Origin of the sequence: Aeromicrobium sp. (assembly GCF_036676885.1) — a bacterium.
GTDB lineage: Bacteria > Actinomycetota > Actinomycetes > Propionibacteriales > Nocardioidaceae > Aeromicrobium.
The window spans coordinates 1-47,392 of the sequence record NZ_JAKFCB010000189.1; the positions used below are offsets into that span (position 1 = coordinate 1).

General features: G+C 68.8%; 45 protein-coding genes and 2 tRNA genes. 31 read left to right on the plus strand and 16 right to left on the minus strand.

All coding sequences use genetic code 11. The features are described 5' to 3' along the window. Positions 1-102: 102 nt before the first annotated feature. Positions 103-711 (minus strand): hypothetical protein, encoded by a 609-nt coding sequence (locus V6M46_RS08930; RefSeq protein WP_332663911.1) that lies wholly within the window; start codon positions 709-711, stop codon positions 103-105. A gap of 138 nt (positions 712-849) precedes the next feature. Between V6M46_RS08930 and V6M46_RS08935 the strand changes: the two genes are divergently transcribed. The 5 genes from V6M46_RS08935 (at position 850) to V6M46_RS08955 (ending at position 7,736) form a co-directional block, all read left to right on the plus strand. Further along, positions 850-1,926 carry a sensor histidine kinase gene (locus V6M46_RS08935; RefSeq protein WP_332663913.1) on the plus strand — a complete coding sequence of 359 codons (1,077 nt, stop codon included), beginning with the start codon at positions 850-852 and terminating at the stop codon, positions 1,924-1,926. Next, a complete protein-coding gene (locus tag V6M46_RS08940) occupies positions 1,923-2,594 on the plus strand; it encodes a response regulator transcription factor (RefSeq protein WP_332663916.1) in 672 nt (223 codons plus the stop codon). The genes V6M46_RS08935 and V6M46_RS08940 overlap by 4 nt, the downstream gene beginning before the upstream one ends. A 132-nt stretch (positions 2,595-2,726) precedes the next feature. Next, positions 2,727-4,517: a hypothetical protein gene (locus V6M46_RS08945; RefSeq protein ID WP_332663918.1), complete on the plus strand. Its 1,791-nt coding sequence runs from the start codon at positions 2,727-2,729 to the stop codon at positions 4,515-4,517. 22 nt (positions 4,518-4,539) lie between these two features. Next, a complete protein-coding gene (locus V6M46_RS08950) occupies positions 4,540-6,066 on the plus strand; it encodes an amidohydrolase family protein (protein WP_332663920.1) in 1,527 nt (508 codons plus the stop codon). Positions 6,067-6,068: 2 nt separating this feature from the next. Further along, a complete protein-coding gene (locus tag V6M46_RS08955) occupies positions 6,069-7,736 on the plus strand; it encodes a S41 family peptidase (RefSeq protein ID WP_332663921.1) in 1,668 nt (555 codons plus the stop codon). Between the two features lie 20 nt (positions 7,737-7,756). Here the strand turns inward: V6M46_RS08955 and lhgO are convergent, their stop codons facing one another. The 3 genes from lhgO to V6M46_RS08970 are packed head-to-tail and all read right to left on the minus strand — an operon-like array spanning position 7,757 to position 10,329. Then, entirely contained in the window at positions 7,757-8,950 is a 1,194-nt protein-coding gene (gene lhgO, locus V6M46_RS08960) for an L-2-hydroxyglutarate oxidase (RefSeq protein ID WP_332663922.1), read from the minus strand. Positions 8,951-8,986: 36 nt separating this feature from the next. Then, positions 8,987-9,622, minus strand: a complete 636-nt coding sequence (locus V6M46_RS08965) for a 3-oxoacid CoA-transferase subunit B (RefSeq protein ID WP_332663923.1) — start codon at positions 9,620-9,622, stop codon at positions 8,987-8,989. Continuing rightward, complete coding sequence (locus V6M46_RS08970; RefSeq protein WP_332663925.1) at positions 9,619-10,329, minus strand: CoA transferase subunit A; 711 nt, start codon at positions 10,327-10,329, stop codon at positions 9,619-9,621. Before V6M46_RS08970 ends, V6M46_RS08965 begins: the two co-directional genes overlap by 4 nt. Before the next feature lie 164 nt (positions 10,330-10,493). Between V6M46_RS08970 and V6M46_RS08975 the strand changes: the two genes are divergently transcribed. Further along, positions 10,494-11,252, plus strand: a complete 759-nt coding sequence (locus tag V6M46_RS08975) for an IclR family transcriptional regulator (protein ID WP_332663927.1) — start codon at positions 10,494-10,496, stop codon at positions 11,250-11,252. An 87-nt stretch (positions 11,253-11,339) separates the two neighbouring features. Here the strand turns inward: V6M46_RS08975 and pcaDC are convergent, their stop codons facing one another. From pcaDC to pcaH, 4 genes are read right to left on the minus strand one after another with little or no spacing between them, the layout of a single operon-like run. Then, positions 11,340-12,536 carry a bifunctional 3-oxoadipate enol-lactonase/4-carboxymuconolactone decarboxylase PcaDC gene (gene pcaDC, locus V6M46_RS08980; RefSeq protein WP_332663931.1) on the minus strand — a complete coding sequence of 399 codons (1,197 nt, stop codon included), beginning with the start codon at positions 12,534-12,536 and terminating at the stop codon, positions 11,340-11,342. After that, a complete protein-coding gene (locus V6M46_RS08985) occupies positions 12,533-13,777 on the minus strand; it encodes a lyase family protein (protein ID WP_332663933.1) in 1,245 nt (414 codons plus the stop codon). The genes pcaDC and V6M46_RS08985 overlap by 4 nt, the downstream gene beginning before the upstream one ends. A gap of 16 nt (positions 13,778-13,793) precedes the next feature. After that, positions 13,794-14,357, minus strand: a complete 564-nt coding sequence (pcaG, locus tag V6M46_RS08990; RefSeq protein WP_332663936.1) for a protocatechuate 3,4-dioxygenase subunit alpha — start codon at positions 14,355-14,357, stop codon at positions 13,794-13,796. Beyond that, positions 14,354-15,124, minus strand: coding sequence for a protocatechuate 3,4-dioxygenase subunit beta (gene pcaH, locus V6M46_RS08995; protein ID WP_332663938.1), 771 nt, complete (start codon positions 15,122-15,124; stop codon positions 14,354-14,356). The genes pcaG and pcaH overlap by 4 nt, the downstream gene beginning before the upstream one ends. A 68-nt stretch (positions 15,125-15,192) precedes the next feature. Here pcaH and V6M46_RS09000 point away from each other — a divergent pair, with 68 nt between their 5' ends. Beyond that, on the plus strand, positions 15,193-15,945 hold the full coding sequence (locus tag V6M46_RS09000) for an IclR family transcriptional regulator (protein WP_332663940.1): 753 nt from the start codon (positions 15,193-15,195) through the stop codon (positions 15,943-15,945). Positions 15,946-16,004: 59 nt separating this feature from the next. Then, on the plus strand, positions 16,005-17,180 hold the full coding sequence (locus V6M46_RS09005) for a 4-hydroxybenzoate 3-monooxygenase (protein WP_332663942.1): 1,176 nt from the start codon (positions 16,005-16,007) through the stop codon (positions 17,178-17,180). A 53-nt stretch (positions 17,181-17,233) separates the two neighbouring features. Here V6M46_RS09005 and V6M46_RS09010 read toward each other — a convergent pair whose 3' ends face one another. After that, complete coding sequence (locus V6M46_RS09010) at positions 17,234-18,250, minus strand: agmatine deiminase family protein (protein WP_332663944.1); 1,017 nt, start codon at positions 18,248-18,250, stop codon at positions 17,234-17,236. Beyond that, on the minus strand, positions 18,250-19,173 hold the full coding sequence (locus V6M46_RS09015; protein WP_332663946.1) for a nitrilase-related carbon-nitrogen hydrolase: 924 nt from the start codon (positions 19,171-19,173) through the stop codon (positions 18,250-18,252). Before V6M46_RS09015 ends, V6M46_RS09010 begins: the two co-directional genes overlap by 1 nt. A 119-nt stretch (positions 19,174-19,292) precedes the next feature. Between V6M46_RS09015 and V6M46_RS09020 the strand changes: the two genes are divergently transcribed. Next, positions 19,293-19,910 carry a TetR/AcrR family transcriptional regulator C-terminal domain-containing protein gene (locus V6M46_RS09020; protein WP_332663948.1) on the plus strand — a complete coding sequence of 206 codons (618 nt, stop codon included), beginning with the start codon at positions 19,293-19,295 and terminating at the stop codon, positions 19,908-19,910. A 20-nt stretch (positions 19,911-19,930) separates the two neighbouring features. Next, positions 19,931-21,280 carry a flavin monoamine oxidase family protein gene (locus V6M46_RS09025; RefSeq protein ID WP_332663951.1) on the plus strand — a complete coding sequence of 450 codons (1,350 nt, stop codon included), beginning with the start codon at positions 19,931-19,933 and terminating at the stop codon, positions 21,278-21,280. A gap of 241 nt (positions 21,281-21,521) precedes the next feature. Here V6M46_RS09025 and V6M46_RS09030 read toward each other — a convergent pair whose 3' ends face one another. Then, on the minus strand, positions 21,522-22,841 hold the full coding sequence (locus V6M46_RS09030; RefSeq protein ID WP_332663953.1) for a DUF6716 putative glycosyltransferase: 1,320 nt from the start codon (positions 22,839-22,841) through the stop codon (positions 21,522-21,524). Between the two features lie 208 nt (positions 22,842-23,049). On the opposite strand from V6M46_RS09030, the gene V6M46_RS09035 reads away from it, so the two are divergent. From V6M46_RS09035 to V6M46_RS09055, 5 genes are all read left to right on the plus strand, one after another. Then, a complete protein-coding gene (locus V6M46_RS09035) occupies positions 23,050-24,300 on the plus strand; it encodes an acylneuraminate cytidylyltransferase (RefSeq protein WP_332663955.1) in 1,251 nt (416 codons plus the stop codon). Beyond that, a complete protein-coding gene (locus V6M46_RS09040; protein WP_332663956.1) occupies positions 24,293-25,186 on the plus strand; it encodes an N-acetylneuraminate synthase family protein in 894 nt (297 codons plus the stop codon). The genes V6M46_RS09035 and V6M46_RS09040 overlap by 8 nt, the downstream gene beginning before the upstream one ends. Positions 25,187-25,217: 31 nt before the next feature. Next, on the plus strand, positions 25,218-26,510 hold the full coding sequence (locus V6M46_RS09045) for a DUF6716 putative glycosyltransferase (RefSeq protein ID WP_332663958.1): 1,293 nt from the start codon (positions 25,218-25,220) through the stop codon (positions 26,508-26,510). 138 nt (positions 26,511-26,648) lie between these two features. Then, complete coding sequence (locus V6M46_RS09050; RefSeq protein WP_332663961.1) at positions 26,649-30,476, plus strand: Pls/PosA family non-ribosomal peptide synthetase; 3,828 nt, start codon at positions 26,649-26,651, stop codon at positions 30,474-30,476. Further along, positions 30,473-31,792 carry a M1 family metallopeptidase gene (locus V6M46_RS09055; RefSeq protein ID WP_332663964.1) on the plus strand — a complete coding sequence of 440 codons (1,320 nt, stop codon included), beginning with the start codon at positions 30,473-30,475 and terminating at the stop codon, positions 31,790-31,792. Before V6M46_RS09050 ends, V6M46_RS09055 begins: the two co-directional genes overlap by 4 nt. On the opposite strand, the gene V6M46_RS09060 is transcribed toward V6M46_RS09055, so the two are convergent. Next, positions 31,764-32,333, minus strand: a complete 570-nt coding sequence (locus tag V6M46_RS09060) for a 4'-phosphopantetheinyl transferase superfamily protein (protein WP_332663966.1) — start codon at positions 32,331-32,333, stop codon at positions 31,764-31,766. The two genes, V6M46_RS09055 and V6M46_RS09060, sit on opposite strands and share 29 nt — an antisense overlap. Positions 32,334-32,425: 92 nt before the next feature. Here V6M46_RS09060 and ppk2 point away from each other — a divergent pair, with 92 nt between their 5' ends. From ppk2 to V6M46_RS09100, 8 genes are all read left to right on the plus strand, one after another. Beyond that, positions 32,426-33,331 (plus strand): polyphosphate kinase 2, encoded by a 906-nt coding sequence (gene ppk2, locus V6M46_RS09065; RefSeq protein ID WP_332663967.1) that lies wholly within the window; start codon positions 32,426-32,428, stop codon positions 33,329-33,331. A gap of 177 nt (positions 33,332-33,508) precedes the next feature. Then, positions 33,509-34,105 (plus strand): ECF RNA polymerase sigma factor SigK, encoded by a 597-nt coding sequence (gene sigK, locus V6M46_RS09070; RefSeq protein WP_332663970.1) that lies wholly within the window; start codon positions 33,509-33,511, stop codon positions 34,103-34,105. Beyond that, positions 34,102-34,803 (plus strand): anti-sigma factor, encoded by a 702-nt coding sequence (locus tag V6M46_RS09075; protein ID WP_332663972.1) that lies wholly within the window; start codon positions 34,102-34,104, stop codon positions 34,801-34,803. Before sigK ends, V6M46_RS09075 begins: the two co-directional genes overlap by 4 nt. Before the next feature lie 68 nt (positions 34,804-34,871). Next, entirely contained in the window at positions 34,872-36,134 is a 1,263-nt protein-coding gene (locus tag V6M46_RS09080) for an NAD(P)/FAD-dependent oxidoreductase (protein ID WP_332663974.1), read from the plus strand. Continuing rightward, a complete protein-coding gene (locus V6M46_RS09085; RefSeq protein WP_332663976.1) occupies positions 36,131-36,865 on the plus strand; it encodes a DUF1365 domain-containing protein in 735 nt (244 codons plus the stop codon). The genes V6M46_RS09080 and V6M46_RS09085 overlap by 4 nt, the downstream gene beginning before the upstream one ends. Continuing rightward, positions 36,862-38,124, plus strand: a complete 1,263-nt coding sequence (locus V6M46_RS09090) for a class I SAM-dependent methyltransferase (protein WP_332663978.1) — start codon at positions 36,862-36,864, stop codon at positions 38,122-38,124. The genes V6M46_RS09085 and V6M46_RS09090 overlap by 4 nt, the downstream gene beginning before the upstream one ends. Beyond that, the gene (locus tag V6M46_RS09095; RefSeq protein ID WP_332663981.1) at positions 38,121-38,906 is read left to right on the plus strand and encodes a DUF1295 domain-containing protein; all 786 of its coding nucleotides are present in this window, start codon (positions 38,121-38,123) and stop codon (positions 38,904-38,906) included. Before V6M46_RS09090 ends, V6M46_RS09095 begins: the two co-directional genes overlap by 4 nt. Before the next feature lie 140 nt (positions 38,907-39,046). Next, on the plus strand, positions 39,047-39,751 hold the full coding sequence (locus V6M46_RS09100; protein ID WP_332663983.1) for a GAF and ANTAR domain-containing protein: 705 nt from the start codon (positions 39,047-39,049) through the stop codon (positions 39,749-39,751). Positions 39,752-39,801: 50 nt separating this feature from the next. Here the strand turns inward: V6M46_RS09100 and V6M46_RS09105 are convergent, their stop codons facing one another. Both V6M46_RS09105 and V6M46_RS09110 read right to left on the minus strand, forming a co-directional pair. Continuing rightward, complete coding sequence (locus V6M46_RS09105) at positions 39,802-40,092, minus strand: hypothetical protein (protein WP_332663985.1); 291 nt, start codon at positions 40,090-40,092, stop codon at positions 39,802-39,804. Between the two features lie 9 nt (positions 40,093-40,101). Continuing rightward, positions 40,102-40,473 (minus strand): hypothetical protein, encoded by a 372-nt coding sequence (locus V6M46_RS09110; protein ID WP_332663987.1) that lies wholly within the window; start codon positions 40,471-40,473, stop codon positions 40,102-40,104. 152 nt (positions 40,474-40,625) lie between these two features. On the opposite strand from V6M46_RS09110, the gene V6M46_RS09115 reads away from it, so the two are divergent. Together V6M46_RS09115 and V6M46_RS09120 are read left to right on the plus strand one after the other, a co-directional pair. Beyond that, a complete protein-coding gene (locus V6M46_RS09115) occupies positions 40,626-41,276 on the plus strand; it encodes a response regulator transcription factor (RefSeq protein ID WP_332663989.1) in 651 nt (216 codons plus the stop codon). Further along, positions 41,273-43,030, plus strand: coding sequence for a sensor histidine kinase (locus tag V6M46_RS09120; protein ID WP_332663992.1), 1,758 nt, complete (start codon positions 41,273-41,275; stop codon positions 43,028-43,030). The genes V6M46_RS09115 and V6M46_RS09120 overlap by 4 nt, the downstream gene beginning before the upstream one ends. Here the strand turns inward: V6M46_RS09120 and V6M46_RS09125 are convergent. After that, entirely contained in the window at positions 43,017-43,139 is a 123-nt protein-coding gene (locus tag V6M46_RS09125) for a hypothetical protein (protein WP_332663994.1), read from the minus strand. The genes V6M46_RS09120 and V6M46_RS09125 overlap by 14 nt on opposite strands. A 43-nt stretch (positions 43,140-43,182) precedes the next feature. Next, a complete protein-coding gene (locus V6M46_RS09130; RefSeq protein ID WP_332663997.1) occupies positions 43,183-43,728 on the minus strand; it encodes a hypothetical protein in 546 nt (181 codons plus the stop codon). A gap of 152 nt (positions 43,729-43,880) precedes the next feature. On the opposite strand from V6M46_RS09130, the gene V6M46_RS09135 reads away from it, so the two are divergent. The 6 genes from V6M46_RS09135 to rpmG form a co-directional block, all read left to right on the plus strand. Then, positions 43,881-44,564, plus strand: a complete 684-nt coding sequence (locus V6M46_RS09135; protein WP_332663999.1) for a response regulator transcription factor — start codon at positions 43,881-43,883, stop codon at positions 44,562-44,564. After that, the gene (locus V6M46_RS09140) at positions 44,561-45,898 is read left to right on the plus strand and encodes a sensor histidine kinase (RefSeq protein WP_332664002.1); all 1,338 of its coding nucleotides are present in this window, start codon (positions 44,561-44,563) and stop codon (positions 45,896-45,898) included. The genes V6M46_RS09135 and V6M46_RS09140 overlap by 4 nt, the downstream gene beginning before the upstream one ends. A gap of 4 nt (positions 45,899-45,902) precedes the next feature. Continuing rightward, positions 45,903-46,928 (plus strand): quinone-dependent dihydroorotate dehydrogenase, encoded by a 1,026-nt coding sequence (locus V6M46_RS09145; RefSeq protein WP_332664004.1) that lies wholly within the window; start codon positions 45,903-45,905, stop codon positions 46,926-46,928. A 61-nt stretch (positions 46,929-46,989) separates the two neighbouring features. Then, positions 46,990-47,062, plus strand: a tRNA-Thr gene (locus tag V6M46_RS09150). Between the two features lie 57 nt (positions 47,063-47,119). Further along, positions 47,120-47,196: transfer RNA gene (locus V6M46_RS09155), tRNA-Met, on the plus strand. Between the two features lie 55 nt (positions 47,197-47,251). Next, positions 47,252-47,392 (plus strand): 50S ribosomal protein L33 (gene rpmG / locus V6M46_RS09160; RefSeq protein ID WP_332664006.1); only part of this gene is annotated, 141 nt, incomplete at its 3' end.

Genomic DNA, 47,392 nt, shown 5'->3' on the forward strand with positions numbered 1-47,392 from the left:
CGGCTCAGCCTACGCAGGTTCGAACCCTGCACCTGCCACGGGAATCTTGAAGGGCCTCTGACCAGCGGAACGCTGGTCAGAGGCCCTTCTCATACCGCCGGGTCAGACCTGCACCGCCGCCGCGACACGAGACGGGGGCGTGCTGTGCCGGATGACCTTCAACTCGATTGCCGTGACGACCATCGCGATCACGAAGAACCGCGACGGCAGCGGAGCAATGCAGAACAGCGCGCCGACGATGAGGGCGACTCCTGCCCAGCGTGGGACATCTCCGCTGCGCGTGAGGCCGATTCCGGTCAGCAGCCAGCCGATCGCCATGATGATGAACGACGCGATGTACCCGGCCTGTACGAGGGGGACTCCGGAACTGGCGATCTCGGCGCCCGCGCCGTCCATGTGTGCAAGACCGGGCAGCACGAAGACCATGCTCCAAGCGCCCCCGACGCCAAGGAGAGTGCCGATCATGGCAAGCCAGACGCCGATCTGACCGACGCCCTCGCGGAGCCCAGCGAATTCCTGGGAGAAGCGGAACAGGGCCAGGACCAGCAGCATGAGGCCGATCATGGCGCAGACGGACGCCGCGATGGCATAGGGAGACTTCGCGATGGCGAGGTCAGAGTCGAAGCCCTCGACGACGAATGTGACCACGAGCAGAAGAAGGCTCAGCAGCGTGAGCGGGCCGGTGGCGAGGGCGGCGGGACGGAGGTTCATGGTGGGTTCCTTTGCGCTGGAGCGGTTGGACACCCCACGCTAGGAAGCAGGTGCCTCGTCCATCGACCTCCTGCAAGACCATCCTTCTCCTCCGCGAGGAGGACGTGAGACCGAGCCGATCGCCGATAGCCTCGGGCTATGCCGATCAAGCAGGTGGATGTCCTCGTCGCGGGGTCACTCGTCGCGCTCGGCTTCGTCCAGCTCGTTTCGGCTCCGCCAGATCATCCCCAGATTGCGGCGTTGCTCACGCTGGGCATGACGATGCCTTTGCTCGTTCGCCGGACACTGCCGCTGCCGGTTGTCGTGGTCAGCGCTGGCGCTGCGACGGGGTACGCGTTCGCCATTGAGCCGACACCACCGTTCGCGGGGTTCTTGGCCTTGATCGTGATGGCTTACACCGTTGGCCGGTTTTCCGGCTCACTTGCGACAGTGGCGGGACTGGCGTGCATCGCGGCGGCAGTGATCGGGACAGGCGTCACCCAGCCGACGGCTCCGTTCGAGTGGATCTACCCGATCGTGTACTTCGCGGGCGGGTTCGCGGTGGGTCGATTCGTGCGTGCCCGGTCCGCTCGTTCTGCCGTGGAGACCGACACCAGGGTGTGGGACGCGGTGGTTGAGGAGCGAGGGCGCATCGCGCGGGAGCTCCACGACGTCGTGGCACACGGGCTCGGGGTCATGGTTCTGCATGCCGAGGCCGCGGACGAGCTGCTCAGCTCCGATCCCGAAGCCGCCCGCAGGTCACTGTGGCAGGTTCAGCGGTCGGGCCGTGAAGCCATCGGCGAGCTCACCCTTCTCTTGGGACTCTTGCGTGACGTCGACCCCCGAGAGATACGCGGGCCGCAGCCCATGCTGGCGCAGCTGCCCGACCTCGTGCGCGAATTTGAGAACAGCGGTCGCGAGGTCGCACTGACAGTCGACGGTGACCTGAATGCGGTCCCCACCGGGATCCAGTTGACGGTCTACCGCGTCATCCAGGAGGCGCTGACGAACGCCACGAAACACTCCCATGCTCGGTGCGTCGAGGTCTCCGTGGCCGCGGGCGACCGGCAGGTGGTGGCCACGATCGCTGACAACGGTCCTGTCCGAAGTGGCGCCGAGGGTGCGCGACATGGGCTGGTCGGCATGCGGGAAAGGGCGGCGCTGTACGGCGGCAACGTCGACGCCGCCCGGGCAGGATCAGGCTTCAGGGTTCGACTGATGGTGCCGTTGCCGTGATCACTGTCCTCGTCGTTGACGATCAGGCCCTGATCCGTGACGGCCTCCGCCTTATCCTCGACTCCCAAGCCGACATCGAGGTCGTTGAGGAGGCCGCCGACGGTGAGGAGGCCGTGCGCGCCGCCACCCGGCTCACCCCGGACGTTGTGCTCATGGACATCCGGATGCCCGGAGTCGACGGGCTCGAAGCCACCCGCCGGATCACCTCCAGCACCAGCTGTCGGGTACTCGTGCTCACCACCTTCGACCTCGACGAGTACGTCATCGAGGCGCTCCGGGCCGGCGCCAGCGGATTCCTGCTGAAGTCCTCGCCGCGCCAGCACCTGCTTCACGCGGTTCGCACGGTAAGCGGAGGGGGTGCACTGCTCGACCCCCGGCTGACCGTGCGACTCGTCGAGGAGCACGTGCTCGGCCGATCTGTGGAGGACCCGGCCGCGCGGCAGCAGCTTGGCAGGCTGACCGCACGAGAGCGTGAAGTGCTGGAACTGCTGGCGCGCGGTCTCTCCAACTCCGAGATAGCAGCGAAGCTCTATCTCGGAGAGACGACGGTCAAAAGCCATGTGGCGCACACGCTGGCCAAGATTGGGGCCCGCGATCGGGTCCAGGCCGTCGTATTCGCGTACGAGGTTGGATTCGTCCGGCCCGGAGATCTGCCTGACGTCAGCTGAGCGCAACTCCCACAGACTCCATGACGCGCGGACTCGCACTCCTGGGCTATGTCACGCGTATTGCGGAACGCCTGCGCACAGGCCCTCGAGACTGTATGACTGGAATCACAGGTCACGATTGAGGGGTCAGCCATGGCTGATGAATTCACGGATGGGCGTGGCAACCCGTGGGAGTTCGATCCGGGGCCGCCGAAGAACCGCCGGTGGGCGCGGCTGTTCGCCACGACGCCGAACTATCGGGCGTTGGGTGTCGCGATGAGCGGCGAAGAGGAGTTCCGCTGGCACTTCGGGCCGATGTTCTATCGGGGGCGGCTGCAGGACAACGCGGTACGGGTGCTGGTCATCGGGCAGGAGGGTGCTCAGGACGAGTCGTTGTCGCATCGCTCGTTCACCGGGGGGACTGGCGGTCGCATGCAGTTCGTCCTGAACCACCTCGGGGTCACGCACTCGTACCTGTTCCTGAACACGTTCGTCTACCCGATCTTCAGCCAGTACAACGGGCTGCTTCCCAAGCTCGCCCAGGATCCCCGGTCGCCGATCGCCCGTCATCGCGGCGAGCTGCTCGACTACGTCCTCGACCGCAACGACATTCGGCTGGTGATCGCGGTTGGCGACGCGGCAAAGGAGTCCGTCGCCACCTGGATCCAGAAGCACGGCGGTAGCGCGGATCCCGACAAGCTGCATGAGTCCGATTCGCACCGACTGGGGGCACAGGTCAAGGCCCTCGGTGTGCTGCATCCGGGCGGCGCTTCCAAGGGTGGGGCGGTGGCGGGGATCATCGCCGACTTCAAGCGAGCGATTCGCCAGGTCGAGCAGTGGGAGACCGATGCTCCGGGCTGGCTTCCCGTCGATTCGGGCGCGACGCGCAAACCTGCGAGTTCGTACACGTATTCGTCAGCGCCCATCCCGTTCCGGGACTTCGCCTACGGGACCAACTGGCGGCTGGGGCGCGGCAGCACCTCGAGCAACCGCAAGGACAACCAGGTCTCCATCCAGCTGTTCGCGAAAGGCGGCAAGTACGGCGACACGAGCGCCACGTACGTGACCCCTCCGGCTTCGACAAGTCCCGACAGCACGTATGTGCCGGCGCCGGGTGACCTGCCCTACGAGCCGGCCCGAACCACGTACCTCGACTTCGATCCCGGCCCGTCGAAGACGATGGCTCGTCTGCTCCAGGGCGGGAGTGCGGGACGACCGTGGCCCGACTTCGCGAGCCTTGGGCTCAGAGCGAATCCGTCGCTCGGGCGTGGGCCGGGCTATCGGGGCCGGCTCGCGCACCCATCGATCCTGGTGCTGGCCGATCAGGAGTCGCAGGACGATCTGTTCACCGGTCGAGCGCTCACCGGGAACGTCGGCCAGCACCTGCAAGCCTTCCTTCGGTCCGCGGGCGTCACGAAACGGTACGCGATGGTGCGGACGCTGCCGGTCGACTCGATGGGGGATCCCATCGCTGCGGTGACCCAGGCGGTGGACCACCCGGCCACCCGGTCGATCCTGCGCGAGGTCATGCGTCAAGCCCAACCCGAGGTGGTCGTCACCCTCGGCCAGCACGCCGAACGGGTCGCCGCCGACGAAGCGCCGCCAGGAACGCCGGTCGTGAACCTCGCAGCATTCGACCCGACACTCCCCGCGAACGGGTGGCAAGCCGGACTGGACGCGCTGGAGGCGCTCACCTTCCCGCGCGATGCGCCCACGACTCCGTACCAGGGTGGTCGGGAACCGATCCCGCGAGGCGACCTTCCGTTCGGGACGCTTCGCTGGCAGGCGACGACCGGGGACCGGGCGCAGCGGGGCAAGATCGGCAGCGCGTCGACACCGAACTACTTCAAGCTGCGCATGCCCGCCTGGGCGGCGAACAGCTCGCCGACGCCGCTGACCTCAGCAGAGGCCGCCGCGATCGCAGCGCTCAAGGCCAACCCGTGACCCGGTGCGGGCAGGCAGTGCCATGAGCGAGCTGGTGATCCGCGGAGTCGTCGCGGCGATGGTCGACGGCGACACGAGTGAGCCCGCCCCGGGCCGGGTCTGGATACGTGACGACGTCATCGTGGCGGTGACCGGCCCCAACAAGACGGTGCCCGGATTCGCTCAGGCGACGGTGGTGGACGTCGGGAAGCGGTATGTGCTGCCCGGCTTCATCGACATGCACAACCATCTGGCCTACAACGCGCTGCCGTTGTGGTCAGAGCCCGGACGGACCGAGCCGTGGTTGCACAACAAGCACTGGCCGGATGCCACCACCTACACCGAGTCGATCACCGAGCCGGCGTGGGTGTACGCGAAGGCGTGTCCCGAAGCGCTCCTGGCGTACGTGCAGCTGCGGGCCATGGCCGGTGGTGCGACGGCCGTCCAGGGCTGGCCGACCGCGAATCGCGGCTACCAGACCGTGATGCGCAACGTCGACGCCGAGCAGGTCGACACCGGCCGGGACGACCTCATCTACACGTCGGTGGTCACCAAGACCGGGGACGCACTCGCGACGGCGGTGCGCCGCATGGGAGACGGCGCCGGGTTCATCTACCACTGCGCCGAAGGTCGACAGACCTCACGAGTGCTGCGCGACTACACCGACCTCGAGAACGCTGAAGGGCTCCTCCCGACACTCATCGCGATTCACTGCTGCGCCGTTGACGCCCAGAACTGGGCGAAGTGGGCCGCGCAGGACGCCGGCGGCGTCGTCTGGTCACCGCTGTCCAACCTCGTGCTGTACGCCCAGACAACCCTGATCGATCACGCTCGCGCCCAAGGCGTACGGATCTGCCTCGGGTCGGACTGGGGGCCGTCAGGCACCAAGAACCTGCTCGGGGAGATGAAGGTCGCCAAGCTCGTCGCCAAGCAGCTCGGCTACAACATCACCGATCGCGACATCGTCGAGATGGTGACCACCAACGCCGGTGTCCTGCTGGAACGCTGCTGGCATCGCCCCATCGGCCAGCTCGTCGAAGGAGCATTCGCCGACATCACGGTCCTGCGCGGACGCGGCACCGGCTCGGCCTGGAAGCGGATCGTCGCGGCCACCGAACGCGACGTCTCCCTGGTCGTGATCGACGGCGTTCCCCGGTACGGCGATGCCGCGCTCATGCACGATGCAACCGCGCAACCGACCTTCGCGATGACGCTTGCCGGACGCAAACGTGCCGTTGCCCTGCCCGATCCCGCCAACCCTGCGGCCGCGTGGTCATGGTCGGCGATCAAGAACACGCTCGACACGGTTCAACAGGATCCGCAGACCGCGATCAACACCGCGCAGGCGCGGGCCGCCGCCGGGCCACGATTCGCGGACGATGCCGCCCTCGAGCTGTTCCTGGACATGCCGGACACACGTCGCGCAGGCCGGGCCGGCCCACCCAAGAACCCGGCCACCGTGACGATCCCACCGGTGCCGAGCCTGATCCACGACACCGCGTTCTTCAACCAGCTCGACCGCTGCCCGATCCACGGCGGCGTCCTGTCCCCCATCCGGAACCAGTTCTGATCATGGCCGACCTGTCGCCCCATGCGATCAACGCCCGCCAAGGGGTCCCGCTCGACGAGATCTTGACGCCCACCGTCAACGCCACCTGGGAGCCGGTCACCTTGAGCGTCACGCAGCGCCACGACCTGATCGACGTATGGGTCACGATGTTCAGCGACGTGTACGTCCACTACACACAGAAGCGTGCGCTCTACGGGTTCGACCCGATCCGAGCCCTCCTGGCACTACGCCGCCAGATCCCCTACCTGAACTCAGCGGAGTTCCTGCGTGAGCTCACGTTGCTCATCAACCGACTCCGCGACCAGCACACACAGCTCTACATCGACGCCGCCGACGCCAACCTCACGCCGTACGTCGCAGCACTGCCGTTCCTCGTCGAAGCGTTCGGACCACATCGCACACCGACGTACATCGTCACCAAGGTCAGCGACGACCTCGCCGACACCGACTTCACGGTGAATGCACGTCTGACGACCTGGAACGGTGTCCCGTTCGCCCGCGCCGTCGACCTGTACGCCGAGACCCTCACCGGCGGACGACCTGCCGCCCGACGCGCCCGCGCACTCGAAACCCTGACGCAACGACCGCTTCGCTACCTGCCACCGCCCGACGAGCTCTGGGTCGACATCGGCTACCGGCTCCCCGCTGACCCACCGGACCAGCTCGACCACAGCATCCGATTCCAGTGGCATGCCATCGTGCCGGCCAAGGCCGTGACCGCCGACGACCTCATAGCGCTCCGCACCCGACGCGCGATCGACGCCACGAGCGAAGCCGCTCGCCGCGCCCGCAAGCTCCTCTTCGCCACCGAGCTCTGGGACCGAGACCAGACGAACAACAGGCCTGCCGCCAAGACTGGCGAGTGGATCCCCACCACCTTCGCCGACGCCATCTCCGCACGGCGTATCAAGACCAGCCACGGAACCTTCGGCTACCTCCGGCTCTGGACCTTCGACGTGGACAACACCAACCGCTACGTCGCCGCCGTCGCCGACGTGTTGCGCCAGCTCCCCCGCAAGGGACTCATCATCGACCTGCGCTCCAATCCCGGCGGCGTGATCGACGCCACCGAGAAGCTCCTCCAGCTGTTCACCGCCAAACCCATCACCCCCGCCCGCTTCGCGCTTCGGGCAACACCGGCCATGGTGCAGATCGCCGAAGCGGACGGCAATGGCGCCGACCTCGCCGACTGGGCCACGTCGACACGGCTGGCCAACGACCTCGGCGAGGAGTTCTCCCAGCACCTCCCGATCAGCAATCCCGACAACTTCGACAGCCACTCACGCGTCTACCGCGGTCCCGTCGTCGCCGTCGTCAACGCCAACACGTTCTCGTGTGGAGACCTGTTCGCCGCCGGCATCGCAGACCACGACATCGGCCACGTCGTCTCCGTCGGCGAGAGCACCGGCGCGGGGGGCGCCAATGTCTGGACCAGCGACGACATCGAGTACGCCTACCACGCCGCCGGACGCCCGATCCCACGAATCCCACCTGGCATCAGCTTCACGGTCTCCGTCCGACGCATGACCCGCTCGGGTCGATCCGCAGGCCTCGCCGTCGAGGACATCGGTGTCAACGGCGACGAGTGGTACGAGATGACCGAGACCGACCTCACCGACGGCAACCCGGACCTCGCCGAATTCTGCACCGGGCTCCTGACCTCGACGTAGTCGCGTCGCCTTTTCGCTCCTCAGCCCTCGATCCGGTCGACCAGCTCGCGGGCCAGGCTGAAGGCTGAGGTCGCGGCGGGTGACGGGGCATTGCGGACGTGCGCGACAGCCCCGGACTGCGAGATCGCGAAGTCATCCAGGAGTGTGCCGTCTCGGTCGACGGCCTGCGCACGTACGCCGGAATGGAACGTGCCGTCGAGATCGGCGACCGTCAGCGAGGGTACGTACTGCGCCGCGGCGCGAACGTACGCCCGCTTGCTGACTGCCAGCCGTACCTCGTCCACGCCGGTACGCCAGAAGGTCCGGGCCACCTTCCAGGTGCCGGGCCACGTCGCGGTCTCCCACATGTCGCGAGGCCGCATCGTCCGGAATCGGTAGCTGTCGCGCGACGGCACCAGCATCGCCGTCGGTCCCAGCATCACGTGCCCGGAGATGTGGGTGGTGACGTGGACCCCGAGGAACGGCAGCGTCGGATCGGGCACGGGGTAGACCATCCCGCGCACGATGGGCGTCGGGCTCTTGGACAGGCGCAGGTACACCCCGCGGAACGGCACCACGCGTGGGCTTGCGTCGGCGCCGGATCGCCTGGCCAGTCGATCCGACCACAGCCCGGCGCAGACGATCACCTTGTCGGCATCGATCGGCCCCTTGTCCGTCGTGATGCGGCATGACGCCCCGTCCGAGATGCCCTTGACGGTGGTGTTGAAGTGGAATGTCACCCCCTGCGTCGTCAGCTCGCGCTCAATCGCACGAGCAACCTCGGCGTAGTCGATGATGCCGGTGTTGGGCGCATGAAGGGCCGAGATGCCGGCCGCGTGGGGCTCGATGTCGCGGATCTCGCCGGCCCCCACGCGCCTCAGGCCGGGCACGTTGTTGGACCGGCCGCGTCGTTCGAGCTCGTCCAGGCGCGGGAGCTCCGATTCGTTGATCGCGACGATGAGCTTGCCGCAACGCTCATGCGGGACGCCGTGCTCCTGCGCGTACTCGTACATCAGCGCGGCGCCCTCGACGCACAGCCGCGCCTTCAAGGATCCGGGCTCGTAGTAGATGCCGCCGTGGATCACGCCGGAGTTGTGACCGGTCTGGTGCGCGGCGACATGCGACTCCTTGTCGATCACCGCAACCGAGGCGCCCGGGCGCCGGTTGAGGATCTCGCGGGCCACGGCGAGGCCGACGATCCCAGCACCGACCACGACGACATCGAACTTCGCCACCGGAGGCTCCTTGGTCAGGCAGAAAGTGATCCGGGTTCACTCTGCCGTGTGCACGGACGCTCCGGTAGCGGCTTGGATGGTCTCGAACGTCTCCCCCGGGGCGAGGTCGACGAGGCGCAGGCCTTGAGGCGTGACGTCGAGGATCGCGCGGTCGGTGATGATGCGGTCGACGACGGCCAGCCCGGTGAGCGGCAGGGTGCAGTCCTGGACGATCTTGGGGCTGCCGTCCTTGGCGACGTGGTCGGTGATGACGACGATGCGCTTGGTGCCGGCGACGAGATCCATGGCCCCGCCCATTCCCTTGACGAGGGCGCCGGGGACGGCCCAGTTGGCGAGGTCGCCGTTGGCCCCGATCTGCAACGCCCCGAGGATCGCGATGTCGACCTTGCCGCCGCGGATCATCGCGAAGGACTCGGTGGAGTCGAAGAACGACGCTCCCTCGGTGACGGTGACGGTCTGCTTGCCGGCGTTGATGAGGTCCGGGTCCTCCTCACCCTCGTACGGGAAGGGGCCCATCCCGAGGATGCCGTTCTCGGACTGCAGCGTGACGGAGACACCGTCCGGTATGTGGTTGGCGACCAGTGTGGGGATGCCGATTCCGAGGTTGACGTAGTCGCCGTCCTTGAGCTCGCGGGCCGCAATGGCCGCCATCTCGTCACGCGTCCACGTCATGCCAGTGCTCCTTCGAGTCGGGTTCGGGTGGTGCGTTGCTCGATGTGCTTCACGGCCTCAGGCACGTGCACGAGCGAAGTGACGTAGACGCCGGGGGTGTGGACCAGCTCGGGATCGACCAGGTCGACCAGGTGCTCGACCTCGGCGACCGTGACGCGGCCGGAAGTGGCGACGGCAGGGTTGAAGTTGCGTGCGGCCAGACGGTAACGGAGGTTGCCGTGCGCATCTCCGGTGTGGGCGTGGACCAATGACAGGTCGGCGACGATGCCGCGCTCCTGCACATACGTCACGTCGTCGAACACGGCGGTGGGCTTGCCCTCAGCAACCGCGGTCCCGACACCGGTGCGCGTGTAGAACGCGGGGATCCCCGCGCCGCCGGCGCGCAACCGCTCCGCCAAGGTGCCCTGCGGGTTGAACTCGACGTCCAGCTCGCCGTCGAGGTACTGCTTGGCGAACAGCTTGTTCTCGCCGACGTAGGACGCGACGACCTTGCGGACCTGGTTGTTCTCCAACAGCAGGCCCAGACCCTTGCCGTCGACGCCCATGTTGTTCGAGACGACGGTCAGCCCGGTGACGTCCGAGTCGCGCACCGCCTCGATCAGTGTCGACGGGATCCCGCACAGGCCGAATCCGCCGACGGCGATCGTCATGCCGTCGGTCAGCAGCCCGTCCAGGGCCTCGTGGGCAGAGCGCGTCCTCATGGTCATGTGTGTCCCTCGTGTTCGCTGTGCGGACGCGGCAGGCGTCCGTCGACGAGTGAACTCTGTTGGCCTCTTGCAGTCAACGAATGCCTACCCCCGGCTGTCGCATTGCTCGCCGAATGGACGGCACCACGGACTACGTCCATTCAGTGAACGCTATGCTGGGCGCTGTGCCGGAGCAGACGCCGCAGGTCGTGCCGCGGGTCGGCGCGCTCCTGAGGGCGTTGGCCGACTGTGAACCTGAGGGCGGGTCGACGACGGTGGTGGCCCGGCTCGCTGGCCTGGCTCGGCCGACCGCCCACCGCCTGCTGTCCTCGTTGGCCGATCAGGGTCTCGTCGACCGGGAGCCGCGGACCGGCCGTTGGTCGCTCGGGCCGGAGCTCTACTTGCTGGGCTCCATGGCTGCCGACCGCTACGACGTGACCGCGCAGGCCCGCGACATGGTGCACGACCTGGCCAAGGAGACCGGGGAGAGTGCCTTCTTCTCGGTACGCCGGGGCGACCAGACCGTATGCCTCGTGCGCGAGGACGGGAGCTTCCCGCTGCGGTCCCACGTCCTCTACGAAGGCATCCGCCTGCCGATTGGCGTGGCCTCCGCCGGACTGGCCATCATCGCCCACCTGCCTGACCGGGAGATCGACGAATACCTGGCGCGCACGGATCTCGAGCCCGACTGGGGTGCCGCGCATGCCGCTCCGCAGCTGCGGGAACGCATCGCCGCGACACGGGTGACGGGCTACGCGGTCAACCCTGGCCTGCTGGTCGAGGGCAGCTGGGGGATGGCGGCGGCGGTGTTCGACAAGCAGGGCGTCCCGACCTCGGCCCTGAGCCTCACCGGCGTCGAGTCCCGCTTCCGTCCCGACCGGCAGCCCGTACTCGGTGGGCTGCTGCTCGACCGGGCTCATGCCCTGACCAAGCTGCTTCGTTGACCCCTGGCCTGGCTGCGTCGAAGCCTCGGCGACCTCGAGTCCTGACCCGCCGCCTTCAGTGCCGGTCGGTCGACGCCGCGGAATCTCTCAGCTGTCTTGGTCGCTCTCGGCCAGGACCTCCTGGGCGATGCGGAACGCGGTGTTGGCCTCGGGCACGCCGCAGTAGATCGCGGTCTGCAACAGCAGCTCCTTGATCTCGTCGGTCGTCAGGCCGTTGGTGCGCGCGGCCCGCAGGTGCATCGCGAGCTCCTCGTGGTGGCCGCGGGCGACCAGTGCGGTGAGCGTGATCAGGGAGCGGCTGCGTCGGTCGAGGCCCGGGCGGGTCCAGATCGAACCCCAGGCGTACTGCGTGATGAAGTCCTGGAAGTCTGAGGTGAAGTCGGTGGTGTTGGCGATGGCCCGGTCGACGTGAGCGTCGCCCAGCACGTCGCGGCGGACGGCCATCCCGGCCGCTCGAACCTCGGCCACGGTGGGCGACGGATCAGCCGGAGCCTCACCGGCAGCGTGCTCGCGGATCAGGCGGGCGACCTCGTCCGGCCGCTCGGCGGGCGCGAGATGCGCGACGTCGTCCAGCACGACGAGGCGTCCGTGCTTCACACCGGTCGCGATCTCCTCGAGGCTCGCCGGCGGCGCGGGTACGTCGTGCGCGCCGGCGACTGCGAGGACGGGTGTCGTGATCTCGTGGAGCCGGTCGCGTACGTCGAACGTCGCGAGTGCCTCGCACACCTGCGCGTAGCCCTCGCGATCGGCGTCCTGCAGGGCGTGGAGGAGGGTGGCGCCGGTGTCCGGCTCGCGCTCGAGGAATCCGGGGGCGAACCAGACCGCCGCAGAGCGCTCCAGCACGACCGGCGTACCGGACGCGCGTACGGTCGCCGCGCGCTCGCGCCACCCCTCCGGCTCGCCGATCTTTGCTCCGGTGCACAGCAGCACGGCGGCGTCGACGCGATCCGGTGCGTCGAGCAGCAGCTGGAGGCCGACGGCGCCACCGACGGAGTCGCCGGCGTACGCGAACGAGGTCCCCTGCTCGCCGCGCTCGGCGAGCATGTCGTCGACCATCGCGAGCACACCGGCAGCGAGCTCGGCGATCGTGAACGGCCTGGACTCCGCGACATTCGTGCCGTGTCCGGGCAGGTCCCAGGCGAGCACCTCGAAGCTCGCCGAGAGGTCGGCGGCACAGGTCGACCACAGGGCTCGCCCCGACGTGCCGAGCGAAGGTCCGAGGACCAGCAGCGGTAGGGCCGGTGAGCCGCCGAGCCGTACGGCGGTGATCCGAGGGACGGTCATGCGTTCTCCTCGAGGAAGATGCGGGCCCGGTCGACCGCGCCGGCGACGAGGTCCTCGACGATCCCGAGGTAGCTGGTCGGGTCGGGGTCGGCCTTCTCGTCCAGGAGCTCGGCAATCGTGCGCCGTTCGGCCAGCACGTCGTCTGCCGAGTGGTCGAGCGTGGCGCGCATACGTTCGGCGTCGACGTGGAGGCCCTGGAGCAGCTCGGTCGTCTGCGACGCGGCCACCACGGTGCGGCGGCCCAGGGTGTGCAGCGTCGACCACTCGGCGTGCCAGGCACCGTCCGGGCGCTGGTCGCCGGCAGTGGCGGAAGCCAGGTGCAGGGTCGACGCCAGCGCCGGTGCCGTCAGTGCGGTTCGGCGGACGAGCACGGAGAGGATGGGGTTGCGCTTGTGCGGCATCGTCGACGAGCCGCCGCGGCCCTCCGCGACGGGCTCGGCCAGCTCGGCGATCTCGGTGCGGGACAGCGTCGACACGTCGGCAGCGATGTGTCCCCACGCGTCCGTGCACGACACGAGCGCATCGGCCGTACGAGTGACGGGGCCCCGCGAGGTGTGCCAGGGCCGCAGCTCGCGAAGTCCGAGGGCCTCCGCGGTGATCGTGACGAGCTCCGCGGAGACGGACTGCGGGTCGTCGAGACCGCGCAGCGATGCGAGCTCGGTGGACGCCGCGAGAGTGCCGACGGCGCCGCCGAGCTGGACCGGCAGGAGGGCGCGGGCGTCGACGATCAGGTCGGCCGCATCGATGATGCCGTCGAGCCATCCGGCGGCCACGGCGCCGAACGTCGTGGGTACGGCGTGCTGCGTGAGCGTACGGCCGACCACGGGCGTCGACGCGTGGCGCTCTGCGAGGATCGACAACGCGATGACCTGCGACCGCAGCTCGTCCAGTACCCGGTCCAGGACTGAGCGCAACGCGAGCATGAGTGCCGTGTCGAGCACGTCCTGGCTGGTGAGACCGCGGTGCAGCCACGTGGCGCTGTCGATCCCGGTGCGGGCGCGGAGCATGGCGACCAGCGCCGGCACGGGATTGCCGGTTGCCTCGGCGGCGCGTGCGAGCTCGTCGACGTCGTCGGAGGTGACGAGGCCGGTGAGGTCGCTGTCGCTCAGCGCCGGCGCGAGCCCTGACACGACCAAGGCGTCGAGCCACGCGTTCTCCACCTGCACCATCGCGTCGAGCAGTGCGGCCTGGGACATCAGCTCACCGGCGCGCTCGTCGCCGGGCCAGAACAAGTCAGTCATGCCGCCAGTCTGCCGTTCAGCCTGCCGCTTGCTGCCTGGGGTACGTGAGGAAGACCGTCTCGCGCTCACCTTGCAGGCGGATGTCGAACACGAGACCGGTGGCGTCAGCGCTGGCGATGAGGGTGTTTCGCCGGTCCGGGGCGACGGATGTCAGCAGCGGATCCGTGGCGAGTCCCGGGTGCTCCGGAACGTACGCACGGGTGAACAGCCGGTCGAGCAGCCCGCGCGCGAACACCGTGACGCCGAAGAACGGCGCAGCTCCCTCCGTAGCGCCCGGCAGCAGCGTCGAGAACGAGTAGTGCCCCGCCGCGTCGGTGGCGGCCCGTCCCCAGCCGGTGAACGTCCAGCCGTCGCGATGCAGCGAGCCCGGCACCTGGACGATGCGCCCCTCGGCGTCGGACTGCCAGATCTCGATCAACGCGTCCGGCACGGGATCGCCCGCGCCGTCGAGCACGGTTCCGTGCAGGCGGATCGCATCGGCGCGTCCAGCAGGCACGAGCTCGGCGCCGCCGTCGAACGGCAGGGCGTAGTGGAAGAACGGGCCGACGGTCTGGCCCGGAGTCGGCTTCAACGTCGTCATGCCTCCTCGTCCTCCATCCAGGTGCGGTGGCTGCCGGTCAGCACGATGTCCCAGCGATAGCCCGTGCTCCACTCCGGCGTCGTGAGGTCGTGGTCGTACGTCGCGACGAGTCGCGCGCGAGCATCCGCATCGGTGATCGACTGGTAGATGGGGTCGAGCGCGAACAGTGGATCGCCGGGGAAGTACATCTGCGTGACCAGGCGTTGGGTGAAGTCGGTGCCGAACAGCGAGAAGTGGATGTGCGCCGGTCGCCAGGCGTTGCGGTGGTTCCGCCACGGATACGGTCCCGGCTTGATGGTCTGGAAGGAGTACGAGCCGTCCGCGCCGGTGATGAGCCGGCCCGTTCCCGTGAAGTTGGGGTCGAGCGGCGCGGGGTGCTGATCACGCTTGTGGATGTAGCGACCGCCGGCGTTGGCCTGCCAGACCTCGACGAGCTGGTGCGCGACCGGGCGGCCGTCGCCGTCGAGGACCCGGCCGGCCACGGTGATGCGTTCGCCGATCGGCTCACCGCCGTGCTGGATCGTCAGGTCGGCCTCGAGCGGGCTGACATCCTGGGGGCCGAAGCACGGCGCCCAGCGCTCGATCGTCTCCGGATCGGCGTGGTGCAGGTCCTTCGTCGGATGCCGCAGGACACTGCTGCGGTACGGCGGGTAGTCCAGGAACGGTTGGGACTCCCGACGGTCCCCGGCCTCGTACGCCTTCGAGATCGCCTGGATCTCGTCGTCGATGTCAGCCTGCGTCAGTGGTTGCTCGGATGCCTGGGTCACGGGAGCACGCTAGGCGCTGAGCCTGGAGGGATGCGAGACTGGACTTCCGCTGAACGAAAGGGTGACGTATGGCCGGCAACAGCGCTCAGGCCGGGGTCAGCGTGGCATCGCGGGTGCTGGCCCTGCTGGGCGCCTTCGACCCAGAGCATCGGGCCCTGACCCTGAGCGACATGGCTCGCCGGGCCGGCCTCCCGGTGCCCACCGCGCACCGCCTCGTGGCGGAGCTGGTCGACTGGGGTGCGCTGGTCCGGCGAAGCTCGGGGGAGTACGTCATCGGGCGCCGGCTGTGGGACCTGGGACTGCTGTCACCGACCCAGTCGGGGCTGCGTCAGGTCGCCTCGCCGTTCCTGCACGACATCTACGGCGCGACTCTCGCGACGGTGCACCTCGCGGTGCGTGATGACCTCGACGTGCTCTACCTGGATCGGCTCTCCGGCCACGCCTCCGTGCCGGTCGTGAGCCAGATCGGCTCGCGCCTGCCGATGCACGCCACCGGAGTGGGCAAGGTGCTGCTGGCGTACGCGCCCGAGAAGATCCAGACGGCTGTCCTGTCCAACCTCACCCGCATCACGCCCTACACGATCACGCAGCCGGGGATCCTGCGCGACCAGATCCGCCGGGTGCATCGGGACGGCTACGCGACGACGGTCGAGGAGATGAGCCTCGGCGCGTGCTCCGTGGCGGTGCCGATCCGGGTGCCGAACGGGCAGGTCGTGGCGGCACTCGGCATCGTCGTCCCGAGCCTCAAGCGCGACCGGGCGAGGCTCGTGGCCGCCCTCCAGGTCGCGGCTCAAGGGGTCGGCCGCAGCCTCGGCGACTGATTCCGCTGAGCGAAAGGGTCGGATGGTGCTGCCGGTGCGCAGAGCGTTGACTGGCCCCCATGCGTACTGAGGTCGCCATCATCGGCGCCGGCCCAGCCGGTCTTCTGCTGTCCCATCTGCTCGCACAGGACGGCATCGAGTCCGTCGTCATCGAGACCCGCTCCGCCGACTACGTGGCCTCCCGGATCCGGGCCGGCGTGCTGGAACACTCCACGGTCGAGCTGCTGGAGTCGGTCGGCCTCGGTGACCGGCTCCGACGCGAAGGCGACGAGCACCGCGGCATCTACCTCCAGTGGCCCGGCGAGCGTCACCACCTCGACTTCGTCGACCTGACCGGCCGCAGCGTGTGGATCTACGGCCAGACCGAGGTCCAGAAGGATCTCGTCGCTGCGCGGGCCGCCGCGGGCCAGGAGATCCACTACGAGGTGACCGACACCGCGCTGCATGATCTCGACACCGAGCGTCCGTACGTGACGTTCACCGACGTCGACGGAGCTGCGCAGCGTCTCGACGCCGACGTCGTCGTCGGTTGCGACGGCTCGTTCGGGCCCAGTCGAGCCGCGGTCCCCGATGGCGTCAAGGACTCGTGGGAGCGGGTGTACCCGTACTCCTGGCTCGGCATCCTCGCGGACGTGGCGCCGTCGACCGATGAGCTGATCTATGCGTGGCACCCGGACGGCTTCGCGATGCACTCGATGCGGTCATCGACCGTCAGCCGGCTCTACCTCCAGGTGCCCAACGGCACGGACGTGGCCGACTGGTCCGACGACCGCATCTGGGACAGCCTGGCGACCCGGCTGGGGCACGGGCACGACGGCTGGCAGCTCAATCCCGGTCCGATCACCGAGAAGAGCGTGCTCCCGATGCGCAGCTTCGTCCAGACGCCGATGCGGCACGGCCGGCTCTTCCTCGCCGGCGACGCCGCGCACATCGTGCCGCCGACCGGAGCCAAGGGCCTCAACCTCGCCGTCGCCGATGTCGGCATCCTCGCGCCGGCCCTGGTCGCCCTGCTGCGCAAGAAGGACCCGACCCTCGCCGACTCGTACTCCGACAACGCGCTTCGTCGGGTCTGGCGTTGCACGCACTTCTCGTGGTGGATGACCACGATGCTCCACACGAGCGACGACCCATTCGACGCCCAGCTGCAGCTGTCCCAGCTGCGGTGGGTCACGTCGAGCTGGGCCGGCGCGACCGGCCTCGCCGAGAACTACGCGGGCCTGCCCATCGGGTTCTGAGGTCCAGTGCCGGCGCCTGGCGAGGTCGGTGAAGTGCCTGCCACTGAGGGGTCTCACCCCATCGTCACGGGCTGCTGCTGGGTGATGCAGTGGATGCCGCCGCCACGCGCGAACAGCGGCCTGGCGTCGACCGAGACGATGCGCCGCCCCGGGTATGCGGCTTGCAGGATCTCGTGTGCTTCGGCGTCGCGGGGGTCGTCGAACCCGCACGCCACGACACCGCCGTTGCAGACCAGGTGGTTGACATAGCTGTAGTCGACGAACCCCTCCTCGTCCTCCAGCACGGTGGGTGCCGGCAGAGCGATGATGTTCCAGCTCTCGTCGAAGCTCGCGAGGATCTCCTCGACCGCGGCGTGATCGGGGTGGGACGGATCCGGTTGGGAGTGCACCAGGACGGTGCCCGGGCGGGGGATCGTGGCGACGATGTCGACGTGCCCACGGGTGCCGAACTCGTCGTAGTCGCGGGTGAGGCCGCGAGGCAGCCAGACCACTCGGGAGGCACCGATCGTGCGGGCCAGCTCGGCCTCGACCTGATCCCTCGACCACTCGCTGTTGCGCCCCTCGCCGCGTTGCACCGTCTCGGTGACCAGCACCGTGCCGCGGCCGTCGACGTGGATGCCGCCGCCCTCGTTGATCATGGGTGACTCGATCAGCTCGGCCCCGGCCCACTCCGCGACCGACCGGGCGATCTTTGCGTCGTGCTCCCACGACGCCCACGCCTGGGCGCCCCAGCCGTTGAACACCCAGTCCACGGCTCCGAGCCGGCCGGCGACAACGGTGTCGGGCTCACCGATCACGAAGCTCGGGCCGATGTCCCGCATCCATGCGTCGTCGAGCGGTGCCTCCAAGAGCTCGACGTCCGAGCCGAGCCAGTCCCGCGCGACCTGGACCGCCGACGGGTCGACGACCATGCGTACGGGCTCGAACTCGCTCACGGCATGCGCGACGGCCGCCCACGTGGCGCGGGCCTCGTCAGCCTCGGCCGCCGTGTCGCCGAGCGTGTAGCCGGAGCTGGGCCAGGCCATCCATGTGCAGGTATGGGGATCGGTCTCCGACGGCATGCGCCACATCAGGCGAGCCCTGAGTAGGTGTCGGGGCGCCGGGTGCGCAGGAACGGGAACAGCGTCAGCCAGTCCTCGCGCTGGTCGATCGCGAGGTCGGCGACGAGCACGGCCTCGGTGTCGCGGGGCGCCTCGGCGAGCACCCGGCCGTACGGGTCGACGATGAACGACGAGCCGTAGAACTGCACGGTCCCCTCGTCGCCGGTCCGGTTGGGCACCACGATGAACAGCCCGTTGGCGATCGCGTGCCCGACGATGACCTGCTTCCACAGTGGCTGCGTGTCGAACGTGGGGAAGCCGGGCTCGGACCCGATGGCGGTCGGATACACGAGGACGTCGGCGCCACCCAGGGCGTAGAGCCTGGCAACCTCGGGGAACCACTCGTCCCAGCACGTCGGCATCCCGAGCCTGAACTCGAGTCCGTGCGGCGCGTGGACGGGGTACGCCTCGTCGGCCGGCCCGGGCCGGAAGAACTTGTCCTCGTGGTAGCCCTCGGTCACCGGGATGTGCGTCTTGCGGGTGCGCGCGACGACCTGGCCCGACGGGTCCACGAGGATCGCGGTGTTGAAGCCCAGGCCGTCGTCGGCGTCGGCGCGCTCATAGAGGGAGGCGTGGACGAAGATGCCGTGCTGCTGCGCCACTCGTGCGGCGAACGTCGCGGTCGGCCCGGTCCGGAGGTCCTCGGCCGTGGCTGACGGCAACCCGGTCGGGAGGGTGTCCGCGGGGTAGCGCGAGAGAGTCAGCTCGGGGAGGAACACGACCCGAGCGCCGAGCTCGGCGGCCTGCGCCACTGCGTCGGCGAGGACTTGCTGAAGCTCCGCCGGGTCCTCCCGCCAGTGGTGCTGGACGACGCCGATGCGTACGGGCGGCGCGGTCGACGGCGTCGCGCCGGCGAGCGATGGCAGGACGCCGAGAGCCGTGATCAGTTCCATGAGTCTCCTCGGCTGAGCCCGGTCGGGCTGGTAAAACGAATAAGGTTCGGTTTAGTATCGTGACGACGTACCGAACTGGCAAGGGCTTGGGCGAAAATTCCGTGGCGGAGGTGGAGCAGATGGCTCGGCCGTCCTCACCGATCCTGTCCGCCGAGAAGATCGCCCGCACGGCTCTTGAGCTCGTGGACGCCACCGGCGAGTTCACGGTCGGCGCGGTCGCGGACCGGCTCGGGGTCCGGCCGTCGTCGCTCTACAACCATGTGTCGGGCCGGGACGACATCGTCGAGGGCATGCGTGCCCTGATGCTGAACCACACCGCGGTCATGCCCGACCCGGAGGCAACCTGGGAAGAAGCGTTCCCACGCTTTCTGCGTGGCTACCGCGATGCATTCGCACGACACCCCCGGCTCATCCCGATGATCACGTCCCAGACCGTCATGTCAGAGCCGGTCATGCGGATGTATGGGGTCATGGCCACGATCCTGCGCAGGTCCGGGGTCCCCGACGACCTCCTGCTCGACGCGATCACGATCATGGACAGCTACGTCCTGGGTGCCGCGCTCGACGTGGCGGCCCCCGACGAGGTGTGGGACTCCAGCGCCGCCACCAGCGACGCGATGCGCGCGGCGATCCAGGCGGCGCCGACCGGGCGAGAGCGTGCCGACCGCTCGTTCGACATCGGTCTTCGTGTGGTCCTTGACGGCCTTCGGGCCCTGACCAAGGAACAGATCTCATGAGCAGCGTGAAGGCGGGAACCATGACCCACGAAGACGTCGATGTCCTGATCGTGGGCGCCGGGGCCACGGGACTGTCCGCCGCGTACGCCCTGCAGCACGCGGGCAGGTCGGTGCTGGTGCTCGAGTCGCGGGAACGCGTCGGTGGGCGGTTGTGGACCGATGAGGTCGACGGTGTCGACCTCGAGATCGGTGGGCAGTGGGTGTCGCCCGACCAGGACGCTCTGCTCGCGATGCTCGACGAGCTGGGCCTCGAGACGTTCGAGCGGCACCGTGAGGGTGAGTCGATCTACGTCGGTCTCGACGGCGTGCGCCGGACGTTCACGGGCGAGCAGCTGCCGGTCTCTGCGGAGGTGGAGTCGGAGATGACCCGGCTCACCGAGCTGCTCGACGAGCTCTCCGCGCAGATGGACCCCTCGCGCCCCTGGGACATGCCGGGCGCCCGCGAGCTCGACCAGGTGACGTTCCTCGGCTGGCTCGAGGAGAACTGCGACGAGCCGGAGGCGCGCGACAACATCGCGATGTTCATCGCTCAGGCGATGTTGACCAAGCCCGCGCACGCGTTCTCGGCGCTGCAGGCCGTGCACATGGCGGCGAGCGCCGGCAGCTTCAGCAATCTCGTCGACTCCGAGTTCATCCTCGACAAGCGCGTCATCGGCGGCCTCCAGCAGGTGCCGCTCCGGCTGGCCGATCGACTCGGTGCTGCGGTGCGTACCGGCCACGATGTCGAGAAGGTCGTCTGGGCGGACGCGGGCGTCACGGTGTCGTCCGGCGGCCTGACGGTCGACGCCCGGCACCTCGTGCTCGCGATCCCGCCGACCGCGGTCACCCGCGTGCGATTCGAGCCGCCACTTCCGTCGATCCAGCGCGAGACCCGCCAGCACCAGTCGTTCGGTCAGGTCATCAAGGTGCACGCGACCTACGAGACACCGTTCTGGCGCGATGCGGGGCTGTCCGGCACGGCGTTCAGTCCGTACGAGATCGTCCACGAGGCGTACGACAACACCAACCACGGCGAGTCGCGGGGGACGCTCGTGGCCTTCGTGTCCGACCTGCAGGCCGACGCCGTGCTCGCGCTGCCGGCAGCGAAGCGGCGCGAGGTCATCCTGTCGTCGCTGTCGACCTACTTCGGGCCCGAGGCAGCAGCACCGCTGACGTACTTCGAGAGTGACTGGACCTCAGAGGAGCTTGGCAGCGGAGCGTACGGATCGAGCTTCGACGTCGGTGGTCTGACCCGGTTCGGACCCAGGCTCCGGGAGCCGGTCGGCCCGATCCAGATCGGCAGCTCCGACGTCGCCGGACTGGGATTCCAGCACGTCGACGGCGCCCTGCGAGTCGGCGCCGAGCTGGCCCAGACCATCGCCGGTCGCTGAGCACCATCATCCGTTTCGGGCCTGCGCCGAAATTGACGAGCCCCTCGACCAGGTGGGTGGCGAGGGGCTCTGTCGCCCAGGGCACCTTCAGAGGTTGAAGTGTGGGCCCTGAGCCCATGTGCACCGGCGGGGGATGTTCACCCGCCGGCTCGTCATCCAATCTAGGACCGTGGGGCAGGGCGTTCAACCAACGGCGGGCGAACGATTCTCCCGACCCGATTCACTCCCCGTTCACGTGTTCTCAGCGCTGGCGGAGTGCCCGGCGAATGGGGCGGTGGACCACTGGCGGAAGCATGAGGTGAGCTCCCTGCGCCAGAGTACCGAGCACCGGGCCGCGCGCCTGTATCCGTCGCGCCCAAGGCCGTGAGATCCACGTCTTGCTGATGGCTTCCTTCGTGTGGACCATCTCGACTGCACTGCGGAAGTACGGGGTCCCCCAGACCTGGTGGGATGGTCGGTCGCCTGACTCCAGCAGTCCCTCCACACGATCGGCGATCGTCCTTTTGGCGGGCTGCGTGCGATCGCCGAAATACCCTTCGAGCCAGACAGGTTCAGGGACTCCGACCTCGTCCTTCTTGATCTCGTCGAACGTCCGCAGCAGCCCGCTGTCCAGGAAGACGTGATTGCCATAGCGCTCGTGAACCCCGAGGTCGAGCACGAGTGCGACCCGGCATCCGTGGTCGATCGCCTCCAGGCATGCCGTGGACGACATCGTGATGAGCAGGTCGACGTGCGGGAGCTGCGTGGCGATGGGCGTGTAGTCGATGCGGAAGTTGGCCGGGAGCTCCTCACCCTTCAGGAGGTCGGCGGGGTGGTGCGCCATGCGATGGAACGTGTCCTCGCCGGGACGATGGCGGGGCTTGAGGACGAGTTCGCGGTCGGGGTGCTCCGCCGCGTATTCGATCAGCCGTCGATAGATGTGGAGCCGCTCGACCGGGCTGGCCGGGACCGTCGGCTGGTCGGCGAACAGCACGCTCTGGATCTCACCGCCACGCTCGGGCTCCGGGTCGCTCGACAGGAACGGCAGTCCGCTCAACACGAGATTGGCGTCGGACAGCCCGAGGGTGCGGGCCGTCTGGCGGAAGTACGCGAGGTCATGGGCCGAGTTGACCGCCACGACGTCCGAACCGGCCCGGTCGAGGTATCCCGCGGTGATCTTCTCGATGATGACGCCGACCCAGCCCGAGACGAGCACCGGCCCGGGGGCGCCTGGGCCCGATGCCTCGGACAGGTCGATGCTCAACCGCTGGGTCATCGGGCCCGAGAGGGCGCAGACGACCACGTCGGACCGGAGCGAGTCCTGGACGATCTCTGGCCAGGACCGCAGGTGCACGTCGTCGAACCCGGCGTCGCTGATCTGCCGGACCGACAACGCGGAGCGGGTGCGCGGGATCGCCACCCGGCAGGTGAACCCACGCGCCTTCAGCTCGTCGCGGATGCCGGCGCACCATTTCAGCTGCGAGTCGAACGCAGCAATGAGCAGGGCCGTGCGTGGGGCGAGGTGCGACACGAGGGAACCGTAGCTGCGGATCGGGTCGACTGCCGCTGCCGCGAGCGACACTTCACCGATTGTTGGTCTCGTGTTACGCCAACGCAGAGACAGGTTCGTGCTGAGGCGCCTGTTTCCCCTATCGGACTGGTGACGTTCCCGGTCGCGAGGTGTCGTGTTCACGTCCCGGTAGCCACTCCTTCCTACCTTCGTTTTCGCAGCCCGAGTGCACGACAGCATCCAGCTGGTGACAACGAGGTGTGCCGAAGAGGGGAGTCGTATGAGCCAGGACCTTGCCCCAGCGCCGACGTTCGCCGAGACGACGCCGGTGTCGGGAGTGTGGGTGGTGATCCCTGCGCGGGGCGGCTCCAAGGGCGTTCGCCGGAAGAACCTCCGCCTGGTCGGGGGTGAGCCGCTTGTCGCACGTGCGATTCGGACGGTCCTGGCCTTGGCGCAGGTTGACGACGTCTACGTCTCGACCGACGACCCGGAGATCGCGGGCGTCGCGATGCGAGCCGGCGCACGGGTCGTCCATCGTCCCGCTCGGATCTCGGGCGATCAGGCGTCGTCGGAGTCCGCGGTCGCACACGTGCTCGCTGAGATCGCCGAGGTCGCGCCACTTCCCGAGGTCGTCGTGCTGGTGCAGGCGACGAGTCCGTTCATCGCGCAGGAGGATCTTCAACAGGCCATCGACCTCGTACGGCGGGGCGACTGCGACGTGGCATTCAGCGCAGCCCGAGTCGACCTCCACCTGTGGCGAGAAGGACCGGCGGGCCTCGAGGGAGTCAATCACGACGCGCGACGACGCCGGCGTCGCCAGGATCGGCCGGTCGAGCACCGGGAGACGGGTGCGTTCTACGTCATGCGTACGAGCGGGTTCCTCGAGCACGGACACCGCTTCTTCGGCCGCTTGCGCGTGGTCGAGGTCGAGCCACTCGGCAGCCTGGAGATCGACACGGAGGCGGACCTCCGGCTCGCGGAACTCGTGCACGCCGCGCGTCAGACCGAGCCGACCGAACCGCACTCGATCCCGGCCCGAGCAGTCGTGACGGACTTCGACGGCGTGCACACCGACGACCGGGTCCTCATGGACCAGCACGGAATCGAGTCAGTCCTGGTCAACCGCTCCGACGGCATGGGCATTGCGTTGCTGTGCCGAGCAGGGATACCGGTCCTGATCCTCTCGACCGAGACCAATCCGGTCGTCGCGGCTCGGGCGGCCAAGCTGGGCGTCGAGGTGATCGCGGGCTGTGAGGACAAGCTCGCCGCGCTGACGACGTGGGCACACGACCAAGGGGTCGCTCTCGGCGATCTGGCGTACCTCGGCAATGACGTCAACGACCTCGAGTGCCTCAGGGCGGTCGGCTGGCCCGTCGTCGTCGCAGATGCTCGGCCCGAGGCCCTGGCCGCCGCTCCCATCGTCCTTCGCCGTCGCGGCGGCGAGGGCGCGATCCGCGAGCTCGCCGACCGCGTCCTCACCGCAACCACTGCACCACGAGAGCACGACAGGAAGGGGCTTCAGCATGGCTGAATGGATCCAGATCGGCGAGGAGATTGTCGGGCATGGCCGACCCACGTATGTCATTGGGGAGATCGGTATCAACCACAACGGGGACCTCGACGTTGCCCGGAAGCTGATCGACGTCGCAGCTCTCGCCGGCGCGCAGGCCGTCAAGTTCCAGAAGCGGACCCCGCACATCTCGACTCCTGAGGACATGAAGAGCACACGTCGGGAGACGCCGTGGGGGGAGATGAGCTATCTGGACTATCGCTACCGGGTCGAGTTCGAACGCGAGCAGTATGTCGCGATCGCCGCGTACGCCGCTTCGCAGCGTGTCGACTGGTTCGCCTCGCCGTGGGATGTGCCGTCCGTCGAGTTCCTCGAGTCAATGGGTGTGTCGACCCACAAGGTCGCCTCGGCATCCGTCACCGACATCCCGTTGCTCCGTGAGCTCGCCGCAACCGGCAAGCCCATCATCTTGTCGACCGGTATGAGCACGATGGAGCAGATCGACCGCGCCGTGGAGGTTCTGGGCACGGAGAACCTCGTCATCATGCACGCCACGTCGACGTACCCGCTGCCGCCGGATGAGGCGAACCTCAACATGATCCCGGTTCTCGCTGCTCGCTACCGGGTGCCGATCGGCTATTCGGGTCACGAGCGCGGTCTGCAGATCTCGGTCGCGGCTGTGGCCCTGGGTGCCGTCGCAGTCGAGCGACACATCACCCTCGATCGGACGATGTGGGGTTCGGACCAGGCGGCCAGCCTCGAGCCGCACGGCTTCATGAGTCTCACCCGTGACATCAGGATCATCGAGAAGGCCATGGGCGACGGCATCAAGCGGGTCATGCCGGGCGAGCTCAAGCCGATGCAGCGCCTGCGCCGCGATCCCGACACCACGGTCATCCCTGCATGACGACACTGAGCGCAACGGGTGAGGCCGCCGGGTGACGGACACCCCACGTGTGCTGGTGTTCACGGACTCCGACTCGTACGTCAAGTGGGGTGCGGCCCTGGCCAACCAGATCCCGAAGGACTGGTCGGTACGGCTTGTCTACGCCCGAAGCAACGCCGAGCCGAGCCCTCGCCAGCTGGCCGAAGCGCTCGAGGGATCGCGGTTCGAGGGCGACACGCCCACCCGGGTGGCGTTCGCTGATCTGCGAGACATCCTCGAGAACTGGCGTCCAGATGTGGTCGTCGCTGCCGCAAGGGGTCCGGCCGTGCACGCGTTGGTCGGCCTCATCGCCAACGTTCCGAGCCGGCCCGTGCTCGTGAGCGGGCTGGCCGGCATCTCGGTTCCCGTCATCCCGTACGGTCTGGGGTTTCGCCGCGCCGTCGACGTCTTCGTCCTGCACAGCCATCGCGAGCTGCGTGAGTTCGCGGTCGCCAGCGCACAGCTCGGCATCCGGCACACGTACGAGCTGGCGACGCTGCCGTTCCTGTCGTCGGCGCCCAGACCGGTCGAAACCGACTCGATGCGGCAAGCCACGGAGTCCGAACCCGCGCGTGACCGCATCATCTTCGCGGCGCAAGCGCTGGTTCCAGGCTCGCGGCGCGAGCGGACCTGGCTGCTCCTGCAGCTCATCGAGACGGCCCGCGCGCATCCGCATCTTGAGGTCGTGATCAAGGTGAGGGCGCGTGGTGGAGAGCCCCAGACGCACGCGGAGCACTTCTCGTACGAGGACCTGCTGACCAGGATCGTCGCCTCAGGAGAGCGCGTCCCGGAGAATCTCGTCGTCGAGAGCGGCGCGATGGGGCGCCACTTGAGGCGGGCGGTCGGGTTGGTCACGGTCAGCTCGACGTCGTTGCTCGAGGCGACCGCCGAGGGCATACCGTGTCTCGCCCTGACGGACTTCGGAGTCGGCGCGGAGCAGATCAATCTCGTGCTGACCGAGTCCGGGTTGCTCGGGACCACGCGCGACCTGGTCGCCGCGGCTTTCCGCCATCCTGATCCCGAGTGGCTCGAGGACAACTACTTCCACGATCCTGCGGACAACAGCTGGCTCGCACGGGTCGAGGCTCTGCTCGAGCTCCGGCGTCGTGATGGGCTCCCGCCTTACCCCGAATTGCCGCGGACCCTGGTGGCCAGAGCCCGTGCGCGGGCGTATCGGCACTTCGCATTCGCGTCCGCAGAGGGGAGCCGCCTGGAACGGATCGAGTCACGTGTCCTCGCCGTTGGCCTGTGGGGCAACCGTCGACGCCGCGAGATCGTACGAGCTGTCCGCCGGTTCGGGGCCTGACGTCGGCGCCGGGGACGAATCGCGGTTCACCGGGCGTTCACGTCATTGCCCCAAGGTGATCCAGTGCCGACGTCAGATCTGAGCTCGTTCGTGTCGGGAGAATCGTCGGCGTTGCGGCGGTCGACGCAGGCCCCGCCGGTGAGGACACTGGTTGACATCCTGCGTCAGACGGCGCTGGAGACCCCCGACGCCGCAGCGCTCGACAACGGCTCGAATGTCCTCACGTACCAGGAGTTCTGTGAGGAATCGGATGCGTTCGCGTCGGCACTGCGTGAGCGCGGTGTCGGGCGTGGCGACCGCATAGGGGTCCGGGTCGATTCCGGCACGCTCGAGCTGTACGTCGCGATCATGGGGATCCTCGTGGCCGGCGCTGCGTACGTACCCGTCGATGTCGACGATCCCGACTCACGAGCCCGCACAGTGTTCGCCGAGGCCGACGTCGCGGCGGTGGTCGGCAACCAGCTGATGATCACGTCCCGTCGAACCGGGAGCGCCACCGCGGTCGATGAGGAGCCACAGCCGAGCGACGACGCGTGGGTCATCTTCACGTCGGGATCGACGGGCAGTCCCAAGGGTGTCGCCGTCTCACATCGCTCTGCTGCCGCATTCGTCGACGCCGAAGCCGCGTTGTTCCTCCAGGACCGGCCGCTCGGGCCGGGCGACCGGGTGATGGCCGGGCTCTCCGTTGCGTTCGACGCGTCGTGCGAGGAGATGTGGCTGGCCTGGCGGCACGGAGCGTGCCTCGTTCCTGCCCCGCGGTCCCTCGTGAAGAGCGGGAGCGATCTCGGACCGTGGATGGTGGCCAACAGCATCACGGTGGTGTCGACGGTCCCGACCCTCGTCGCGCTGTGGCCGCCCGGGGTGCTCGACGACGTACGCCTGCTGATCGTCGGCGGTGAGGCCTGCCCGCCCGAGATCGGTGATCGGCTCTCTGCTCCCGGCCGCGAGCTGTGGAACACGTACGGCCCTACTGAGGCAACAGTGGTTGCCTGCGCCGCGCCCCTCGAGGCGGGCACCCCCGTACGCATCGGGCTGCCGCTTGCCGGATGGGACCTCGCTGTCGTCGACGCCGCCGGACAGCATGTTCGACCCGGAGAGGCAGGGGAGCTGATCATCGGCGGAGTTGGGCTCGCCCGCTACCTCGACCCGGCCAAGGACGCCGAGAAGTACGCGCCGATGCCGAGCCTCGGATGGGATCGCGCCTACCGCAGTGGCGACCTGGTCACGTACGACGAGGAGGGCCTGATCTTCGTCGGCCGCGCAGACGAGCAGGTCAAGATCGGCGGTCGGCGCATCGAGCTCGGCGAGATCGACAGCGCCCTGCTCGGGCTTCCCGGGGTCGCGGCCGCGGCTGCGGCGATCCGTACCACCGAGGCGGGCAACCGCATCCTCGTCGGTTACGTGGCGACCGAGCCCGGTTTCGACCTGGCCGGCGCATTGACCGTGCTGCGCGGTCAGATGCCCGAGGCGCTCGTCCCCCGCCTCGCCCGCCTCGACACCATGCCCACCCGAACCTCGGGCAAGATCGACCGCGACTCCCTGCCCTGGCCACTGCCGGGGATCGATGCGTCCGGGGACGAGAGCCACTTCGAGGGCACGAGCGCGTGGCTCAAGTCCATCTGGCTCGACCTGCTCGGAGCGGTCGTGACGAGCCCGGCCGACGACTTCTTCGTCCTCGGCGGGGGAAGCCTCAGTGCCGCCCAGCTGGTGGGGCGGTTGCGGGAGAAATTCCCCGAAGTCACGGTTGCTGACGTGTACGAGAATCCGTCCGTTGCGGGTCTCGCGGCGGTCCTCGATGCCATGTCGACTGCGCGCTCGAGGCAGAACAACCCGGTACGACCGGTGCGCGCGTTGACCCAGGCAGCTCAGATCGCGCTGACGATCCCCCTGCGGACCTTGAGCGGTCTGCGGTGGCTGACCTGGGTGGCGACCGGCAACCACGTCGCTGACGCGATGCTCGGCTGGTCCTGGCTGCCGCAAGTCTCATGGGGATGGATCGTCGTCGGCTGGCTCCTGCTGATCGCTCCACCAGGACGAATGCTTCTGGCAGCGTTGGGTGCGCGTCTCCTATTGCGTGGTGTGACGCCTGGTACGCATCCGCGCGGCGGCGGGGTCCACCTCCGCCTGTGGCTCGCTGAGCATCTCGCCGATGAGCTGCGCGCGGGATCCCTGTCGGGCGCAGCGCTCCTGACGATGTATGCACGGGCGCTCGGCGCGCGGGTGGGATCGGACGTGGACCTGCACTCGCTGCCGCCCATCACCGGAATGCTCGACATCGGCAGCGGCGCATCGATCGAGCCCGAGGTCGATCTCGGCGGCCATTGGCTTGACGGCGACACGGTGCACGTCGGCACGATCACGATCGGGGCGGATGCCCGGATCGGGGTGCGAAGCCTGCTTGGCCCCGGGTCACACGTCGGGGCGGGAGCGGAGATCGGCCCGGGTTCGGCCGTCTTCGGCAGCGTCCCAGCGGGGGAGTACTGGTCGGGTGCGCCGGCTCGCCGCAATGGACCCGCTCGTGGTCCTCTCACCAGCACGCGAGCGCCGCGTCGGCGGCGATGGACCGTCGCGTACGCCGCCGTGGCCGCCGGCATTGCACTGCTGCCCGTACTCGCGCTGAGTGCGGCCGCGCTTGCCGTCGCACCATTCGTACGTTCGGCCGACGACCTCGGCGAAGCTGTGCTTCGCACGTCGATTGCGGCCCCCATGGGCGTGCTGATCGGGTTCGCCGTACTCGCCCTGCTCGTGCTGGCTTCGGTGCGCCTTCAGTCGATCGGTCTGTCCAGTGGCACCTATCCGGTGCACAGCTTCAGGGGGTGGCAGGCCTGGTCAGTCGTCCGGCTGATGGACGAGGCGCGCACGTGGCTCTTTCCGCTCTACTCCAGCACCTTGACACCGGCCTGGCTGCGAGCACTCGGCGCCCGGATCGGCGAGGGTGTGGAAGCCTCCACCGTCCTGATGTTGCCCGCGCTGACCTCCGTCAACGACGGCGCCTTCCTCGCCGACGACACCATGCTGGGCATGTATGAGCTCGGCGGCGGATGGCTTCGGATCGAGCAGGTCAAGATCGGGCGTCGGGCATTTGTCGGCAACTCGGGCATGACCGCGCCGGGACGGAAGGTGCCCAAGGGCGGCCTGGTCGCGGTGCTGTCTGCCGCGCCGCGTCGCGCAGAGGCAAAGGCCGGCACTTCCTGGCTCGGCAGCCCGCCACAGAAGCTCCGGCGATCGTCCGAGAAGACCGACGACACCAGGACACATGCTCCCCCGCGCCGACTGCGCGCCGCGCGGGCGATGGTCGAGCTGGCCCGCATCCTTCCGCTGATCGTGGGCGGACTGCTCGGGCTCTGCGTCATGTTCGGGCTGGAGCGGCTCGCTGGTGAGGGTTGGGCGATCGCGGCAGCGTTGTCGGGCGCGGTGTTGATCGCCGCCGGTGCCTCGGCCGCCATCGTGGCCGCCGGTGCCAAGTGGATCCTGGTCGGCAAGCTGCGGGCTGGCGAGCATCCGCTGTGGAGCAGCTTCGTCTGGCGAAACGAGCTTGCCGACACGTTCGTCGAGGTGCTCGGGGCACCGTGGTTGGCGCGCACGGCATCGGGAACGCCCATCCTCAACCTCTGGCTGCGGTCGCTCGGCGCTCGTGTCGGCCGCGGCGTGTGGTGCGAGACCTACTGGCTTCCCGAAGCGGACCTCATCAACCTCGGTGCCGGAAGCACCGTCAACCGGGGCTGCGTGGTGCAGACGCACCTGTTCCATGATCGGATACTCAGCATGGACACGGTCTCGCTCGAACCAGGATCAACGCTCGGACCCCACAGCGTGATCCTCCCCGCCGCTACGATCGGCGCGCATGCCTCGATCGGTCCGGTGTCGCTGGTGATGCGTGGCGAGTCCGTGCCGAAGAAGACTCGCTGGATCGGCAACCCGATCGCGCCGTGGGCCGACGACGACACCATCGTGGCCTCCCGGTGACGCCGGCACTCTCCGCCGGTGTGGAGGACGACCGCTACGTCCCGACCCACGGTGACCCCTCGTTCGACGTTGCTCACTACGATCTCCAGCTCGACTACAGCATCGAGTCGAACCGGCTCTCCGGTCGGGCCACGATCAGGGCCACCGCCCTTGACGATCTCGATCAGATCGAGCTGGACCTCTACCGCCTGCGGGTGTCGAAGGTCAGTGTCGACGGATCAGCGGTGGCCAAGTACACGCAGCGCAACCACAAGCTCGTCGTCCGGCCGAGGGGCCGCGTTGCAGCCGGAAGCACATTCACCGTCGTGGTCTCGTACGCCGGATCACCCCAACCCATGCCAGGGCTCGACGGGGACGCAGGCTGGGAGGAGCTCGCCGACGGCGTGATCGTGGCGTCGCAGCCGCACGGGGCGCCGTCCTGGTTCCCGTGCAACGACCGGCCGTCCAACAAGGCGACCTATGCCATCGAGATCACGGCGCCGTCCAACTATTTCGTGGTGGCCAACGGCGTCCTGGAGAGCAGGCGTCGTCGCGCGGGGGGCACGACCTGGCGACACGTCGAGGAGTCGCCGATGGCGACGTACCTCGCGACGGTCCAGATCGGCCGCTACGACGTGGTCGAATCAGGCAGCGGCGTGCCGATTCGCACGGTCCACCCCGCCGGGAAGAAGGCAGCCAGCGGTGGGCCGTTCTCCCGCCAGGACGAGATGATGAGCACCTTCGTCCGGCTTTTCGGGCCCTATCCGTTCGCGACCTACACCGCCGTGATCACCGAGGACGAGCTCGACATCCCGCTGGAGGCGCAAGGACTCGCGGTCTTCGGCTCGAACTTTGCCACTGAGGACTGGGACAGCGAGCGGCTCGTTGCTCACGAGCTCGCCCACCAGTGGTTCGGCAACAGCGTGACCCTCACCCATTGGCGCGACATCTGGTTGCACGAAGGCTTCGCCTGCTATGCCGAGTGGCTGTGGTCCGAGGGGTCCGGCCGTCCGTCTGCCGAGCATCATGCCCGATTCCACTGGGACCGTCTGAACGGTCTCGCGCAGGACTTCCTGCTGGGTGATCCCGGCCCTGATCTGATGTTCGACGACCGCGTCTACAAGCGCGGCGCGCTCCTGCTGCACGCCCTCCGCACGAGTGTCGGCGATGACCGGTTCTTCGAGGTGCTGCGCGCCTGGACCGATCGGCATGCTCACGGATCGGTGACGACCGATGACTTCATCGCGTTGACCGGTGAGCTGTGCGGGGATTCGGTGGGTGGGTTGTTCGATGTCTGGCTTCGGGAGGTCAGCCTCCCGGCGCTGACCGGATCATGACAAGTTCGGGCTGAATGCTCGACAGTACTGTCGCTGCGGCGACGTACCCCTCAGGACTCTTCACGTCGAACATCCACGCGGGTGCGTCGAGCGGCGCCTCGGCGGGCCAGGCGAGGAGTGCCGGTGCTGAGCCGGGCGGGGTCACGTCGATCAGATCGGGATCGACCATCAACCCGTGACCTGTGGCCTTGACGATCGACTCCTTGCGCACCCAGGTCGCCACGTCAGGTGAACGTCCCGGGACCTGTCGGGCCTCGACGTCGATCCCGACCGGGCCTGCGTCGGACACCGCGAGCACGGCGAGCTGGCCGGCCCGGGACAGGCTCACGTGGATTGGTGTGCGTGACTCGAGACCGAGGACGTACGGCTTGCCGTGCTGGTCGCTTCCGCAGGATCGGCAAGCTCGCACGATGCGTACGTCGTCGCAGTCGGCATCGGCGAATGACGCGGCCATTCGGGCCAGCTCGTCGTTCGCCGCCGCAGATGTCGCCCAGCCGACCACGAGGCGTCCGCGATTCCCTCTGCTCGCGTCCGTGGCCACGTGATCGGTCTATCACGGGGAACCGAGCGCTGTTCATCGCGTCGTCGCTGGACATCCACCGGACCGACGTCGACGATCCCTAGCTTGCTGGCATGAGCACTGACTTCGAGACTTCCGCAGGCCTCGACATCGACCGTCTCGGTGACTACTCCGTGATCGACATGGAGGACGACGACCCCGTCCTGCTCGATCACAGCGGACAACCCATTGACACCTGGCGGGAGGGATATCCGTACCCGGCCCGGATGGACGTCAACGAGTACGAGATGCAGAAGCGCCTCCTGCAGATCGAGCTGCTGAAGCTCCAGAACTGGATCAAGAGCACAGGTGGGCGGCTCGTCATCGTGTTCGAGGGCCGCGACGCCGCAGGCAAGGGCGGCACCATCAAGCGGTTCACCGAGCACCTCAACCCGCGAGGCGCGAGAGTCGTCGCACTCGAGAAGCCCAGCGAGCGGGAGTCCACGCAGTGGTACTTCCAGCGCTACGTGCAGCACCTCCCGGCGGCGGGCGAGATGGTGCTGTTCGACCGATCCTGGTACAACCGCGCTGGCGTCGAACGCGTGATGGGGTTCTGCTCGGACGACCAGTACGACGAGTTCATCCGGCAGGCGCCGACCTTTGAGAAGATGCTGGTCAGCGATGGTCTGCACCTCATCAAGTTCTGGTTCTCCGTGTCCGCCTCCGAGCAACGGACCCGTTTCGCGATTCGGCAGGTGGACCCGGTCCGGCAGTGGAAGCTGTCCCCGATGGACCTGCAGTCCCTCGACAAGTGGGATGCGTACACCCGCGCCAAGGAGACGATGTTCGCTCGCACGGACACGGCTGTGGCTCCGTGGACTGTCGTCAAGAGCAACGACAAGAAGCGGGCCCGCGTCGAATCCATGCGGCATGTGCTGGCGCAGTTCGACTATGACAACAAGGATCACGGGCTGGTCGCCCGGCCTGATCCCTTGATCGTGGGGCCTGCGGCGGAGCTGTTCCGGGACGCCACCGACTGACCGCCCTGGACAGCACGTGGTCGGGTGGAGGTCGCAGTGCCGTCGCCGCCGCGCCGGCGCTGCCCACCCGAACTATGCTGCCCAGAGGCGCCGACGCAGCTGATGGTCAGCGCCACCCATCCGTGATGGAGGCAGCTTCGAATGACTGGCAGGAAGCCCATTCGATCGGAGAGCCTTGTGACACGTGCGGCCGCGCATCTACGACTTGCCGACTCCGCCACGGACGAGCCCGCGGCGGGTGTCGAGCAGCTACTGAGTCGTGTGGGTCGTGGGGACGAGCGGGCCTTCGCCGCCCTGTACGACCTGCTCGGCGCGTCGGTCTACGGACTCGCTCGCCGGGTCGTACGTGATCCGGCACGGGCCGAGGAGATCGCCCAGGAGGCGTTCATCCAGGTCTGGCAGTCGGCGGCGCGCTTTGATCCCGCGCGTGGCAGTGCCAAGGGCTGGGTCTTGACGCTCGCCCACCGCCGGGCGGTCGACGCCGTCCGGCACGACCAGGCGGCGACCAACCGCGAGAACCGCTACGACTGGTCCAACGGTCCCGACTTCGACGAGGTCGAGGAGACGGTGAGCACGACGCTCGAGCACGAGCAGGTGCGCCGGTGCCTGGACGGGCTCACCGAGCTCCAGCGCGAGGCCGTCAACCTGGCCTACTACAACGGTCACACGTACGCCGAGGTCGCCCAGGTCCTCGACACCAACCCGGCAACGATCAAGACCCGCATCCGGGACGGTCTGGTCCGTCTGCGCGACTGCATGGGAGTTCCGGCATGACCACAGACCTGCATTCCCTTCTCGCTCCGTACGTCCTGGACGCGCTCGACGCCGATGAGCGCAGCCAGTTCGAGGCGCATCTCGAGCACTGCCCCGACTGCCGGGCCGAGCTCGGCGGCCTCCAGGCCACCGCGACCCGGCTCGCCGAGGCGCAGAGTCACGAGCCTCCGGCGGGTCTGCGCCAGCGGCTGGTGTCGGCGATCGGATCCGTGCCGCAGGAGCGCCCTCTCGTCACGGCGATGAGCCAGCGCGGCGGGCTGCGGCGCAGGCTTCCACAGCTCGTTGCCGCGGCCGCCCTCGTGCTGGCGGCGGCCGGAGCAGGCGGCTATCTGGTCGAGCGTGACCGGGCCGACGAGCAGCGTCAGCAGAACGTCGCGATGACGTCGGTCCTGGGTGCGGCTGATGCGGCAACCGCATCGCAGGCTCTTCCGGGTGGCGGCACGATCCGGTTGGTCACCTCCAAGAGCCGCGATGCCGCGGTGGTGGTGGCCGACGGGCTGCCGGCCCTCGAGGACGACAAGGTCTACCAGGTCTGGCTCGTCAGGAGCGCTGACGCGGAGTCCCAGGGCACGTTCTCGCGATCCGGTGCGATGGTCATGAAGGATCTCGCCGAGGCCGACCAGCTGGCGGTCACGGTCGAGCCGGACGGCGGATCCAAGAAGCCGACGACCGCGCCGATCGTCGACGTCCCGATCTGACCAATCCGCCGGACCACTGGCTCCGAATCCCCGGGTAGAACCGATCGTTCGGACCAGGGAGTTGCAGCATGCGCAGACGACAGATCGCCGTCATCGGAAGTGGAGTGGCAGGGCTGACGGCCGGCTATCTCCTCCAACGGGTTGCCGACGTCACGTTGTACGAGGCGGACGGCCGGCTCGGTGGCCACGCGCACACGCACGAGCTCCTCGACCCGGATGGACGATCGCTCCGCGTCGACAGCGGGTTCATCGTGCACAACCGGCGCACCTATCCCTTCCTGACCCGGCTGTTCGACGAGCTCGGCGTCGAGACGCAGGAGTCGGAGATGAGCATGTCGATCCGTTGCGACGGGTGTGGGTTGCAGTACGCCGGCGCGCGGCGCCTCAGCGGCCTGTTCCCCACGATGCGCAACGCGACGAATCCTCGCTATCTCTACCTCCTGAGCGAGGTCGTGCGCTTCCACCGCCGTGCTCGACAGCACCTGGCCGACACCGGGGCCGGCGAGATGACGCTCGACGAGTTCCTGGCCGAGGGCCGCTTCAGCCGGTACTTCCGCTCACACTTCGTCGTGCCGATGGTCGCCTGCGTGTGGTCCTGCGCGCCGGCCGAGGCGGGCGCCTACCCGGCGCGCTACCTGTTCCAGTTCCTGGCCAACCACGGCATGTTGTCCGTACGCGGGTCGCACCCCTGGCGCACGGTGAAGGGCGGATCGGCGAGCTATGTCGACAAGGTCGGCAAGCGGCTCTCGGCGGTCAACCTCCTGACGCCCGTGACGTCCGTCAGCCGTACCGCGCACGGCGTCCGGATCATCGACGCGGACGATCAGGTGGCCGACTTCGACGCCGTCGTCATCGCGACGCATCCGGACCAGGCACTCGCGATGCTCGCCGAGCCGACGGCGGCCGAGGCCGCCACCCTGGGCGCCTGGACGTACTCGAAGAACCGCGCGTCGTTGCACACCGATGCCTCCGTCCTGCCGCCGGCGTCGCGGGCTCGTGCCGCGTGGAACTACCAGATGCCGGCCTGCGACGCGGCCGGCACCGAGGTCCACGTCACGTACGACATGACCCGTCTGCAGCGCCTCCCGAGCGAGTCGCGCTACCTCGTCACGCTGAACGGGGACGAGTCGGTGGATCGGGCACACCTGATCGCCCAGATGGTCTACGAGCATCCGATGTTCACGCCCGGCTCGGTCGCGACCCGGGCGAACCTGCCGGCACTCAACGACGGCGTCATCGCGTTCGCGGGGGCCTACCACGGGTGGGGCTTCCACGAGGACGGCTGCCGCTCGGGGGTCGTCGCGGCCGCGAGTCTGGGAGCTGACTGGTGAGCCGCCGCGAGGCACTCGCGAGCTACGACGTCACGATCGGGCACAGCCGGAGTGACGTCGTGTCGTACGCGTTCACGAACCGTGGCCGGACCTGGCTGGTCGACCTCGACGACGTGCCGCAGATGCCCCGGGGCCTGCGCAGCCTGTGCTCGTTCGACGCCGGTGACCACCTGGGTGACGCTTCGCGGTCGATCCGCGAGAACGTCGACGACTGGCTCCGCTCAAGGGGCGTCGAGCCGCCTGCGGTCATCCGCATGCTCGCCAGTCCGCGTGTGCTGGGCCACGTGTTCAACCCGCTCAGTCTGTTCTACTGCCACGACCCGGACGGGACCCTGACCCACGTCGTGGCCGAGGTCCGCAACACGTACGGCGGGCGGCGCTGCTACCTGCTCGAACCCGCCCACGACGGGCGAGCGACGGTCGACAAGACGTTCTACGTGTCACCGTTCCACGGCGTCGACGGGCACTACGAGCTGACCGTGCCGGCGCCCGGCGAGCGGCTCGCGGTGACCGTGACGCTGCAGCGGCCCGGCCGGTCGCCGTTCGTCGCGACGATGCGCGGTGTCCGCCGCGCCGACGCGCGGTTGTCCTCCGCGCTGCGAACCCCTTGGGCGACGCGGACCGTCAGCCTGATGATCCGTTTCCACGGCATCCGGCTCTTCCTCAAGGGCCTGCGCCCGGTGCCGCGCACAGACCGCAAACCCGCCGACCCGATCCGGAGTCCACGATGACCGTCACCTCAGCCGCGCGTTCCACCACGATCGACGCCTCCCGTTGGCCTGATGTCGCCACCCCACCTCGTCGACCGATGCGGGCCGCGATCGCCGCGAGGGTCGTGAAACGCATGCTGGCGGGCGTACCCATCACGGTGCTCGGTCCCGACCGGCGCCGCCTGGGCGGAGGTGGTCCGGACGACCCGACGCTGCACCTGCACCACCCACGGGCGTTCTACGACCGCCTCGGCAGCAACGGTCTGATCGGCTTCGGTGAGTCGTACATGGCGGGAGACTGGTCCAGCGACGACCTGGCCGGCGTGCTCACGGTCCTGGCCGCCCGGATGTCGACTCTCGTCCCGGCGCCGTTGCAGCGGTTCAGGTCGGTGGCGATGCCTCGACGTCCGCGGACCGACGCCAACACGGCAGCCGGCGCGCGTCGCAACATCCAGCGGCACTACGACCTGTCCAACGACCTGTTCGCCACGTTCCTCGACCCGACGATGAGCTATTCCTCCGCGCTGTTCGAAGCCGGTTCGCCGCTGGGCGGCCAGGACCTGCAGCGGGCCCAGCAGCGCAAGGTCGATCGCCTGCTCGACGTGACCGGCGTCAAGCCCGGGTCCACGGTCCTGGAGATCGGGACGGGCTGGGGCGAGCTGTCCCTCAGGGCTGCTGCCCGAGGTGCCCGGGTGACGACCGTGACGCTGTCCGGCGAACAGGCAGCCCTCGCCCGCATCCGGATCTCCGAGGCAGGCCTCGCCGACCGAGTCGACGTGCAGGAGCTGGACTACCGCGACGTCGCCGGCACGTACGACTGCGTCGTCAGCGTGGAGATGATCGAGGCCATCGGTTCTGACCAGTGGGACGAGTACTTCGCCCGGGTCGAGCACCTGCTGTCGCCCGGCGGCCGGTTAGGGCTGCAGTCGATCACGATGGGGCACGAGCGGATGCTCGCCAGCGCCCGGACGTACACCTGGATCCTGAAGTACATCTTCCCGGGCGGGCAGATCCCGTCCACCAGGGCGATCGACGAGAGCGCGACACGTGCCGGACTCCGCACCGAGTCGACGTTGATGTTCGGGCCGGACTACGCCGAGACACTGCGGCGCTGGCGCGACACCTTCGAGTCGCACGCCGAGCGGGTGGACGCACTTGGCTTCGACGAGGTGTTCCGGCGGATGTGGTCGCTGTATCTCGCCTACTCAGAGGCCGGCTTCAGGTCGGGCTATCTCGACGTCGCGCAGATCGTCATGCGCAAGCCGGGAGGCGCGTCATGAGCGACCTTCCGGTCAACGCGCTGGTGGACTCGCTCGCCTGGAGCGCGGCGGGGATGGCGGGGACACTCGTCGTCACGTACGCCGTCGCCAAGCGGATCCACCGCCACAACGTCATCGACACCGCATGGGGCCTGCTGTTCGCCTGCGCCGCCGTGGCGAGCTTCGCCGGGTCGGCCGGCCATGGCGACGCCGGGCGCCGCTGGCTGCTCCTGGCGCTGACCGTCATCTGGGGGACCCGGCTCGCGCTGCACATGGCCCGCAGGAGCAGCGGGCACGGGGAGGATCCTCGCTACGCCAAGCTGCTGGAGGGCCGCGGTGAGCTGGGCACGATCCTGTCCGTGTACGTCCTGCAGGGCGTGATCGCGTTCATCGTCGCGATGCCCGTGGTCGTCGGGTCCCTCATTGCAGAGCCGATGGGCGTGCTGGCGTACGTCGGCGCCGTCGTGTGGCTGGTCGGCATCGCCTTCGAGGCGGTCGGCGACCATCAGCTGGCGGCGTTCAAGGCGGACCCCGACCACGGGCCGGTCATGGATTCGGGGCTGTGGCGATTCACGCGTCACCCCAACTACTTCGGTGACGCCTGCGTCTGGGTCGGCATCTTCCTGGTTGCTGCCGAGCACTGGCCCGGCGTGCTGACGGTCTTATCGCCGGCCCTGATGGTCTACCTGCTCGTCTTCGGCTCGGGGAAGCGCATCCTCGAACGCCACATGGCCGAGCGGCCCGGCTATCGCGCCTACATGGAGCGCACCTCGGGCTTCTTCCCGCTGCCGCCCCGCCGTTGAGTGGCGTGCGCCCACGACAGGAGGCCGCTTCGCGAGGAAGTCTCAGGTCGTCAGCCTGTCACTGCGCGGATCGGGAGTAGGATCGGGCTGCGTGCGTCCGGCAACGGCGCGCCGCCCGCCGAACACCTGGGGTTCAGATGGTGACGTCCCTCGACGAGAAGACCATGATCGAGCTGGTCTCCGCGCTGGCCGAGTCCACGACCATGGGCGACGCGGTCGAGCACGTCGTGGGATTCGCCGTACGGTCCACCGGCACCGCGTTCGGCGGCATCACGTTGATCCAGGCCGGCGGTCGCCGGTTCGAGACGGTCGGGGCGACCCACCCGCAGGTTGTCCGAGCCGATCAGCTGCAGTACGAGCTGAGGGAAGGCCCCTGCGTCGACGCCGCCGTCGAGATCCGCAGCCTGCATTCGGAGTCCCTGGGCGACGACCCGAGGTGGCCACGGTGGGGCCCGGCGGCTGCTGAGCTGGGTTTCCACAGCATCATCTCGGCCGAGGTCCACGGCCGTGGTCAGCGCATCGGTGCCCTCAACCTCTACGGCAGATCCCCCATGGCCTTCACCCCGGACGACGTCGACATGGCGCGGATGTTCGCCGGCCACAGTGCCATCGCGCTGGCCAACGCCAGGAGCGAAGAGACTCTGCTCCAGGCGCTCGACACCCGGACGATGATCGGCCAGGCGCAGGGGATCCTCATGGAGCGGTTCGACCTGGACGCCGACCACGCGTTCTCGGTGTTGCGCCGATACTCCCAGGAGTCCAACCGCCGGATCGGCGAGATCGTCAAGGAGATCGTGGCGACGCGCCAACTGCCCGAGTGCGTCGAGGCCATCGCCGGGGAATGACCACGCCCGGCCTGGCTCCGCATGGGAACCGGGCGCGCGTGATCAGGAGGTCAGGCCGGCGACACCGCCCGTGAGCCGCGACGGTTGCCGACGCGGTGCCCCAACGCCACCAGCCCGAAGCCGACCCCGAAGATGGCGCCGGCGACGAGTCCGTAGCTGAGTGGGAAGTCCTGGGGATCGAAGGCCTCCCGGTTGCCGTTCACGGCGTCGAGCAGCAGGTAGACGGACTGATAGACGAACGCCCAGAGGTAGGCGATGGCGTACGCCGTGTTGGCGGCAAGGTGCGACCGGAGGAAGAACCCCAGCGGGAACGCCAGGAGGACCGTGACGACGGCGATCATGACGACGCCTCAATCCATCACGGTGGTCGAGCGTCGTGCCGGCGAGAACATCAGCACGAGCGAGGTGAGCGTGAGGATGACGAACACCGTCACGAGGACCTTGATGGCCGCCGGGACGTCGACGAAGAACGCCGGCAACGCTGACAGCATCGAGACGATGCGGGCTCCTGCGGCGACGCGGATGGCCGCCCCACTCGCCGACCGCCAGGCGATGATCACCGCGATGACCGTGATCAGCCCGCAGATCGAGCTGAGGATGAGGATGCCCTGCGGAGGGCCGGTCTCGCCGTCGGGTGTGCTGACGAGGAAGCTGGGCAGGTCGGAGAGCCCGAGCAGCCCGGCCAGCGCGAGACCGACCTTGTTCTTGGTGGTGAGGATCATGATGAGCTCCTTGTCGTGGAAGGTGATTCCACGGTGGCGCGGCGCGCGTACCCCAAGATGTGTGCCGGTTCCTCATTGTCCGGAGTTTTTCCCGGCCTGCCTAGGTGCAGGTTCCCGGGTCTTTTGCCCTGGTTTCTCGGCATCATGTGGGAATGGATCGCATTCGCGTCGTGCTGGCCGACGACCACCCCGTCGTACGCGGTGGGTTGCGCGCGCTGCTCGAGTCGATCGACGGCTACGAGGTCGTCGGGGAGGCGGTCGACGGTGAGGGGGCCGTCCGCGAGACGCAGCTGCAGCGTCCTGACGTGGTGCTCATGGACATCCGCATGCCGGGCATCGACGGCCTCGAAGCCACCCGTCGAATCCACGCAGCCGTACCGGAAGCCATGGTCCTCGTCCTCACGATGTTCGACGACGACGACACCGTCTTCGCGGCGATGCAGGCCGGCGCCCGCGGCTATCTGCTCAAGGGTGCGCAACAGGCTGAGATAGACCGGGCGATCCGGGCGGTGGTGGCCGGGGAGGCGATCTTCGGACCGGGAGTCGCGGCGCGCGTCCTCGGCCACTTCAGCCAGCCGAGGGTGGCGCCGGAAGTACCCTTCCCCGACCTGACCGACCGCGAACGAGAGGTGCTCGACCTGGTCGCCGCCGGCAAGCGCAACCACGCCATCGCCGAGGAGCTCGCGCTCGCGCCCAAGACCGTCGCCAACCACATCTCGTCGATCTTCGCGAAGCTCGCGGTGTCCGACCGGTCGGCCGCAATCGTACGGGCTCGCGACGAGGGACTCGGCAGGCCGAGATGAGCGAGTGGTTCCTCGGCGCGAGCATCGCGGCATTCGCCATCGTCACCGGCGTCAGCGGAGTGGTGCTGATGTATGTCCGCCGGGCATCGGTGTGCGGGGCGCTGCTCGTGGTTGTCGCGCTCACCGCCCTGGGTGCCCTGGTGCTGCATGCCCGCGACCAGGCACCCGATGTCGAGTCGGCGTTGCGCATCGGATCGACGATGCTGGCCTTCCCGCTCGCGGTCGCCGCCTATCCGCGCTGGAGCTGGCGCAAGCCCGTCGACTTCCTGGCCGTGACGACGTTCGCGGCGGCCGGGGTCATCGCGGTCGCGGCGCCACGCGAGTCGCACACGGCTGAAGCAATGGGAGTTGTCATCGGGCTCGTGGTCATCATGCATGTGTGGTGGCGCCTGGAGACGGCAGACGATGAGTCACGGGTGCCACTCCAGTGGTTCGCGGTGACCGCCGGGACGGTCGGCCTGGTCGGCGGCCTGCTGATGTTCTCCGCCGAAGGAACGACCGGCAACGCGCCATCGTCGGTCGTCGCCTTGATGTGCGGGGTGATCGCGCCGGCGATGGTGGTCGGCGTGCTCCGCCCGGACGTGGTGGACGTCCGTGGCCTGATCGTCTGGGGAGTCGTCGGCTTCGTGGCGGTCATCGCGTACGTCTCGGTGTTCGCGGGCTTCGTCTCGGTGCTCGACTGGACCGGCGCGCCCGACCCGTCACCCGGAGCGCTCGGCGTGGTGGGCGCGGTCCTCGCCTTCGGCTTCCACCCCCTCATGGTCATGCTGCGCGGGGTCGTCGACCAGCTGCTGTTCGGCGACCGGCCCGATCCGCTGCAGGCGGCAACCCGGGTCGTCGACCGCATCGGGGACGACCCGGTCCTGGCGCTGCGAGCCATTCGCGAGGCGCTCGTCCTGCCGTACGCCTCGCTGCGGGCGGAGGGACAGACGCTCGCGACCTCGGGCACCGAGGTCACCCACACGCGTACGCTTCCGCTCCGGCTCGGTGACGACGCGGTCGGCGAGGTGGTCGTCGGCCTGAGGGCGGGGGAGCTGATGCTCTCAGCCGACGACGAGCACGTGCTGCGGATCGTCGCGCCGCTGCTGGCGCAGACATTGCGAGCGACAGCGCTGGCCCGCGACCTGCAGGAGTCCCGCGGCGCCGCGATCGCCGCGATCGAGGACGAGCGCCGCAGGTTGCGGCGTGACCTCCACGACGGACTGGGGCCGACGCTGACGGGTGTCGCGTTCTCAGCCGACGCGGCTCGCAACCACCTCTCGACGGACACGGAGGCGGCCGACGCGTTGCTGGCACGCCTCCGCGACGACACCGCGGGCGCGATCTCCGAGGTTCGTCGCCTGGTCGAGGGTCTGCGCCCGGCGACCCTCGACGAGCTCGGCCTCGTGGGTGCCGTGCGACAGCATGCGGCCAGCCTGCACGCGGCCGAGGGCAAGCCGTTGGAGGTCACGATCGACACCCCGGAGACGCTCCCCGACCTCTCGGCGGCGGCGGAGGTCGCGGCCTACCGGATCGTCGTGGAGTCCCTCACGAACGTGGCCCGGCATGCCGCGGCGACCAAGGTCGAGGTCAGCATCTCCGCGGACGAAGGGTTGCTGCATGTCTCGGTCCGAGACGACGGAGTGTCGACGAAGCAGTGGAAGCCCGGTGTCGGACTCTCGTCCATGCGGGAGCGGGCCGAGCAGGTCGGCGGCAGCGTGGTCGCGTCGGCGCGCCGCGACGGCGGCCGGGTCGACGCGGTCATCCCGCTCTGACGCCGCTGCTCAGGAGGGCGCCGAGCTGCCGTTCGGCCTCGGCGAGACGCCGCTCGAGCGCGCCGATGCGGTCGTAGAGGTCGACCAGCGTCAGACCGTCGGCGACCACGCCGGCCCGGCCCTGAGGGAAGGGCCGGGCCGGTGGGCCGTGGTCAGTCCCGCCAGAAGTCCTGCAGCTTCTCGGCGGCCTCCTGGACCTTGTCGCCGTACCCGCCGTCCAGCGCCTTCTGCCGGATCTCGTCGCGGAACGCCTTGCGCTCGTCGCCGGGTTCCATGGCCCGCAGCTTCGTGAGGTCCGACTGCAGCTCGTCCGGCAGCAGTGCGAACACCGCCTCCCGGTGGGCAGCTCGGCGATCGAAGCGCTTCTCGATCTTGTCGCCGTACTTCCCGGCCTTGGCGTCTGCCGCGACCTTCTTGACGGCATCGGCTCGGGCCTGCCCCTTGAGCTGACGGGCCGCCTTCATGTCTTCGTGGAACGCGCGGCGATCCTCCTTCGCCTCGGCGTTGGCCTCGAGGCTCGCCGGCTCCTGGCCGAGCTCGGTCTCCAACGTCGTCGCGGTCTGCTCGACCGTCGCAGTGGCCGGCTCCGAGGACGACGAGAGCCAGAGCGCCGACACGAGTGCGGCGGCGATCGCGAACACGAGTCCGGTGAGCCAGAGCCTGCGGCCGACAACGGTCTTCAAGCTGGAAGTGGTCATCAGTCCATTCCTTCACGGTCATGGTCGGGCCGTTCCCGACGATCCTCACCTTTCGCCCGCCAGGCAAGGGGATCGTCAAGCCAATGTTCGAGGATCGTAAGGATCATCCGCGGAACCGCCTGCCGAGGCCGCATGTCCTGTTTCATGTATCCGTGAGCACTGCGGGAAAGGGCTTGGTCCTCGTCGTCGAGGACGACCGCTCGATCGCGGACGTCCTGCGCCTCTACCTCTCGCGGGCCGGCTACGGCGTGCACGTCGAGCACGACGGGTCCCGGGGACTCACCCAGGTCACGACCCTCCGGCCGGCGCTCGTCCTGCTGGACGTCGGGCTGCCCGACCTCGACGGCGTGGAGGTGTGCCGGAGGATGCGCGCGCAGGACGACTGGACGCCGGTGATCTTCGTGACGGCGCGTGACGACGAGGTCGACCGTGTGCTCGGCCTGGAGCTGGGCGCGGACGACTACGTCACGAAGCCGTTCTCGCCCCGTGAGCTGGTCTCGCGGGTCGGCGCGGTCCTGCGCCGCAGCTCCGGGAGCGTCGACGCGTCCTCGCTCGACCTTGGCCGCGTACGCCTCGAGCCCGGCACGCGGGAGGTGACGGTCGACGGACGCAGCGTCGATCTCACCGCGACCGAGTTCGACCTCCTGGCCGCGCTGATGCGCCGTCCCGGCATCGTGTTCAGCCGCGAGCAGCTGCTGTCGACGGTCTGGGGCGCCGCGGCGTACGGGCAGAGCCGGACGGTCGACGTCCACATCGCCCAGCTGCGCGCCAAGCTCGGTGACGAGTCGCCGATCCGTACGCACCGTGGCGTCGGCTACTCGGCGGTGCGGCCGTGACGACCTCGTTGGCACGTCGCATCCTGCTCGTGACACTGGCCGGTGGTGTCGTCGTGGCGCTGGTCGCCCTCGTCCTGACCGTGCCGGTGGTCAAAGGCGTGGCGAGGGACCAGGCGCGCGAGGAGCTCGTACGCTCCGTCGACAGCCTCGCGGCGAAGCCGGCGGCCGCGGCCAGGCTCATCGCCCAGGAGCAGAAGGTGCTGGGTCGCGACGACCGGCGCTACGGGATCGTGCGACGCGGCGGCAACGTCACCGGTGCGGCCGGCGACCTCCTGACCGATGCGCAGGTCACCGAGCTGCTGGACACCGGAACCCTGTCCGCGACCTCCACGGTTGGCGGCGAGACGATCCTGATCGAGGGACGCAGGACCAAGCGGGGCTATTCCGCCATCGCCGCGCAACCGGTCGCGGGGGTCGACGAGGCGACCGACGCGCTCCGTCGTCGGCTGTTGCTGGCGCTGCTGCTCGGCCTCGCCGCCGCCGGGACCCTCGGCCTGATCCTGTCCCGTACGCTCACCCGCTCGGTCGCCGCCGCCGCAGGAGCGGCCCGTCGGCTCGCCGCGGGGGAGCGAGGCGTGCCGATCGGCACCTCGTCCGTACGCGAGTTCGACGACATGGGCCGTGCGGTGGCGTCGCTCGACGAGGCCCTGACGACCAGCGAGGGGCGTCAGCGCGAGTTCCTGCTGTCGGTCTCCCACGAGATCCGTACACCGCTGACCGCCCTGCGGGGGTACGCCGAGGCGATGGCCGACGGAGCGATCGAGCCGGAAGACGTACGGGCAACCGGCGAGACGCTGGTCGCGGAGACCGCGCGGCTCGACCGGTTCGTGAGCGACCTGCTGGCGCTCGCGCGGCTCGAGGCCGATGACTTCACGATCGAGCCGCAGGAGGTGTCGTCCGCGAGCCTGTTGAGCGACCTGGGGCAGGCCTGGCAGGCCACGTGCGAGCGCGAAGGCGTGTCGTTGCGGGCCGAGGCGGGCCCGGCCAGGGTGTACGCCGATCCGATGCGCCTGCGCCAGCTTCTCGACGGGCTCGTCGAGAACGCCGTCAGGGCAACCCCGACGGGTGGGGTCGTCGTCCTGCGGAGCGTGAGCACGGCGACGGACGTCGTGATCGAGGTCGAGGACTCCGGGCCCGGTCTCGCGCCCGCCGATCTGGACGAGGCGTTCGAGCGTGGGGTGCTGCACGCGCGATATCGCGACGTGCGGTCCGTCGGCACCGGGCTCGGCCTGTCGATCGCGCACCGGCTGGCGACACGCATGGGCATGCGGCTCGAGGTGCGCAACGGTGCCGACCGGGGCGCGGTGTTCGCGGTCGTCGTGCCGATACGCTGACGGCGTGGTCTATCGCGCCTTCTTCGACGCCGTCTTCCGCTCGATGGATCCCGAGAAGGCCCACGAGCGTGGCTTCGCCGCGATCCGCGCGGGCCGGTTCGGCACCCGACTGGTGTTCCCCCAGACCCACGCCCCGCGCACGGTGATGGGCGTCGAGTTCCCCCACGCATTCGGGCTGGCGGCCGGCTTCGACAAGAACGCCAAGGCGGTTCCGGGTCTGCTGGCCCTCGGCTTCGGCCACGTCGAGATCGGCACCGTCACGGCACGGGCCCAGCCCGGCAACCCGCGACCACGCCTGTTCCGGCTCGTCGACGACCGGGCGATCATCAACCGCATGGGCTTCAACAACGACGGCGCCGCCGAGGTGGCCTCGCGGCTCCATCGACTCCGCGGCACCAAGGCCGGCCGGGCGGCCGTCATCGGCGTCAACATCGGCAAGACCAAGGTCGTCGAGCCCGAGCACGCCGTCGCCGACTACGTCGAGAGCGCCCGGTTGCTGGCCCCGTACGCGAGCTACCTCGTCGTCAACGTCTCCTCGCCCAACACCCCCGGCCTGCGTGACCTGCAGGCGGTCGACGAGCTGCGGCCGCTGCTCCGCGCCGTCAAGGAGGTCGCCGATCGCGTGCCGGCCGGGCCGGTGCCGCTGCTGGTCAAGATCGCGCCCGACCTCGCCGACGCCGACGTCGACGCCGTCGCCGACCTGGCTCTCGAGCTGGGGCTCGCCGGGATCAGCGCGACCAACACGACGATCGCCAGGCCCGCGTCGCTCAAGACCCCCCGAGACGTCATCGAGGCCGCCGGAGCGGGCGGCCTCTCCGGGCCGATCCTGGCCGAACGGGCCACGGAGGTCCTCGTACGTCTTCGGGCCCGAGTGGGCGACAGGCTCGCGATCATCTCGGTCGGAGGAGTCACGACACCCGACGACGTACGTGCGCGACTGGCCGCCGGAGCCGACCTCGTCCAGGGCTACACGGCCTTCATCTACGAGGGTCCGAGGTGGCCGTCGCGACTCGCTGCCGCTGCAACCTGAGGCAGTCCCGGCCCCGATTTCCTCCCGGGGCCGATCACCCTGTATCTTTGGCTGTCGGCTTGCCCCTTTAGCTCAGTCGGCAGAGCGTTTCCATGGTAAGGAAAAGGTCTACGGTTCGATTCCGTAAAGGGGCTCTGGACTCGGATCACATTTGGGTCCTTCGGACATGGGGCAACTCATGACCGTTTTACGGCTGGGTAGCTCAGGTGGTCAGAGCACACGACTCATAATCGTGGGGTCGCGGGTTCGAGTCCCGCCCCAGCTACCAGAACGACTTGCATACGTACGACCTTCAGCATCACCGATCAAGAAGAGGCACCCTCGTGGCCAGCAAGAGCTCAGACGTTCGTCCCAAGATCACCTTGGCCTGCACCGAGTGCAAGGAACGCAACTACATCACCAAGAAGAACCGTCGCAACGACCCCGATCGTCTCGACCTCAAGAAGTTCTGCCCGCGCTGCAAG

What these genes read in the sequence shown, in the direction of transcription:
- V6M46_RS08930 (WP_332663911.1), bottom strand. Translation starts at nt 711, where the DNA reads ATGAACCTCCGTCCCGCCGCCCTCGCCACCGGCCCGCTCACGCTGCTG.
- V6M46_RS08935 (WP_332663913.1), top strand. Translation starts at nt 850, where the DNA reads ATGCCGATCAAGCAGGTGGATGTCCTCGTCGCGGGGTCACTCGTCGCG.
- V6M46_RS08945 (WP_332663918.1), top strand. Translation starts at nt 2,727, where the DNA reads ATGGCTGATGAATTCACGGATGGGCGTGGCAACCCGTGGGAGTTCGAT.
- V6M46_RS08950 (WP_332663920.1), top strand. Translation starts at nt 4,540, where the DNA reads ATGAGCGAGCTGGTGATCCGCGGAGTCGTCGCGGCGATGGTCGACGGC.
- V6M46_RS08955 (WP_332663921.1), top strand. Translation starts at nt 6,069, where the DNA reads ATGGCCGACCTGTCGCCCCATGCGATCAACGCCCGCCAAGGGGTCCCG.
- V6M46_RS08965 (WP_332663923.1), bottom strand. Translation starts at nt 9,622, where the DNA reads ATGACGTGGACGCGTGACGAGATGGCGGCCATTGCGGCCCGCGAGCTC.
- V6M46_RS08970 (WP_332663925.1), bottom strand. Translation starts at nt 10,329, where the DNA reads ATGACCATGAGGACGCGCTCTGCCCACGAGGCCCTGGACGGGCTGCTG.
- pcaDC (WP_332663931.1), bottom strand. Translation starts at nt 12,536, where the DNA reads ATGACCGTCCCTCGGATCACCGCCGTACGGCTCGGCGGCTCACCGGCC.
- V6M46_RS08985 (WP_332663933.1), bottom strand. Translation starts at nt 13,777, where the DNA reads ATGACTGACTTGTTCTGGCCCGGCGACGAGCGCGCCGGTGAGCTGATG.
- pcaG (WP_332663936.1), bottom strand. Translation starts at nt 14,357, where the DNA reads ATGACGACGTTGAAGCCGACTCCGGGCCAGACCGTCGGCCCGTTCTTC.
- V6M46_RS09000 (WP_332663940.1), top strand. Translation starts at nt 15,193, where the DNA reads ATGGCCGGCAACAGCGCTCAGGCCGGGGTCAGCGTGGCATCGCGGGTG.
- V6M46_RS09005 (WP_332663942.1), top strand. Translation starts at nt 16,005, where the DNA reads ATGCGTACTGAGGTCGCCATCATCGGCGCCGGCCCAGCCGGTCTTCTG.
- V6M46_RS09010 (WP_332663944.1), bottom strand. Translation starts at nt 18,250, where the DNA reads ATGTGGCGCATGCCGTCGGAGACCGATCCCCATACCTGCACATGGATG.
- V6M46_RS09015 (WP_332663946.1), bottom strand. Translation starts at nt 19,173, where the DNA reads ATGGAACTGATCACGGCTCTCGGCGTCCTGCCATCGCTCGCCGGCGCG.
- V6M46_RS09020 (WP_332663948.1), top strand. Translation starts at nt 19,293, where the DNA reads ATGGCTCGGCCGTCCTCACCGATCCTGTCCGCCGAGAAGATCGCCCGC.
- V6M46_RS09025 (WP_332663951.1), top strand. Translation starts at nt 19,931, where the DNA reads ATGACCCACGAAGACGTCGATGTCCTGATCGTGGGCGCCGGGGCCACG.
- V6M46_RS09035 (WP_332663955.1), top strand. Translation starts at nt 23,050, where the DNA reads ATGAGCCAGGACCTTGCCCCAGCGCCGACGTTCGCCGAGACGACGCCG.
- V6M46_RS09040 (WP_332663956.1), top strand. Translation starts at nt 24,293, where the DNA reads ATGGCTGAATGGATCCAGATCGGCGAGGAGATTGTCGGGCATGGCCGA.
- ppk2 (WP_332663967.1), top strand. Translation starts at nt 32,426, where the DNA reads ATGAGCACTGACTTCGAGACTTCCGCAGGCCTCGACATCGACCGTCTC.
- V6M46_RS09075 (WP_332663972.1), top strand. Translation starts at nt 34,102, where the DNA reads ATGACCACAGACCTGCATTCCCTTCTCGCTCCGTACGTCCTGGACGCG.
- V6M46_RS09080 (WP_332663974.1), top strand. Translation starts at nt 34,872, where the DNA reads ATGCGCAGACGACAGATCGCCGTCATCGGAAGTGGAGTGGCAGGGCTG.
- V6M46_RS09090 (WP_332663978.1), top strand. Translation starts at nt 36,862, where the DNA reads ATGACCGTCACCTCAGCCGCGCGTTCCACCACGATCGACGCCTCCCGT.
- V6M46_RS09095 (WP_332663981.1), top strand. Translation starts at nt 38,121, where the DNA reads ATGAGCGACCTTCCGGTCAACGCGCTGGTGGACTCGCTCGCCTGGAGC.
- V6M46_RS09105 (WP_332663985.1), bottom strand. Translation starts at nt 40,092, where the DNA reads ATGATCGCCGTCGTCACGGTCCTCCTGGCGTTCCCGCTGGGGTTCTTC.
- V6M46_RS09110 (WP_332663987.1), bottom strand. Translation starts at nt 40,473, where the DNA reads ATGATCCTCACCACCAAGAACAAGGTCGGTCTCGCGCTGGCCGGGCTG.
- V6M46_RS09115 (WP_332663989.1), top strand. Translation starts at nt 40,626, where the DNA reads ATGGATCGCATTCGCGTCGTGCTGGCCGACGACCACCCCGTCGTACGC.
- V6M46_RS09120 (WP_332663992.1), top strand. Translation starts at nt 41,273, where the DNA reads ATGAGCGAGTGGTTCCTCGGCGCGAGCATCGCGGCATTCGCCATCGTC.
- V6M46_RS09130 (WP_332663997.1), bottom strand. Translation starts at nt 43,728, where the DNA reads ATGACCACTTCCAGCTTGAAGACCGTTGTCGGCCGCAGGCTCTGGCTC.